Genomic DNA, 57,219 nt, shown 5'->3' with positions numbered 1-57,219 from the left:
CAGCATCAAGGCGTCGGTGGACCGCACCGTGCAGCAACTGCCTGCGCATCAGCTGTACGTGGAGCGTTACTGCGGCCGGCCCGATCACGCCGCCCGCTAACAGGTGGCTGTTCGCAGCGGCGCAACTCCGTTATAGTTAAGCCGTGGTTGCAGCTGCGACCCGTCCACCACGATCCGACACCGAGGAAGAGATATGAAAAAACTGTTCGTTGCCAGCCTGATCCTGTCCCTGAGCGGCGCCGTCTATGCGGCCGAGCCTACGGCCCAGCAAAACAAGATGAAAACCTGTAATGCCGACGCTGCCGGCAAAAAAGGCGACGAGCGCAAAGCCTTCATGAAAGAATGCCTGAGCGCAAAACCAGCCGCCGAAGCGCCGAAAATGACGCAGCAGGACAAAATGAAGAAATGCAACGCCGACGCCAGCGGCAAGAAAGGCGATGAGCGCAAAGGCTTCATGAAAGAGTGCCTGAGCAACAAATAAGCGGCCAGTTCTTGCCGCCGGGGCAGTCCGGACACCTGCGATTTTGTCTGCCTGATCAAAATCGCAGGGGGTCCGCACTGCCCTTTTGCGTTAACGCCCAAAGCGTGAACGAAAGCAGCAAACGTCGCTGCCGCGCAACACCTAAAAGCTTAACAACATTGTACAATTTGTAATTTTATCGGGAGGGCGTATGCGTCTATTCATCGCTGTTGCAGTCGCGCTGTTAAGTCTGGATGCCGGCGCCGCCGAGGAAAGCCGCAAGCTGCCGCCGTTCATCGCCATCAGCACCGAGGGCGGTTTCTCCATGACCGTTGAAGTAGGCAATAGCCAGTCGCTGCAGATCAGCGGCGACGATAAATTCGTCGCCGGCCTGCGCACCGAAGTGGTGGAAAAGGAGCTGCGCATCACCGCGCCCGATCGCGATTTCAAGGCCGGCAAAAACAGCCCGCTGGTAAAAATATCCTTGCCAGCACTGAGCCGCCTGAAAGTACTGGGCGCCGGCGAGACCATCCTCAACAACGTCAAAGGTGAGCGGCTCGATATCGGTTTCCAGGGCGCCGGCCATCTGGTCGCCAACGGCAAAATCGACTACCTGCGCATCAATGCCAAGGGCGTGGGCGAGCTCGACACCAAGGGCTTGCAGGCCAAACGGGTCGATGTGAATTTCGAAGGCATAGGCGCTGTCAATGTGTATGCCAGCGACACCCTCAACGTGATCGCCAAAGGCATGGGCGAACTCGGTTATTACGGCCGGCCCAAAACCGTCAACAAGTCGGTCAGCGGCATAGGAAGCGTTTCCGCCAAGGATTAATGCTCTACTGACAGCTCCGGACTTTGCGGGTACTATCTTCTCACAACCCGCAACAACATCCGGAGGCTGCATAGGTGGCTGTACCGAACGATATCGCGCACTGGCGCGCGCAGGTGTTTTCCAGATTGCTCCTGGTGGTACTGGTGCTGGGAGCGATTACCGCTATCCCCAGCGCACTGCTGGCGGTCAGCGAAGGCATGTGGTCTATCGTAGTCATCGATGTCGGCGCCATCGCCTGGCTGCTGCTGATCTGGCGCTGGCATAGTCTGGCCTACACTATCCGGGTCCTGAATTTCCTCGCCATTGCCTTCATCGTTGGCATCGCCCTGCTGCTGAAAGTCGGCCCCGTCAGCCAGATTTACCTGATGGCAATACCGGTGCTGGCCGCCCTCCTGCTGGGCCTGCGCCCTGCGCTGGGCACGCTGGCACTGGCCGGCGCGGTAGTCATGGTGCTGGGCTTCGATGCCAACTCCAAGCTGCAGATCGAAGGCATTCCCAACCACGCCTTGCTCAAGGCCGCCATCATCTCGATCAACTTCATGTTCATGACGGCGGTGCTGACGCTGTCCTGCGCCGTGCTGCTGCGCCATCTGGGCAAATCCTTCGAACAGCTGCAGGAGCGCCAGAACGAACTGTCGGTGCTGAACGCGGAACTGCGCCTGACGGCGGTTGCGGTATCGCGCCTGAACGACATGATCCTGATTGCCGAAGTCGACAAGCCGGGCGATGCTGCCGACGCTACCCAGCACATCATCTTCGTCAACGACGCGTTCGAGCGGCGCAACGGCTACCGCCGCCATGAAGTGATGGGACGCAGCCTGCGCCTGCTGCGCGGGCCGGATACGGAGGAAGCCGAGCTGGCCAAGATCAGTGTCGCCATGGCGCATAACGAACCGGTGCGGGCCGAGCTGCTGAACTACACCAAGTCCGGCGAGTCCTACTGGGTCGAAACGGATCTGGTGCCGTTCACCGACGAAGCGGGCGTGAACACCCACTGGGTAGCGGTGGAACGCGATATCACCGAGCGCAAAAAATCACAGGACGACATCCACCAGCTGGCCTACTACGATGTGCTCACCGGCCTGCCCAACCGCCGCATGCTGATGGACAATCTGGACAAGCTGCTGGCAGCCTCGCGCCGTGGCGGCACCTATAGCGCGGTGATGTTCATCGATCTGGACCGCTTCAAGACCATCAACGATGCGCGCGGCCACACCATAGGCGACACGGTGCTGTGCAATGCAGCCGAGCGCCTGAGCCAGCTGATGCGCAAGGCTGATACCGTGGCCCGCATAGGCGGCGACGAATTCGTCGTGCTGCTCGGCCATCTGGCGCACGACCTGCCGGTGGCCACCCACGCCGCCCTGACGGTGGCAGAAAAAGTCCGGCTGGCCCTGAGCGAAGAGCTGGAAATCGAAGGACAGGTATACAACTCCACCGCCAGCATCGGCGTCACCATGCTGCCCAGCACCGGCAAGACTGCGCACGACCTGCTGCGCGAAGCCGATACTGCCATGTACCGCGCCAAGGCGGCAGGCCGCAACGGCGTGGCCTTCTTCGAAGCGGCCATGCAGGCCGACGTCGAGCGTCGCCTCAACATCGAGCACGAACTGGGCGCCGCGCTCAATAGCGGCGCGCTGCAGATGTATGTGCAGGCACAGGTGGACCGCAACGGCCGCGCCATCGGCGGCGAACTGCTGATGCGCTGGCCGGTCGAAAACGGTGACATGATCCCGCCCCACATCTTCATTCCGGTCGCGGAGGAATCGGGCCTGATCGTCGCACTCGGCACCTGGGCGCTGCGTCAGGCCTGCTATGCCGTGCTGCGCCTGCAGGAAGCCGGACATACGCTGCCGCTGTCGGTGAATGTCAGCCCGAGCCAGTTCAGACAGGCCAATTTCGTCGATCTGGTGGCGCGCACGCTGGCCGAGACTGGCGCACCGGCCCACCTGCTGGTGCTGGAAGTGACGGAAGGCCTGCTGATCGACAAGATGGACGAGACCATCGCCCGCATGCACCAGCTGGCGGCCATGGGGCTGCGCTTCTCCATCGACGATTTCGGCACCGGCTATTCGAGTCTGGCCTATCTGAAGAAAATGCCGCTGTACGAACTCAAGATAGACCGCAGCTTCATCATCGATACGCCGGACGACAGCAGCAGCGCCGCGCTGGTGCAGTCCATACTGGCCATGGCCAGCCATCTTGGTCTGCGCGTGGTGGCGGAAGGGGTGGAGACGCTGGCACAGGCCGAATTCCTCATCTCCAATGCCTGCGCCTGCATGCAGGGCTATCTGTACGCCAGGCCCATGCCGCTGCCGGCGCTGATCCAGAAACTGCAGAACGGCGAACTGGCATAATGCTGCCACGCCGTATCCCCGGCCCGCGCCTGCGCGGCTATCTTCCAGAGGCTGATTGAATGAGTGTGCTGTCCCTTGCGGGCCTGCTGCCCGTGCTGATTCTGTTACTACTGCTCCTGCTGCTGGCAGCGGAACGGATTGCACCGCTGCCCGTGGCGCGCGCCGCCATGGCGCTGGAACGGACCCGCTGCGGCCTGCGCCGGCATGGCGCGCACGAAGCCATGCCGTTTCTGGCCGGCGGCTCGGGCGAGGTACTGGTGCTGGTGCACGGCTTTGGCGCCGACAAGGATAATTTCACCCGCATTGCTGCGCATCTGACGCCGCACTACCGCGTGCTGCTGCCCGACCTGCCCGGGTTTGGCGAAGCGGGACGCGACCCGCAGGGGCGCTACAGCATAGCCGATCAGGTGGAAAATCTGCGGGGTTTTCTGGAGCGCCATGCGCCGCAGAAAATTCATCTGGGCGGTAATTCCATGGGCGGTTTTATCGTTGCGCAGTTTGCCGCGCGCTATCCGGAGCGGGTGGCCAGCCTGTGGCTGCTCGATGCTGCCGGCACAGCGGCCGCGCAGGACTCGCAGGCGCTGCGCGGCTACCGCGACAACGGCACCCTGCCCCTGCTGGTGCGCACGCAAGCGGATTTTGCCCAGATGCTGGCGTATTCGCGCCACCGCCGCTTCTTCCTGCCCTATGCCGTGCATACGGCGCTGGCGCGCCGCGCTGCAGCCGACTTCACGCTGCACCAGCAGATCATGCTGCAGGTGGCCGCCTCGCCGCTGCTGGAACAGCAGTACCGGACGCTGGCCACTCCGGTGCTGATCGTCTGGGGCGAGCAGGATCGCATCCTGCATCCGGCCGGCGCTGCCGCGCTGGCGGCGCTCTACCCCGACCACCACCGCATCATGATGGCCGGCATAGGCCACCTGCCCATGCTGGAAGCACCGCGCCAGTGCGCCGCCGACTACCGCGCGTTCCGCCAGCAGCTGGCGCAGCGCGGCGCGGCACAGGGAGCGCTTACTGCATCAGCGTGACATTGCGGCCGCTGATATTGCGCTGGGACGGATTGCCGTACACCGTGACGTAGCCGGAGCCGTTGGACGAGGCCACCAGCGACTGGCTAACCGCCGCCGTAATGCTGCCCGAGCCATAGGTCACCAGTTCGGCGCTCTGGCTTTGCAGGCCAGCCAGACTGGCACTGCCGGAACCATATACCCGCACATTCATATTGCGCACCATGCCATTGGCGTGCACACCACCGGAACCGCGCACATCGAGTTCCAGACGTTCGCCATCGACACGGCCCAGATCGAGCTTGCCGGAGCCGTGCAGGCTGGCCGTGGTGCTACCGCTCTGCAGGGCAGTCGCCGTCACGCTGCCGGAGCCGTTCAGGCGCGCTTCCAGACGGCTTACCTGCCCGGCCAGCTGCACCTGACGCGAACCGTTCTGGCTCAGCGTCAGCGCGCCGCCGTTCAGCCCCGTGACCACCAGACGGCCGGAACCATTGCTCTGGATCTGGTGCAGCGCCGGCGTGGTGTAGGTCACGCGCAGTGCGTTGCTGCTATTGACCTTGCCGTCGACCCAGACGCGCAACAGACCCCCGCTGGCATCGGTACGCACCATAGGCAGCAGGTTGCTGTCGCCTTCGACCTGCAGGCCGGCGGCATTGCCTACCTTGACTTCCACCTGCAGCGGGCCATTGATGTCGATGCTGTCGGCATCGATGGCAGGACGCTGCTCGACCACGGACTGGCCATTGCCCTGCACACCGGAGCTGCCGAACACGCTGCTGACACGGGTGCCGCCGCCGTCATCCGGTATCACTACGATGGCGCAGCCGGCCAGAGAAGCACAGGCAGCCAGTACGGCCAGAGAAATCGCTTTACGCATGATAGGTGTTCCCCCTTATGAATAGTGTCGCCACTATAGAAAAGCAGGGACAGGAATGGCAGGCAAAAGCGACGAACGGTAGAAAACAGGGATTGAAAGGTGCAAAAACGTCATCGGCGGCACAGGCAGGCGAACGGCGGTGCTATCATCAGGCCTCGCCGTTCCCAGCCTGAAAACACCATGACCAGCTCCAGCCCGCCCGAGGACAGCCTGATCGCCCTGCGCGACCTGACCCGCCAGTTTGCCAGCGAACGCCAGTGGCAGACCTTCCACACCCCCAAGAATCTGGCCATGGCCCTCTCGGTCGAAGCGGCCGAACTGATGGAGCACTTCCAGTGGCTGGTGACGGGCGCCGAACACGAACTGGATGAACCGGCCCGCACCGGCATCCGCCACGAGCTGGCCGACGTGCTGCTGTATCTGGTGCAGCTGGCCGACAAAACCGGTGTCGATCTGCACGCCGCCGCGCTGGAAAAAATCGCCCTGAATGCGCAGAAGTATCCCGCTGCACAGGTACAGGGCGACGCCCGCAAATACGACCGCTACTGATCTGCTACAGCGGCGCCAGTCCCAGCGCACGGCGGATCTGCCCGCCCACGATCAGCCATGCCGGCGAACTGGCCGACACTTCATCATAGTGGCTGGCGCCCGGCAGCACGATCACTTCCGCCGCATCCCCTGCCGCCTGCGCGCGGCGCGCATAATCCTGTCCCGCGCGGGCAGGCGAAATCACATCGAGCTCGCCATGGATCAGCACCGTGCGCACACCGGCTGGCAGCATTTCCGCGGGCGAGGTATCGGCAAATACATCGGGGCGGCTGGCGCTGGGGCGGCCGGTCAGCTGCACCATATCGCGGTCGCAGCTGGTCTTGATCAGGCGTTCCTCATGGCGCAGGTCGGCCAGCCCGCCCAGGCTGATCACGCTGGACACCGCCAGCGGCTGCGCCACATACAGCGGGCTGCTGCGCGGCAGGCGCGCGCGCGAGGCGGCCCACTGGGCCAGATGGCCGCCGGCCGAATGCCCCACCAGCACGATGCGCTGCAGGTCCAGCGGATGTTGCGCGGCCAGCTGGCGCAGTTGGTCCATGGCGCTGGCCACGTCCTGATACATGCCGGGATAGCCGCCGCCCGCCTCGTCGTAGCGGCGGTATTCCACATTCCACACGGCGATGCCCTGCTGCGTCAGTGCTGCCGCCATGTTGCGCATCTGGGTGATGCCGCCAAACTCTTTGATCCAGCAGCCGCCGTGGATGATGACGGCCAGCGGGAATGGTCCGGCGCCGGCCGGCACGAACAGTTCGCCGTACTGCGAGGGTGCCGTGCCATAGGCCACATGGGCGCTGGGCGCAGGGCCATGCAGGGCCAGATAATCCTGCAAGCTCATAGGCACGGTAACCGTAGCCGCGCTGCTCATCGCAGCCGCCGCCCCCACATTGCCCGCCACGGCGGCAGCCAGCAAGGTTGTACGCATTTTTTTCAGCATCGCTAGTCTCCATCAGAAGGCGCCATGCTACACCCAAAGAAAAACGGCCACCAGCTTGCGCTGGCGGCCGTCCGGCTACAGGGTTCTGGCGTGCTTAGAACTTGTAGTTGGCGCGGGCGTAGTAGTAGCCGCCGTTGATGCCGAATGGCGAGAACGAAGGCAGCACTGTGACGGCAGCGTTGTCGAGGGCCGCACGTTCATCCGCCAGCAGCAAGGCGCTCTTGCCGTTCGGGTACTTGTTGAACAGGTTGTTGGCACCGACCGCGATCGACCATTCCTTGCTCAGCTTGTAGCCCACTTCCAGATCGGTAATCGCCTTGGTGCTGATTTCCGTCTTGTGGTAGACCGAACCATCTTCGCTGCCATATTCAGAGGATGGGCCATAGATCGCTTCACGCAGGTTGACCGTCCAGTTACCGATCTTCCACAGCGCGCCCAGATTCAGGCGTACTTTGGGAGAAGCGGTTTCCAGATCGGAGATGGCAGTCTGGTCCAGCAGCGTCTGCGGCAGCAACTGCTTAGGCGCCTGATTGATCTTCACCACTTCGACCTTGTTGTAGTTGGCCGCCAGCGACCAGTCTACTTTACCTGCCGTGCCGTAGCTCTCGGCCAGCGTCGCCACAAACTCCAGCCCGCGGCTGCGGGTGTTGACGGCGTTGGAGAAGATGTTGATACCGGTCTGGCTGACGGTGCTGTCAAGCACATTGCCGTTAGCCTTGATGGCTGCCACCACGGCTGGCGAATTGACTGAGCCACCCGAGCCATACAGCGCACCGGAACCGACGATACGGTCACGGATGGTGATCTGGTAGGCATCGAGCGTGATGGCCAGATTGCTGGTCGGGTTCAGCACCATGCCGAGGCTGAAGTTGGTCGAGTGCTCAGGCTTGAGGCCATCCACCCCCACCAGCTTGGCGCCTGCCGAATTCGGCGCCAGCTGCACGAAGGCGCTGGTCGGGCTGACGTTGGTGGCCGAGTAGTATTCCTCGGCCAGCGTTGGCGCGCGGAAGCCGTTGCTGAAGGTGCCGCGCAGGCCGAAGGCCGGCGTGAAATCGTAGCGGCTGGTGAACTTGCCCACTTTGGCGTTACCGAAATCGCTGAAGTGCTCGTAGCGCGCGGCCAGATCCAGCGTCAGATCGGCCACCGGATTACCGGCGAAGTCGATATAGGCGGCTTCGTTGGTACGACGGTGCGAACCGGCGTCGGTCAGCGAGAAGCCCGGATACGACTGCGAACCTTCCTTATAGCGCGAAGCGGCATCACCGGCTTCGATCTCGTACTTGTCGATGCGATGTTCCAGACCAGTTGCCACCGTCAGCGGCTTGGCCCAGCCGATGGCAAATTCGTTGCTGGCCTCCAGCGTGGTGGTCAGCTGGCTGGCGATAAAGGCACCGGCATGGAAGTTGGTCGGCGTGGAGCCGGTATCATTGAACAGCGAGACGTTGCCCGAATCGGCCACGCCGATCTTGCTGGTGTCCTTGCCGTAAGTGCTGCTCAGGTCCATATTCCAGCCCGCCAGCGTACCCTTGATACCGGCCGTCAGGGCAAAGTCGTCCTGCTTCAGCGTTTCCTTGGGCGAGAAGCCGGTCGGGTAGACTTTCGGCAGACGGTTAGGCAGACGGTAGTTCTCGTAGGCGCGGGCTTCCTTGTGGCCGTAGGTGGCAATCGCATATAGCTGGCTGCCCTCGGCAAAATCGTAGCCGAAGTTCGCCGCCAGCACGTTCAGGTGGTACTGCGCGTCGCCGGAAATATGGTTGACATACGGGTAGCCCGGCTGCTGGAACATGCCCGGATAGGCCGCCATGCGCGAAGGTTCGATCACGCGCGGATCGATGCCGCCACGGTCGCTGTAGCCATGGTATTTGGATTCGCCGGTGATGCTCAGGTAGGCGTCCTTGAACGGCTCCATGCCCACGTTGAAAGCGCCGTCGCCGGTGCGCCCGCCGCCATCGGCATAGCCGCCGCCCGTGACAGTCGCGGTGCCGCCGTGGTTGTTCGACTTGAGGATGATGTTGATCACGCCGGCAATCGCATCCGAGCCATACTGCGCGGCAGCGCCATCCTGCAGCACTTCGATGTGGTCAATGGCGGCAACGGGAATGTAGTTCAGATCAGCTGCAGCGCCACCCTGATACGGGCCACCGAGCACGGCCAGATTGGCGGTGCCGTGGCGGCGCTTACCATTGATCAGCACCAGCGTATCGTTCGGGCTCAGGCCGCGCAGACGGGCCGACAGCGTCAGGTTGGCGGTGTCGCCGCCAAAGGCCTGCGCCGTAAACGAGGGCAGATTCTGCGCCAGTGCCTGGATCAGGTCCGGCTGGCCGGTGCGCTGCAGCGCGCTGGCATCGAGCACCTGTATCGGCGAAGCGCTGTTTTCCACTTTCATGCCGGTAGCGCGGGTACCGGTCACGATCACGGCGCTGACTGCTTCGCCGGCGACATCGGCAGTAGCAGCTGCGGCACCGGCCACCGCATCAACTGCCGGGGCGGAAGCATAGGCAGAGCCCATGACCAGAGTGGACATCACGGCGGCGACGCCGGTCTTCAGTTGAACCTTGTGCATGGTGATTCCTCGTTGATTAGTAAAGTAGGGTAAAGCTGTGATGAATTATTTTTTCGCGGCCAGCACTTCGATCTCCACCAGCCAGCCGGGGTTGCTCAGCCCCGCTACCTGCACCACGGCGCGCGCGGGCAGGCTGGTCTGGCTACCGCCAAAGTGCTGGGTATAGGCTTCCATAAAGCCCTTGGTATCGGCCTTGCCGCCCTTGGCCGGATCGCCGACCAGATACACGGTCATCTTGATCACGTCCGGCATGTCGAGCTTCATCCCCTGCAGGATTTCCTTGATCTTTTTCAGCACCGTTTCCGACTGGGTTCGGGTATCGCCAAAGGCAGCGATCGAATCCGGCGCGGCGCTGGCATCGACCACGGCAGGCACCTGACCGCTGACGAAGTGCAGCGTGGCGGCGGGCGGCACCGTTACCGCCAGCGCGATGGGGAAGTCCGAGCCGGGTATCTTGTGGCGCACAATGTCGGCTTTCGGTGCGGCGCCAGCGCTCTGGCAGGCAAGTGCCAGCGCGGCCGGAACCATCAGGCCTGCCAGTACGCGTTTCAGTTGAGGGGCTTTGTTCATGGGCTGTGCTCTTTCAATGTTTGTTGGACATCTGGCCGTTGCTGAATGGTTCTACCTGCAGCGCATCGCGCAGGGACATCACTTCCGCCTCGCTCAGCGGCGCGGCCTGATTGCCCCAGCTGCTGCGGACGAAACTGAGAATGGTGGAAATATCCTGATCGCTCAGGCTGTCGCTAAAGTCCGGCATGCCGCCGCGCCCCTTGAGCAGCACGGTGGCCACCTCGGTGCTTTTGCCCTGCACGAATTTGTTCCCCGCCAGCGCAGGAAAAGCGCCCGGTATGCCTTTGCCGGTAGGCTGGTGGCAGGCCGCGCAGTTCTTCAGGAACAGCGCCTTGCCATCCATCCCGTCGGCCCGCGCCGGCGCCGTGGCTGCGGCGGCAATGGCCGCTACGACGAGCAGCGCGAATTTGAACAAGCCTTGTTTCATACACTGGCCCTCGCATGGATTTTGGCGATCTGCTGCCAGGCCGATTCGATAGCACCGGCCTGCCAGCCCGTCAGATAACTGAGATGCTCTCCTGCCAGCAGCACGCGGCCCTCGCCTTCCACCAGCGTGGGGTAGGCGGCGGCGCGGGTCTTCTCAGTCCACTCCGCCCAGCCGCCAAGGTTGTACTGCACCCGGTGCCATGCGACGGAGAAGGCAGTCTCGAAGTTTTCGCTGTATTGCGGGAAGATCTTCTGGCCGGCTGCCACCGCAAAAGCGGCACGCTCTTGCGGCGACAGGGCGCTGACTTCGATCGCGGCTGTCTGGTACTGGTAGTACCCCAGCAGCACGCCTTTTTTCCCCTGCCAGCCGGTCGACGGCAGCGAGATGGTATTGATGCCTTTCAGGTCGGTCAGGATATGACCGCCGTACAGGTGCTCGTCTTCCTCCCAGAAGCGGCGTTTCATCTGCAGGCCGATTTTGCCGACCGGCGCATAGGACACCGTAGCGATGGCCTTTTTGAATTTGTCCGAAAAATCGGTGTCGATCTGGCGCAGCACGGAGAGCGGTATCGCGCACAGGCAGTAGTCCGCGCTGATGCTGGCCAGTTTGCCGCTGCCCGTGTCCTTGTAGGTGACGGTCACGCCCTTGTCGTTCTGACGGATAGTCTGCACTTCCGAGCGATAGCGGATATTCTTGCCAACGCGTTTCTCGAACGCTTTGGCGATGGCGTCCATCCCGCCGACGGGCTGGAACATGGTGTTCTGCATGGGGAAATCCTGCACCGCGCTGTACACGTGGCCCAGCTTGGAGGCCAGCAGGTCCTTGAAGCCCAGCGGGTCGGACGGCGTGCCTGCGCCGGGCGACATGCCGGCGCCGGGATTGACGGCATAGCCACGGCCACTGCGGCCTTTGTACTGCAGGTCGGCGCCGGACAGCTGGCCTTCATGAGCCAGATAGTCGAGCAGCAGGCGCTGATCGTCCGGCGTCAGTTGCTGGTCGAGCTGCCGGTTCTTGACGGATTTGGCCAGCAGTTCGGAAACGTGGCCGCGCATATCGGCCTTGATTTCCGCTACCCGCATGCGCTTGCCGGCAAACGGACCGGCATTTTCCGAGTACACAAAGGCATGGTCGTTATCGTTGACCATCACTTCCAGCGGCACTTCGAACAGGCGGGTGTAGTGCAGCGTAGACTGGTGATGCAGCGGTATCCGCCATGGGCCGTGGTTGATGTAGTGGCCCTGATCGAATTCGCAGGTCTGCTTCTCGCCGCCCAGTTCCGTCAGGCTGAAGCCTTTGCGGGCGGTCTGGCAGCGGCCACCGGCAAAGCTGCGCGCTTCCAGTATCTGGCAGTGGTAGCCCAGTTTTCCCAGTTCGTAGGCTGCCGTCATGCCGGCCAGACCGGCACCCAGAATCAGTACCTTCTTGCCTTTGCCGCTGCCTGTCAGGGCCGGTGGTTCCGAAGTAGTGGAACCTATGCCCATGCCCCATGCATTCATGGTATTGAGCAGCAGCCCCGTTCCGCCAACTGCAGCGGCGCGATACAGGAAGTCTCTGCGAGTAAAAGAACTAAACGATTTAAACTGTTTTACTGTCTTGCTTTCCATCTGCTTCCTCACCGATTTGCTAAAAGTCTGATGCGCAAGTGATGCCGCGATGACTACCATCTAGCAATCGGTGTGCCACAAATGAATAAATAAATAAACTTGCTTCACATTGAAAGCGCGCCTTTATTCATATGGTTTACTTTCTCGGGGCGCGTAAGCGCTATGAAAGGCGGGAGAAAAATACTTTATTTTTTTAATGGAATTTCAGCTGCCGGATGCACGGCATAAAAATCACCGCGGACGCACCAGATCGATGCGGCCACAGTGAAAAAACAGGAATCGGGGATGAGAATCTGCGGGCCGAAAGCCCTTTGCACCAGGCTAGTTCACGTAGCTGGCGTAGGTATGCGTAGTAGCACGTAGTGCGGGGGTGGCAGAACGCAGTGCAGTGCGCGGCAGCAGTGCAAACTCGACCTGCGCCAGCTGCTGGGGCGCACTGCTATCGAGCAGATGGCAGGCGTGATACTGCATCGGCGCAGCGGCATCGAGCAGGTAGATGGTTTCCATGTCGGCCGGGTCATAGGCTATCCGGATCTTCCATGGTCCGCGCGTACGGGCGCGCTCGTACCAGCCTTCGTCGAAGGCGCGCATGCAGGTATAGAATTGACTGAATAGCTGTATCCCTTCGCTGCACACCAGCGCATCCGTCACCGGCAACAGGCTGCAGCGCAGCAGATGTTCGGGATAGGTACGCAGCGAACTGCCATGGCTTGCCATACCCTGCTGCCAGCGCTGTAGCGGCGTAGCACCATCCAGAACAGCACGGGTGTTGTAGTAGAGGATAGCGTCCAGTAGCAGACGGTGGAATTCATCGAGATCGAGCACGCCATCCAGCCGCCCCTCGGCGGCCTGCGTTGCCGCGGGCAGCAGCCGGAAGCGCCGCTGCAGCACCGGCAGCCACGCTTGCGGCGTATCGAGCGCTACGCACACGGGCAGATTGAAGTTGTTCAGCAAAGGCGTAAACACGCCACCCGTACCCAGCTCCGGCGCCAGTTTCAGGCTGGCGGGCAGGTGCTGCACGGGCCAGTCCGCCGCAGCGATTTCGCGTCCGCGTGCGGCGCAGTAGCGCACTTTATCGGCGCCGCAATGGGCCAGTGCCAGCAGGGCATGGGCACGATTCACGCCACCAAAGCCGATGTAGTAGCCGGTAATCATGCCGCTATAGGCATCCGTCACCAGATACAGCCATGGCCGGCCTATGGTCTGCAGCCGGTCTGCGCGCGACACCAGTTGCAGCTCAGCCTGCAGCACGGATAGATAGTAGGCAGCGCCGGGACGCCCCGTCGCCGCTAGCCTGACTTCATCCTGCGCCGGTCCTATCGCGCAGGATGCATTGCCAGCCGCTGGCTGCGCTGCGCCCGCCGCGCGACGCTGCACCTGTGACGGCCTGTCATCGTCGTAGTCCAGCCAGTAGTTGAACTGGCCAAAGCTGGGCAGACTGGCATGGGATGCTGCCTGCACCGCCACGATACGCCCCGTTTCACCATCTATGCGGCGGCTGCAGAAGAACTCCGCCAGCATCTGCCGGTAGGCACCCTGACGGGAGAAGCGCGCGTGGTCCGCCGCGTAGCGCGCTACCGCCACCCGTATCACGCGGCGGATATCGTCATCGATATTTACGCCCGCACTATCGGCTGCGCCGTCCTTGCGCGGCCGTCCCCGTTTGACGCCCTCCGACGCCTGCCGCACCTTGCCCCGCCCGCCGGAGTTGGCATAGTCGGGCAGCAGCGCGTTGGGCGTCTGCCCGCGCTGCCAGTAGCGCCGCAGATAACGATACACGGTGGGATGCGATACGCCATGCTGACGGGTCGCCTGCGCCACCAGCGCACCGCGCATATGGGCCTGATAAATGGCCGGTTCCTGCGCGACCAGCGGGGCGATGATCTGCCAGGCACGGTCACGCAGCGCCAGATGCTTGGGCGCGGGCTGCTCCTGCCCCAGCAGCATCAGATAGGGGTCAGTGAGTGCTCTGCTGGCGCGCCCCGCCTCCAGATCGGCACGGATGCGCGCCAGCGTCCAGCGTTCCACCTCGCTGCCCTGCCCGGCCACATCGAACAGATAGGCGTAGCGCTGGCGCGGGTCTATCCACAGTATGCGCAGGGTGCGCGCGGCCGGCTGCGTGTAATGCAGCAGCTCATTGCGTAGCAACATTTTCACCCCGCCCTTGTATTCCAGCCATCCACCGCCCTCCCGTATCCGGTTCCTAGCGCATGCTTGTCTTGGATATGCAATAAGCGCGCCAGACTGGCGCAAGGGCATGCAGCCATGCTTTACGGCCTGAGCATGCCCTGTTGAAGAATGATAAGCTTGTTATTGGTGCAATGCAACAGATCGCCGCACTGAGTCCGTGCACGGACAGCAAGCACAACAGGGCCTTGCGGCCCTGTCGGAGGTGAGCATAAGGGGATCAGTACTTCTTCTTGGCTTTCGCACCGGCGGCCGGTTTTTTCGGCGGCGTGGACTTGCCCGATTCCGGCGGCATGCGGTCGGCATGGCTGATTTTCAGCTGTGCGCCGCCTACCCAGACTTTACCCAGATGCTTGAACAGATCGGGCGGCATACCGTCCGGCAGCTCCAGCATGCTGTAGGTATCGAAGATTTCGATACGGCCGATATGCTTGGCTTCCAGCCCTGCTTCGTTGGCGATGGCGCCAACGATGTTGGCCGGCGTGGCCGCATGGTTGCTACCGACTTCGATGCGGAAAGCGCTCATGGGTATTGCGATCTTGCCCGGCTTTTCCTTTTTCTTCTTGGGCGCGGTTTCCGCCAGTTCGTCCGCTTCCACGCGTGCCGCCTTGGCCAGCGGCGAGCTGGCCGAGCTTAGCGGAGCAGCCGCCTTGGCTACCTTGCTGGCCGGCTTGGCGGCGGCAGGTGCCGGCGTCTCGCCATCACGGCTGATGCGCAGCTGCTGGCCAGCTACCTTGATGCCGGCCAGATGAGCCAGCACTTCGCTATCGAGGTTGTCCGGCATATCGAGCACGGTGTAATCGTCGTAGATTTCGATCCGGCCGATATGCTTGGAGTCTATCCCGCCTTCATTGGCAATTGCGCCGACAATATTGCCCGGCTTGACGCCGTGCTGGTAGCCCACTTCGATGCGGAAGGTCTGCATGCCCGGATCAGGCGCGCGCATCACCCGTTCTTTTTTCGGGAAGCGGTCGGCACGCTCGGCACGGTCGCCGCGCTCGAAGCCTACCTGACGGCCCGGACGCTCATCCCAGCTGGCAGCCGGAATCTGCTGCTTCTTGTCGAGCAGCAGCGGCACATCGCCGCGCGCCATCTTGGCCAGCGCTGCAGCGATTTCGATGGCAGGAATATTCTGCTCGCGCTCGAAGTCTTCGATCAGCGACTGGAACTGCTCCAGCTCGCCCTGCGCCAGCGTCTCGCTGATCTGCGATTTGAATTTGGCGATACGCACATCGTTTACCGCCTGTATGGTCGGCAGTTCCAGCATGCCGATAGGCTGGCGGGTAGCGCGTTCGATCGATTTCAGCAGACCCTTTTCACGCGGAGTGATGAACAGGATAGCCTCGCCGCTACGGCCGGCGCGGCCGGTACGGCCGATACGGTGGGTATAGCTTTCCGGATCGTGCGGCACATCGTAGTTGACCACGTGGCTGATGCGTTCCACGTCGAGGCCACGGGCTGCCACGTCGGTCGCTACCAGTATGTCGATCTTACCATCCTTGAGCTGCTGGATAGTACGCTCGCGCTGCGCCTGCTGGATGTCGCCATTGATGGCGGCTGCCGAGAAGCCGCGCGCCTGCAGCTTTTGCGCCAGTTCTTCCGTGCCCAGCTTGGTGCGCGAGAAGATGATCATGCCGTCGAAATCTTCCGCTTCCAGTATGCGGGTCAGCGCGTCCAGCTTGTGCATGCCGCTCACCAGCCAGTAGCGCTGGCGGATGTTTTCATTGGTGCCGGTCTTGGCAGCGACCGTGATTTCTTTCGGGCTGCGCAGATAGGTGTTGGCGATGCGGCGGATAGCCGACGGCATGGTGGCCGAGAACAGCGCCGTCTGGCGCGACTCCGGCGTCTCCTGCAGGATGCGCTCGACATCGTCGATAAAGCCCATGCGCAGCATTTCGTCGGCTTCGTCCAGCACCAGCGTTTTCAGCTTGGACAGATCGAGCGAACCTTTATCGAGGTGATCGATCACGCGGCCGGGCGTGCCAACCACCACGTGCACGCCGCGGCGCAGCGCCGACAGCTGCGGGCCATAGCTCTGGCCACCGTAAATAGGCAGTACGTGGAAGCCGGGAATATGCGCAGCATAGGTCTGGAAAGCTTCGGCGACCTGGATCGCCAGTTCGCGCGTAGGCGCCAGCACCAGCGCCTGCGGCGTGGTCTGGCGGATATCGATGCGCGACAGGATAGGCAGCGCAAACGCTGCCGTTTTACCGGTGCCGGTCTGGGCCTGGCCCAGCACGTCGAGGTTCTCGAGCAGCAGCGGGATGGTGGCCGCCTGAATCGGCGACGGGGATTCGTAACCGACGTCTTTCAGCGCCTTGATCAGGGGAGCGCTGAGGTCCAGATCGGAGAACAGGGTTACGGGGGAAACGGGGGATACAGACATGGCGTCACTCACAAGTATGTTCGAATCGCCTAATTGCGAAAGAAATTTGTGCGTAGTTTACTCTGTCTGGCCGCTTTCAGCCCGATTTTGCCCAAAATTCGCGAAAACATGGCCGAAATCACAGTATTTCCTGCTAAATCACCCGGCCATAAAAAAACACAGGCCACAGCCTGTGCTTTCCGGGTTCCTGCGCCGCCCAGGCCATACTGGTCCGGGGCGGCACGTCCTGCATGGTGACGCTGCTTGCTGCAAGCTGAAGGTCAGCTTAGTGCCGCCAGCTTGATCTGGCGGCCGGGGTACTACCTGAAGGATGTTGCTAACTAGCTGACGCTTATTTGCTGGCGGCTGGTGCCGATGCTGCTGGCATCGATGCCGAAGCCGAAGCCGCTGCAGCTTTCTCTTTCTTGTGATGAGTTGCTTTCTTCGCCGGTGCGGATGCTGCAGGAGCCGAAGCCGAGGCGCTCGCCGAAGCGGCAGGAGCAGGAGCTTGAGCGAAAGCGGCACCAGCGAACAGGGTGGCGATCAGGGTAGCGATAACTTTTTTCATGATAATTCCTCTTTACGGTCTATACGGTTTAGATGCTTAAGTCTGCTGCAGTGACTACCTGATTACTTGCTAGCTGCTGGTGCCGAAGCTGCAGGAGCCGAAGCCGATGCGCTAGCCGATGCTGCAACTGCCTTCTTGTGATGCTTGACCTTTTTCTCCACCGGTGCGGCAGGCGTCGATGCAGCCGGGGCCGAAGCTGCTGCTGCGGCAGCAGCAGGAGCCGATGCTTTGGCGCTAGCCGAAGCGGCAGGCGCAGGAGCTTGAGCGAAAGCGGCACCAGCGAACAGGGTGGCGATCAGGGTGGCGATAACTTTTTTCATGATAATTCCTCTTAACGGTATATACGGTTTATATGGTTAAATCTGAGTCAATTACTACCTGATTACTTGCTAACGACTGCTGGTTTTACTTCGTGTTTTGCAACAACAACTGGTGCTGCGACCTTGGATTCTTTAGCCTGGTGTTCGGCTTTGACTGGAGCGGTTTTCAATTCGGCCCTGGCGGCGACATGGGTGTCGGCGGCTTTGACTTCGGTGTCTTTTGCTTCGACAGTCTTGGCTTCTGCTTTAGCCTCGTGAGCTTTAGCTTTAACATCGGTTTTAACTTCGCCTTTCACCTCGGCCGGTTTGTGCGCCGCTTTAACTTCGGCCGCCTTGCTTGCGCCTTTCACTTCAGCCGTTTTGGTTTCTGCCTTGGCTTCCACTTTAGCTTCAGCCTTAGTTTCAGCTTTAGTTTCGGCTTTCACTGCGGCGGGTTTTACCACGGGTGCGGTGGTCGTGGTGGCAGCAGGCGTCTGTGCGAATGCTGCGGTAGCGAACAGACCGGCGATCAGGGAAGCGGTGATTTTGGTCATGATGTATTTCCTTTTCTGGGTTTCGGCATCGGGACAATCCCGTGTCGCATGAGCAAAAAACGGCCCGACTCCCCCGCCAGTTGACGGCAATTACAAGCGCTTACCGACTCTTACACTCGCTTACAAATAGCGCTTTTCAGCCCACTTACCGCTCCCACGGCGTTTAATGGGGCTGCGCCTCCTTTTTCACGGCGGCCAGCGCCATGCGCTCCACCAGTCCGGGCGCGATCAGCTTGAGCCAGCGTCCCAGCTTGCCCTTGGCCGACATCACCACCTCGCGCCGGCGTGCTTCCATGCCATCGATAATCAGCCGGGCGCACTGCTCCACCGGCATGGCCTTGTCCTCTTTCAGGCTGCTGCGCCCCAGTGCTCCTCCAGCGGCGTTGAAACCGCGATGGCGGATCTGCGTCGCCACCACGCCGGGATAGGCTATCGTCACGCTGACGCCTGCGCCGCGCAGTTCCGGCCGCAGCGCCTCGAAAAAGCCGCCCATGGCGAACTTGCTGGCGCCGTAGGCCGTGCGCCCCGGCACGCCCACCAGACCGGCCAGCGAGGACACTGCCACGATGCTGCCGCGCGTCTGCTTCAGATAGGGCAGTGCGGCATGGGTGCACCACACGCTGCCCCACAGATTGATACGCATCAGCTCCTCGTACCACGCCAGATTCTCCACCTCCTCGAACAGCGCGTGGGCCGAGCGGCCGGCGTTGTTGATCAGCGCATCGATGCGGCCAAAGCGCGCCACGCAGGCCTCGATCAGGGCGACGCACTGGGCCTGCAGCGAAACATCGGTGGGCACTACCAGCGTCTGCGCGCCGCTGGCGGCACAGCTGGCCGCCACCTGCTCCAGCTGTCCCGCGTTGCGCGCGGCCAGCACCAGCGCCACTGCGCTGCCGTGCCGCTGCGCCAACTGGCGCGCCATTTCTGCCCCGATGCCATCCGAGCTACCGGTAATGATGATGACTTTCATAGTTCTCCCCTGATCCGATCCGATTATTTTTACAACGGCACGGCGTGCAGTTGCTACCACAAGTAAAGTAAGATAAAGCCCTCTGCACCGAATTACACTTCATGGAGTAAACATGCGCATCCCGGCCCTCGCCATCGCTACCAGCCTCGCACTGGCTTCCTTCCACGCCCACGCCCAGAACGCTCCGACAGTAAGCGAGGGTCCGCTGCGCGCCCACCTGTCCTTCCTCGCCGACGACCTGCTCGAAGGGCGCGGCACCGGCCAGCGCGGCGGAGATCTGGCGGTGCGCTATCTGGAAACCCAGGCTGCCGTCATCGGCCTCAAGCCGCTGGCTGGCGGCGGCTACCGCATGCCGGTAAAGATCGAAGGCACCAAACTGCTGGCAAATAGCTTTGTACGCTTCCAGAACGCTGCCGGCAAGCAGATCACGCCGCTCAACGGCAGCGAGATCGTATTCGGCACGGCCGGCGGCAAAACCGACATCAGCATCGATGCGCCGCTGGTATTTGTCGGCTATGGCGCCATCGCCCCGGAAGAAAAATGGGACGACTACAAAGGCATAGACATGAAGGGCAAGATACTGGTCATGATGGTCAATGACCCGCAGCCGACTGCCGAAGAACCCAACCGCTTCGCCGGTAAAGCCTACACCTACTATGGCCGCTGGCTGTATAAATTCGAAGAAGCCGTGCGTCAGGGCGCAGCAGGCGCCCTGCTGATCCACACCACGCCGTCGGCTTCCTATCCATGGAGCGTGCCGGCCAATGGCTTCAGCCATGAACGCTTCCATCTGGCCGGTTCGGGCAACGCTATCGAAGGCTGGCTGCAGGAAGAAGTGGCGCGCAGCCTGTTCGCCGCTGGCGGCTTCGATCTCGATGCGCTGCGCGCCCAGGCCGAGCAGCGCGACTTCCGTCCGGTCGATCTGAAACTGAACGTGCACGCCGAGATCCACAGCGCCATCCGCCAGATCGAGCAGTTCAACGTGGCCGGTATAGTGCCGGGCAGCGATCCCAAGCTGAAACAGCAGGCCGTGGTGTACTCGGCCCACTGGGACCATCTGGGCATGGACGAAGGCGTAAGCAAGGAAGATGGCCACGACCACATCTGGAACGGCGCCATCGACAATGCTTCCGGCTCGGCCGCGCTGCTGGCCATGGCGGCAGAAGCCGTCAAGCATCCGGCCAAACGCACCCAGGTCTTCCTCTGGCCGGCCGCCGAAGAACAGGGCCTGCTGGGCAGCGCCGCCTATGTACGCAATCCGGCCTGGCCGCTGAACCAGACCACGGCCGACCTGAATCTGGACAGCATGAACTTTGTCGGCCGCACCATCGATATGGGCGTGGCAGGCGCCGAGCGCAGCAGCCTATACGAAGCCGCCGGCAAGGTGGCGCGCAAAATGGGCCTGAAGCTGGCACCGACCATTCCCGACCTGTCGGGCGCCTACTTCCGAGCTGACCACTTCAACTTCGCCAAGGCCGGCGTACCGGCCTTTAACGTGGGGTCGGCCGTGTTCTCCGGCGACGGCCACTTCGAATTCGAGCACGATCAGGAACATTCGAGCGCCAGGATGGTCTCGTTCAAGAAGGACTACCACCAGACCAGCGACGAATACCACCCTAGCTGGGATCTGTCGGGCATGGTGCAGCAGGCCCAGTTCACGCTCAACCTGGGCTACGCCGTCGGCAATGCGGCGGAAATGCAGAGCTGGAAGGCAGGCGATGCTTTCGGCAAGGTCAAACGTTAAAAGGAACAGGGCATGGAAACCAATAGCAAGTGGATCAATATAGAAAGCGCTAACGGCAGTTTCGGCGCCTATCTGTCGCTGCCACGCGGCGGCAGCGGCCCCGGCATCGTGCTGCTGCAGGAGATTTTCGGCGTCAACCAGCACATCCGCAACGTGGCCGACCAGTATGCGGCTGATGGCTATGTGGTGCTGGCACCCGACATCTTCTGGCGTCAGGGCGAGCGCATCGAACTCGGTTACGAAGGCGCGGACTGGCAGCGCGCCGTGGCGCTGATGAATGGCACCGACTTCGCGCTGGCACAGGCTGACGTTGCCGCCACCGCCAGCGTACTGCGCGCCCTGCCGGGCGTGGGCCCGCGCATCGCCTCGCTGGGCTACTGCTTCGGCGGCAAACTGTCCTATCACACGGCAGCCAACGGCGTGGTCGATGCCGCCGTGTGCTACTACGGCGGCGGCATCCAGCTGGGGCTAGATCGCGCCAGCGAGATCACCGGGCCGGTGCTGATGCACTTCGGCGCACGCGATAGCCACATCCCGCTCGCGGCAGTGCAAAGCATTGCGCACACCTTCGACGCTAACGAACAGGTGGAAATCCACGTGTATCCGCAGGCCGAACATGGCTTTAACTGCAACCATCGCAGTTCCTACCACCAGCCTAGCGCTGCACTGGCTAGAGGACATACACTACAGTTCCTGGCCGAACAGCTGTAAATCGGCGCGGGCCGTGCGCTAGAATGAAGCCTTCCTAAGTGAGGTAAGCATGGCCCGTCTGCAACTCGATTTCCCCGAAAACCAGTTCTGTTATTCCACCCAGCTCACGGTCCGCGTGACCGACATCAACGCCGGCAACCATCTCGGCAATGACTCCATGATATCCATGCTGTCGGAAGCGCGCGCGCGCTTCCTGTACGAAAACGGCGTGGAAGAAGTCGATGGCACGGGGCTGGGCATCATCGTCACCGACCTGTCCACCATGTACCGCGCCGAAGCCCATGCGCGCGATGTGCTGACCTTCGAGGTGGGAGTCATGGACTTCAATAGCTACGGCGGCGATATCATCTTCCGCGTCACCCGCCCGGCCGACCGCGCGCTGGTGGCCATGGCCAAGTACGGCTTTGTCTTCTTCAACTACAAAACCAGCAAAGTCACGCCCATGCCGGAAGAATTCCGCGCCAAATTCCCCAGAGTGAACCGGCTGGACTAAACCGCCAGCGGCTGTGCCAGATCAGCGTGCCGCCACTTTCGGCACGATGGTCTTGTCGAACCACTCATCCAGCATCTGCTTTTCGTAACGCAGCGTATCGGTTTCCCAGTAGCGGTTGATGCGCTGCATATAGCTCATATTCGAGAGCTGTTCGTCGCCGCTGCGCAGCGTCTGGCCGTTCTGTTCCAGCGTGTAGTGCAGCCGCATGCGCGGCCAGTCGGCGCCGTCATTGAGCACGCGGATATCTTCGCCACCATTGCGGCGCGGCCACATGCGTCCGGCCAGATCGATGTCGAGCACTTCGATTTTCAGGCTCTGCCCGGCCGGCAGTCTGGCATTCCAGCTGTCGAAATAGTTACTGAAATCTTTCAGCACCCGTTCGCGCTCGATGGCATTGCGCGGCACATCGGCATAATCTTCCGGCTTCACATAGCTGACGCTCACTTGCGCCGCAGCGGCGCCACTGGCCAGCAGCGCTGCCGCCAGCAGTATGCGTGTCTTTGCTCGCATGACTAACTCCTTCACAGTCGGTGCAGCGCTTGATGCTGCAAACAATATAGCTGCAATATAGCCGCTTTCCTGCGCCGCTGCGCTGCCTGAATAAGTTTGTTACCAAATCCGGCCGTTAGCGCCTGTCATGCTGGCGTCATAACATCCGGCTAAGATTGCGTCCGTTGCAGCACGCCTCCGCACCTGCCTGCCCGTACCGATTTCCCCCAGCTGTCCCCCGCCCGCAACGAGCTTAGCCTCCTTGCGGGCTTTTTTGCTGGCCAGTGCGCCTTGTTGTGTAAATGCGATGGCAATATTGCCTAAAACGAAGTATTGTTGCTGCTGCCCTGAGCACGCCACTGCGGCTTTGCAACACTCCCCAAAAACACGGATTGTTGCTTGTTGTCAATGGCGATAAGCCCGGTCTACAATCGGATAACCCCAACCTCGTGCCTTTTGCGGAACTCGCTCATATGTCTTTTCTGTCACCGTCGTCGCCTAAACTAGCGCCATGGAAAGTCCTGCTGGTCGACGATGAACCCGACATCCACGATATCACCAAGCTGACCCTGAGCCGTTTCCGGCTCGACGGCCGCGCCCTCACCTTCGTGCATGCCTACAGCGGCGCCGAAGCTAAAGAGGTGCTGGCGCGCGAAAGCGATATCGCACTGGTATTCCTCGATGTGGTGATGGAGAGCGAAGACAGCGGGCTGGAAGTGGCGCGCTGGATGCGGCAGGACCTGAATAACCAGTTCACCCGCATCGTGCTGCGTACGGGCCAGCCGGGACAGGCGCCGGAAGAACGGGTGATCGTCAATTTCGACATCAACGACTACAAGGAAAAGACCGAGCTCGATCGCACCAAGCTGTTTACCACCACCTTTGCCGCCCTGCGCGCCTACCGCGACATCATGAAGGTGGAAGAAGCGCGTCAGGCGCAGGTGCACTACCGCGAAGGGCTGGAACGGGTGATCGCCGCATCGGCGCATATTTTCCAGCAGCGTAATCTGCAGGATTTCGCCAACGGCCTGCTGCAGCAGGTGGTGGCGCTACTGCGGCTGGAGCAGAGCATGCTGCTGCGCCTGCGCGCTGCCACGGCCATCAGCGGCGAGAACAACTACGAAATTCTGGCCCGTATCGGCGACATCGACGGCCCGCTGCTCAGCCCCGAATTGCTGGCCCAGCTCGATCACTCCAAGGTCAACAAGATTACCCAGCTCGAAGGCGATACCTATATCGGCTACTTCCCCAACAACAGCGGCAAGCATTCGCTGCTGATCCTGAAAGGGGTGGAGGAAATCTCCGAGCTCGATATCAAGCTGCTGGAAGTGTTCTGCTCGGGCGTGGCCATCGCCTTCGATAACATACTACTGACCCAGGAAATCACCGACACCCAGGCCGAGCTGATACTGCGTCTGGGCGATGTGGTGGAATCGCGCTCCAACGAAGCGGGCAATCACGTGCGCCGCATGGCCGAAGTATGCCACCTGCTGGCCAGCGCCAGCGGCATGAGCGACGAGGAAACCGCCGTGCTGCAGCACGCCGCACCGATGCACGATATCGGCAAGATCGCCACGCCGGACGCCGTGCTGCTCAAGCCGGGCAAGCTCGATGCGGACGAATGGGAAATCATGAAGCAGCACCCCAGCGTGGGGCTGTCCATCCTCAACGGTTCGCAGCGCCCCATCCTCAAGGCGGCGGCCGTGATCGCCCACCAGCACCACGAGAAATACGATGGCAGCGGCTATCCGCAAGGCCTGAAGGGCGAGCAGATCCACCTGTACGCGCGCATCGTGGCGGTGGCCGATGTATTCGACGCGCTGATGCACAAGCGCTGCTACAAGGAAGCGTGGCCGCTGGAACAGGTGATAGCCCACCTGCGCTCGGTGGCCGGCCAGCATCTGGACCCGCACTATGTCGACCTGCTGGTGCAGAACATCGACCAGGCGCTGGAAATCAACCAGCGCTTCCCCGACTAGGCGCCGCGCTGCCGCGTCACAGCGCTCAGGCAGCGACCTTGCGCTGGATTTTGGGGAAGCGCAGCTTGTAGTGCAGCCCCAGTCCCGGCGAACTGAGTACCTTGACGGTGCCACCCAGCGCGCCCGTCACCAGGTTGTACAGGATGTGCGCCCCTAGCCCGCTGCCGCCGGTGCCGCGCTTGGTGGTGTAGAACGGGTCGAACAGCTGGGCCAGCGCCGCGCTGTCCATACCGATGCCGTCATCGCTGTAATTAAGCTCGATCAGATCGCCATCGACCGCAACGTTAATCCGGATCACGCCGGGCTCGCCCTGCTCGAAGCCATGCACCAGCGAGTTCACCACCATATTCGTTACCACCTGCGATAGGGCGCCGGGGAAGCTGGCCATATTGATCTGCTCGGGACACTCGATCTCCAGCGTAACCGGCTTGCCTTTCAGCTTGGGCTGCAGCGACAGCAGCACTTCATCGAGATAGCGGCGCAGGTTGAAGCTGCGGATATCGTCGGCCGACTGGTCCACCGCCACCTGCTTGAAGCTGCGCACCAGTGCTGCGGCGCGCTGGGTATTGGTGGTCATGATGCGCAACGACTGATCCACAATGCCGAAGAACTGCTGCAGGCCCTCTTCGTCCAGCGTGCCGCTGGCCAGATCTTCGCGCGTCAGGCGCAGCTCTTCCACCAGATGGCTGGTGGCCGTCACGCAGATGCCCAGCGGCGTATTGATTTCGTGCGCCACCCCGGCCACCAGCCGGCCCAGCGAAGCCAGCTTCTCCTGCCGCACCAGTTCCCCCTGCGCTTCCTTGAGCGATTCCAGCGCCGCTTCCAGTGCGGCATTCTGCTCTTCCAGCGCTTCCTTGGCGCGGCGGATTTCGCGGTCGGCGCGCATGCGCGCTATCGCTACCGCCACGTGGCTGGCCATGAAGGCCAGGATATCGAGATCGGCTTTGCTGTACATCACCTTGTCGTCATAGCTCTGCACGATGATCACGCCGTAGGCGGTGTCACCGAGCAGCATGGGCGCCCCCATCCAGCTGGCAATGTCTATGCTGCCCAGCGGCTGCTTGAGCTCACCGCTGGCGATCAGCGCTTCCAGCCCGGCCCGGTCCAGCATCTGTGCCTGCTTGCGCTGCAGGATATAGGACGACATGCCCAGCCCGAAATCGAAGCGCTTGACGGGCGCCTGCTCGTCCTTCTCATCGACAAAATACGGAATGCTGATTTCCTGCGTATCAGGATGGTAGAGCGCCATCAGGAAGTTCTGCGCCGGCACCAGCTCGCTGATAATCTGGTGCAAACGCATATTCAGCCGGCTGCCGCCGGTGGCCGTAGCCGACAGATTGGCCAGTTCGTACAGGGCGCGCTGGATATTCTCGGCGCGGCGCCGCTCGGCCACTTCATGCGCCAGCAGGGCCGTGCGTTCCTGCACGGCGCGCTCCAGCCGGTCCATGCTGCGCAAGCCCTGCAGGGCGCTCGAGACATGGTTGGCGATCTGGGCGAACAGGGCCTGGTCTTCGGCACTGTAAGTGTGTTCCTTGTCGTAGCTCTGCATCACCATGGCGCCCAGCACCTGATGGTTCAGGTCATGCAGCGGGCAGCCCATCCAGTGTTCGGCGATGGTGCCGATGCCGAAACCGGCGTTATGCTGGCGCCGCGCCTGATGTTCGGCGGCCGTCATCACCATGCTGCGGTCGTTGATGATCACCGCCGCCGTGGGCGACTCGCCTTCTACCAGTTCGAACAGGTCATCGCGCCCGGGCGGATCATCGACTTCATCGACGAAATACACGAAGCGCACCTGATTGACGGGGCCATCGGGATCGCTCAGGGCCACAAAGTAGTTGGCGGCATACATGATGCGCCCCAGCCCTGCGTGCACGGCTTGCAGAAATTCGCTGATATCCGTGCAGCTGCTGGCCTTCTGGCCTATTTCCAGCAGCATGGCCTGAACCGCTTCGAGGCGGGCGAGACGACTTTCCATCGGGTTTCCTGAATCGGACTAAGAACACGAAAATACTAGCAGGTCCCCGCGCGCACGACCATAGCGGCGGTGCGTTGCTGACGTCCGACGTGGCTGCGCAGCGTACAGCGTGGTTCAGGGACGACGGTAACCGCCGTCTATCCAGCGCTCGGCGCTGCTGGCACTCAGTTTGAAGTCGGGCGCCACGCGCACCTGCGCCAGCTGCTCGCCATCGGCATCGACAGCGCTCAGGGTGGCATACGGGTCGTCTTCGTCCGGCACGATATCGAGCAGCACCTTGATCTGCCCTGCTTGGGTATTCACCAGCACCTGCTTGTGCAGCTGCGCGTGCAGTTGCTGCTCGTGGCGGCGCAGCACTTCGTTGGCCGTTTTCACCAGCGTGTGAAAGGCCGGCAGATCGAGCGGCTTGGGATTTTTCTTGTCGCGTCCCATAGTCCACGGTCCCACCAGCGCAGGCTCCGGTTCGCCATCCTTGATCATGGCGACGGCCCAGCCATCGTCATCTTCGTTCTTGATCACGCGGGCCGTCCAGCCATTGCCCTGCCACAGTCTGGCCTCCTGTACGGGGCTATCGTCGTCGTGCAGTGCTTGCTCCATGGGGTGTCCTGTCTGTTCGGTGGGGGAGCAAGATGATACGCCCTGCGCGCCAGATCAACAATGCCGCCAGCGCGCTGAGCCAGATCATGAATTCATGATATTTACGACAATAATAAAACCGTAAACACAACAAAAGTTTCCGGAAAAGAATATAAAACGGAAATTTTTTTGACCGGCATCAAAATATAAAAACCACTAGGAATCAGCGACTTAAGTCTGTTTTAAGCATTCCGGCAGCGGTAGCGAGCGGTTTTACTGCTAAAAAAGCACTAGACATTGCCGTGCGAATATTATTATTATCAATCCAGAATCAGCAGTTTCCCGAAATTAATAAAAGTTTCGCTAGCCATCAAGCCGCTAGCCTATCGATAAGGAACCGATCATGTCTCTGTCCAAAACCCTGCTCGCTATCGCCCTGACTGGTGCTGCGCTGAGCGCACAGGCTGGCGTCACCTACTCGGCCACTAGCGGTACTACTTCGGGTGTTTCCGGCGTCACCACCATTACCTTCGATGATGGCCTGCTGCCTAGCGGCTTTGCCAGCTATGATACGACCCATGCCATCATCCCGGTGGGCGGCTACCCGGGCGAATCGGCCCCGCCACCCAATGACAGCACCCGCTACTTCTCGGTCGGTGTCAGCGGCGGTCAGGTCAGCTCGTCTAGCGTCAGCTTCGCCGGCAACGGTGCCAGCTATTTCGGCTACTACATGGGTTCGCCAGACAACTACAACGTTGTCACCCTGTACAGCGGCAATACCATGCTGCTGCAGATTAACGGCACGAATATGGCGCAAGCCGCCTCGGTGCTGGCTGACGGCAATCAGGGCCACGGCTTCTACATGAACTTCTTCACCAACGGCGGCACCACTATTTCGCGCGTGACTTTCTCGTCCAGCGCCAATGCCTTCGAGACGGATAACCACGCGTTCGCCGCTGCCGTACCGGAACCGGAAACCTATGCCATGCTGCTGACCGGTCTGGGTCTGGTGGGCTTTGCCAGCCGTCGCCGCCGTCCTAGCAGCGAAGAGTGCTTCTACTAATCAGCCAGCCATAACAGCACGGCGGCGTCGCACGACGCAGCCGCATACAGTGCAAGCGCTTGGGGGCCGGTAAAGTTTTCCAGTACGGAAAGCTTTACCGGCCCCGATTTTTTCTACCCTACAGGGCGATGCAGGGCCGCGCTGGCGGCTGGGGCGGGGGCCGCAGTGGCGTGCTACGGGGATCGATAGCCGGCTGCGGCATCTGGTAAGTGTAAGGGTTGATGATGATGGGCGGGATGGCTGGCGGTGCCGACGGAGGATTTTTCGGCCCGCCACCGGACAGGCGCCGCATGCGCCGCCACGCCGCCCGCACTCGCTCTACAGCAACCATGATACGACCCTCCTGACAGAACTCGAACTTTCAGTATAGGCCGGCACCGGCCTATTACAAGGCGTCACCATTCGGTGCGGCCTGCATGCATTCCATCCCGTCAAAACGCCACTTTATCGCACACCGCTAGCTGTGCAGGGGCGCCGCGCGTACAGTTCAACCATGCCAGACGGCACATAAGAACTTAACCTGAATCGGGGTCCATCATGAAAAGCACCGCAAAATATCTGTTCATCGCTACGCTGTTCACCTTCCTGGCCATTTCTGCATGGCAGGTAATATTTGGCGACGGCATCAACGTGAATATCGATGGCGATCAGATCGACGGTCCGCTGGGCGCCATACTCGGGGTGCTGTTTGCCAGTGGCGGCATGGCCATCGCTGCCGTGGTCTGCGTCGGCGTGGCGATCTTCCTCGGCGTGCTGTTCGCCGGTCTGGGCGTGCTGATGGTAAGCGGCATGGCACTGCTGGCCTTCATCTGCATCATGGCCGTCTCGCCCCTGCTGCTGCCCCTGCTGGTGGTGGTCGGCATCATCTACTACGTACGCAAACGCCAGCAACGCCGCCAGCATCTGGCACTGAATCAGGCAGTCTGATCAAACGGCTGCGCAGCGTGACTAGCCCACGCTGCCAGCCCCACCCGTTTCAACCGGAAGCGGCCGGGACTAGCACTCCCGGCCGATCCGCCTTCAGGCCAGCCGGCCGTCATCCTGCGCCAGCAGCACCCGGTTACGGCCGGCCCGTTTGGCGCCGTACAGCGCCTGATCGGCACGGCTGAGCGCATGGGCGCCCTGCGGCTCGTCCGCATCGAGCCGGGCCAGCCCGATACTCACGGTGACCGTGATCGATATCTCATCCGTCAGTTGCATGGGCGTATCGGCTACCTGCGCACGCAAGCGTTCCGCCACCAGCTGCGCGGCCTCCAGCGCGGTAGCCGGCAGCAGCATGGCAAACTCCTCGCCGCCGATGCGGCCCAGCATATCGATCTTGCGCCTTGCCGCGTTCATGCGTTCGGCCAGCTGCTGCAGCACGCGGTCGCCGGCCGCGTGGCCGTATTCGTCGTTGATGCGCTTGAAATGATCGACATCGAGCAGCAGTACGCTGGCCGGCTGCCCGGGTGCGCGCTGCAGCCGGCTATGCTCTTCTTCCAGCCGGCCCATGAATTCGCGCCGGTTCGGCAGCCCGGTCAGCGCGTCGGTCGTGGCCAGCAGGTGCAGCTCATCGTGCATGCGGCGGCGCTCGGTGGTATCGAGCGTCGAGACGATCAGAAAATCCAGACTATGATCGTGGCCGGGCATCACCAGCAGGGTCAGCTCGTTGCGGCGCGCCACCCCGTCGAGACGGCGGAAGCTGCCTTCGCAGCTGAAGATCTGCTGCCCCCGTACCAGCGCGGCCAGCGCCAGCGCAAAATTCGGCATGGCGGCAGCGTCGAAATTCTGCGCCAGCGTCAGCTGCGCCAGATCCTGCCGGTCGGCCCGTGCTCCCACCTGTGCCAGCGCGGCGGCATTGACGTCGACTATGCGCACCTGCGCCGCCAGATATTCGAGCTGGGCCGGATTGGCCTGCAGGTAGACGGCCAGATCGTCGATACCGGCCAGATCCATCTCGCTCAGCGCCAGCCGCACGCCCGACCAGTCCTGCTCCCACAGTGCCACCGGGGCATGATCGTACAGGCTGCGGAAGCGCGCCTCGCCAGCGCGCAAGGCCTGCGCTGCGCGAGCCTGTTCGATGGCGATGCCGGCCAGCTGCGCCGCCTGTTCGATCAGCGTGATATGCGCCATGCCCGGCAGCCGCGCATGGCGATGGTAGATGGCGAACACGCCCAGCACATTGCCATTGGCGCCAAAGATGGGGTCCGCCCAGCACGAGCCCAGCCCGGCCCGCATGGCCTGCTGGCGGTATTCGCCCAGTTCCGGCGTGCCGGCGATATCGGCCACGATGATACGCCGCCCCAGCTGCACCGCCTGACTGCAGGGGCCGGACATGGCGCTCAGCGCCTGCCCGTGTACGGCAGCGTTGAAGAATACCGGCAGGCTGGGCGCAGCCCCCACCAGCAGGTGTTCGCTGTCGCCCTCGCGCAGCAGCACGCTGCACAGCATATCTTCGTTGCCCGCTTCGACGCCGCGCACCACGCCTTCCAGTATGGTCTGCAGCGGCGCCCCCGTCGCCAGCAACTCCAGTACCTGACGGCGGGTCTGCTCGCGCTGCATGGCGCGGGTCCGTTCGGTAATATCGTGGAAGGAATGCAGGCGCGCAGCCATTGCGCCCAGCTGTAGCTGGCGCGTATGCTGTTCCAGCACCCGGCCATCCTGCAGATACAGCACACTGAGTTCGCCTTCCGCCGGCCAGCCTAGCGTATGGTCGGGCGGCGGCGTCAGCAAGCGCGCCTGTACGGGCGGGCGCAGCTGCTGTGCCATATGGCTGCGCAGGGCCGCGCCGTCGCTCTGCCAGTCCAGGTGCTCTGGCAGATACCACATCTCGCGCAGGCGCCGGTTCACGTTCAGCACTTCGCCTTGCGGGTCCTCCACCAGAATGCCGTCCATGGTCGCATCGAGAATGCTGCGGATGGTGGCCCGGCTGCGCTGTTCTTCGCTGGCCAGCGCCAGCAATGCCTGTTCGCGCTCGCGCAGATCGCTAGCCAGCGTCTCGGCATAGGCCTGCGCAGCGCGCGCCCGCTCGCCGCTACGCGCCAGCTGGAAGGTCAGCCCGGCCAGCAGTACGCTGAACAGCATACCCGCCAGCGCCAGCAGCGTGGCTTTGCGCTCGCCGGAGGCATTGCCGTGTGCTGCGCGGATCTGCAAGGTCCAGACCCGCCCGCCGAAACTGAACTGCTGCTGGCTGACCCGGTTGCGCAGCAGGTCGTCGGGCTGGCTGTCGTACATGCGGTTGGCTGCCGTAGCACTACTGCCATCGTAGATTTCCACATCCAGCCCGCTGGCGCGTGCGCCACCCAGACCAGCCATCAGATCATCCATCCGGAACTGCGCGTACACCCAGCCCGTCAAGGCGGCACGGCGCTGCGCCGACGTGGCGGTGGACTGACCATGGCGGTACAGCGGCAGCACCATCAGGAATCCGGCCTGCACCGGCGCCTCCTGTTCCAGCTCCTGCACCAGACGGATGCGTGCCGTCAAAGCCGGCAAACCGGTATCACGCGCCCGTTCCAGCGCCGCACGGCGTAGCGGTTCGGAGGCAGCATCGTAGCCGATGGCGCGGGCGTTCGCCAGCGTGCCCGGTTCCAGATAGGTGATCGGTGCATACCATTCGCGCTGACCAGCCGGATGCACGCGGTAGCCCGCCACGCCACTGCGGCGTACCTGCTCGGTATGGGCATCGATCTGTTGCGGCGCCAGCAGGGCGATATAGCCTACGCCCTGTATGCCGGCAAAGTTCTGCTGCAGGTGCTGGGCCTCGAAATAGGTATGGAATTCTTCGCGGCTGACCAGTTCCGAACTGGCGAACAGCCCCTGTACGCCATGCAGCACCTGTGCGTAGGTCTGCATGCGCTGATCGAGATTGCCGAGCAGTTCGCGCACCCGCATATCGAATTCGGCGCGGGCATCGCGTTCGGCATCGGCGTGCGCCCCCTGCCAGAGTATGGCGCTAGCGCCCAGGCAGATGGCCAGCACCAGCGACGACAGAATGTGCGGCGAAAGCACCTTCTGCCAGCGCTGGACCGGCCACGGCTTCATCTAGGCACCGCTGCCAGCAAACTGCTGGTAGCCGCGGGCGCGCAGCTCGCAGGCCGGACACTTGCCGCAACCATAGCCCCAGTCATGCAGCTCGCCGCGTTCGCCCAGATAGCAGGTGTGGGTGCCGCTGCGGATCAGATCCACCAGCGCACTGCCGCCGAGCTGCTGCGCCAGTTCCCAGGTCTGCGCCTTGTCGCGCCACATCAGCGGAGTCTCCAGCTTGAAACGGCTATCCATGCCCAGATTGAGCGCTACCTGCAGCGCTTTCATGGTGTCGTCACGGCAGTCCGGATAGCCGGAGAAATCCGTCTCGCACATGCCGCCCACCAGCACCGTCAGGCCGCGCCGGTAGGCCACCGTGGCCGCCACTGTCATGAACAGCAGATTACGGCCCGGTACAAAGGTATTCGGCAGGCCATTGGCCTGGGTTTCGATGGCGATATCGTGCGTCATGGCGGTCTGCGCGATATTTTTCAGCAGCGACAGATCGATCATGTGATCCTCCCCCAGCCGCGCCGCCCACTCGGGCGAAAAGGCACGCAGCTGCTCGCGCACAGCCGGCCGCACGGTCAGCTCGATGGCATGGCGCTGGCCATAGTCGAAGCCTATGGTCTCCACGCGGGCGTAGTGTTGCAGCGCCCAGGCCAGGCAGGTGGTGGAATCCTGGCCCCCGCTAAACAGGACCAGGGCGGAATCGGTAGGCAGCATTACAGTGTTCTTTCAGGTTCTTGCAAAGGTATGCAACGTTATTAGTACGCCATCAATTGGGGCAATCCGGTAACATGGCAACATGCTTTACCCCCAATGGAATCTCATGCTACCGGCATTGCCCGCAAAATTATCAGCAGGTTCACGAATTTTGGCACAAGTTGTGGCAAAAGTAGTGGCGAATGTTGTGCCTAGTGTAACGCCACCCCTGCCCTGCTGGCGTGCCGGCGCCGCGCTGCTGGCTCTCGCCGCTGCGCCGGCACAGGCGCAGCTCGACTACGCACTGCGCATCAGCGCACCGGCACCACTGGACACCCTGCTGGAACAGAACCTTGATTTGCGCCGCTTCCGCGACAGCCCGCGCATGGATCTGGAACAGCTACAGCGGCTGGTGCGGGTGGCGCCCGAGCAAATCCGCACGCTGGTGGCAACCGAAGGCTATTACTCGCCCGAAGTCAGCGCCACGCTGGAGCGCGAAGCAGAGCGCCCCGCTGTGCAGATCCGCGTCAGCCCGGGCGAACCGGTAAGGGTAGGCGAAGTGGAACTGGAATTACAGGGCTTCGACAACGCGCCGGATCTGGCGCCGGCGCTACGCTTCGATCCCGCTGCGCTCAAGGCCAGCTGGGCGCTCAAACAGGGCGCTATCTTCCGCCAGAACGACTGGGAACAGGCCAAGCGCGGCCTGCTGCGGCAGGTGGTGCAGAGCCGCTATCCGCGCGCGCAGATTGCCGAAAGCAGCGCCACGGTCGATCCGGAGCAGCATGTGGCCCTGCTGCGCGTGGTGCTCGACAGCGGGCCGGAACTGCGCTTCGGCGAGCTGCGGGTGGAAGGACTGAAGCGTTATCCGCTGTCCGTGGTGGCCAATCTGAACCAGATCCAGCCGGGCGACTACTACAACGAAGCAGCGCTGCAGGCCTACCAGACCCGCCTGCAGGACAGCGGCTACTTCAGCAGCGTGGAAGTGAGCGCCGACAGCAGCGCCATTCTCAGCGAGCAACTGGCCGCAGCCGAAGCACCGGCCAGCCGCGCTGCCGGCATGGCGCCACTGCCGCTGCTGGTGCGGGTGGTCGAGAACAAACAGCGCAACGTCAGCGCCGGCCTGGGTTTCAGTACCAATACGGGTAACCGCGCCTCGCTTACCTACGACGATCTGTCGGTGTTCGGCCTGCGCATGAAAAGCGCCATGACGCTGGAGACCAAAAAACAGTCGGCCCACAGCACGCTGTATTTCCCCACCACGCCGGAAGGTTATAACGACAGCCTAGGCGCCGCCTTCGAACGCAGCGACATTGCCGGCGAGGTGACCAGCGTGGCCAGCGTGGCGGCCAAGCGTAGCTGGGGCACGCCGCTACTGGAACGCAATCTGTCGCTCGAACTGCTGACGGAAACCAAAACGCTGGACGGCATCCCTTCCAGTACCAGCAAAAGTCTGCCGCTCACCTATGGCATCATCTGGCGCAAGCTCGATAACCTGCTATTCCCCAGCAAAGGCTATGCCCTCAGCGCCCAGCTGGGCGGAGCCCTGCTGCCCCTGCTGACGGATGAAGCCTTCGTGCGCGGCTATGCGCGCGGCGTGCTGTATGCCCCGCTGGGCAGCAGCGATAACCTCATCCTGCGCGCCGAAGCGGGCGCACTGGCATCGCGCAGCAAGAATGGCGTGCCGGCCGTGTATCTGTTCCGGGCCGGCGGCGACCAGTCGGTGCGCGGCTATGCGTTCCAGGAGCTGGGCGTGCGCGTGGGCGATGCCATTACCGGCGGGCGCTATCTGAGCACCGCCAGCGCCGAATACCAGCACTGGTTCCGCCCTCACTGGGGCGCCGCCGTGTTCTACGACGCCGGCAATGCCGCCGACACTTTCAGCACCCTGCACCCCAAATCCGGCTATGGTCTGGGCGCGCGCTGGAAGAGCCCCGTCGGCCCGATCAACGTCGACATGGCTTACGGCCACGCCGTGCACAAATACCGCCTGCATTTCTCGCTAGGCTTCAGCTTCTGATGAGCGATACCACTACTCCCCAAGGCAAACCGCCTGCCCAAGCTGCTGCACCGGCGCGGCGCTGGCCGCGCCGCCTGCTGCTCGCCAGCCTGCTGTCGCTCGCCATGCTGGCCGCAGCATTCTGGCTGCTAGGGCGCGAATCCACCCTGCAGCAACTGGTGCAGCGCATCGCCAGCGCCAGCGGCGGCCAGATCACCGTCAGCGATGTCAGCGGCTCGCTGTACCACCGCATGCACATCGGTCATCTGGTCTATCGCAGCGCAGACAGCGTCATCACGGCCGAACAGATCGACATCAACTGGTCGCCGCTGCAGTACTTCTCGGCGGGTCTCTCGGTCAGCGAGCTGCGCGTCGCTGCGCTGACCGTGCAGAGCCTGAGAGAATCGCCGCCCCCCACTCTCCCCACCAGCCTGGCGCTGCCGTTTGTGCTGCATCTGGCCGACGCCCGCATTGATCTGCTGACCCTGAGCAGCAGCAAATCTGCCAGCAGGGATGTGATCCGCAAACTGCGCCTGCGGCTCGACGCCGACCGTCTGCACTGGCGCCTGCATCAGGCCAGCGCCAGCACCGACTATGGCGATATCGGTGCCGAACTGGAGCTGAACGCCAGCGCCCCCTTTGCCCTGCAGGGCAAAGCCACACTGGCCCATGCCAGCGGTGCGCGCGTGCAGCTCGATGCCGGCGGTACGCTGGCGGCACTTGAGCTGAAAGCCCAAGCCAGCCTGCAAAGCGCTACAGCGAGCGCCAGCGCCAGCCTCGCCCCGTTCGATGCGCTGCCCGTGCGCAGCCTCGACCTGCAGGCGCGCAGCGTAGATCCGGCGGCCCTGCAGGCAGGCCTGCCTGGCGCCCTGCTCGATCTGGATTTGCGGGCCAGCCTGAGCGCACAGCAGCAGCTGACGGGACACCTGACGCTGCACAACCGCGGCAAAGTAGGCACTATCGACCAGCAGGCATTGCCCCTGCAAACGCTGGCGGCACGCCTGAGCGGCAGCATCAAGGATGGCCGCAGCACGGCCAGCCTCGACGATGTGCTCATCGACCTTGGTGGCGCTGGCCGCTTCACTGGCGGCGGCAAGCTGCGGCACAAAAACCCGGCCGGACTGGAAAGCGCCCAGTTTGTTCTGCATACCGACAAACTCGATCTGCGCCGCGTACACAGCAGCCTGCACGCCACCACGCTGGCCGGCGACATCCGCCTGCACGGTACAGCAAAACAGCAGACCCTCACGGCCAGATTGGCACAGAAGGAACTCCAGCTGGAGCTGCAGGCACTGCTCACCGCCAGCAGCCTCCAGTTGCAGCAGGCGCGCCTGCAAGCCCGTCAGGGCAGTCTTGCCATCAGCGGACAGGCCAGCCTGCAGGGCCGGCGCGAATTCGCCCTGGGCCTGCGCAGCCAGCATTTCGATCCGGCCGCCCTCGGCCCGCAGCTGCCTGTGGCCGATCTGAATGGCAGTGTGACAGTGGACGGCCGGCTGTCACCGGCATGGCAGGCTAGCGCTACGCTAGCTCTACAGGCTAGCAAGCTGGAAGGCCACCCGCTGACGGGCAGCGGCACACTGCGTGCCGATGCGCGTCACCTGAGCGGCGTCGACCTGCGCCTGCAGCTGGCCCAGAACAGCGCCAGCATCCAAGGCAGCTTCGGCGCAGCGGGCGAACAGCTACGCTGGCTGGTCGACGCCCCGCAACTGAACGCTATCAGCGCTCAGATTGGCGGCGCCGCCAGTGCCAGCGGCACTATCAGCGGCAATATGGCCGCCCCGCGCAGCAGTTTCGAGCTCGATGTGCGCGGCCTGATGCTCAGCGCCAGCAAACATCCCAATCCCGATGGCCGGATACGCGCCAGCGGCGAGCTCACGCTGGCCGGTGCCGCGCGGCGTCCCGAACTGAAGGTGCAGGGCACGCTACAGAAGCTGGACCCCGCCGCTTTCGGCAGCGCCCAGAGCGGCAGCATACAGGCCGATTTCCGCGCCGATGCCAGACTGGCGCAGGACTGGCGCGCCGCCCTCAATCTCACGCTACAGCCATCCACGCTAGGCACAGCGCCCCTCACTGGCAGGGCCATGCTGCAGGCCGATGGCCAGCGCATCAGCAACGCCGATATCGATCTGCATCTGGCCAGCATGGCGCTGAGCGCGAAAGGCAGCTTCGGTAAAGCCGGCGACAGGCTGGAATGGAAGCTGGCAGCACCGCAACTGGCGCCGCTCGGGCCGCAGTTTGGCGGCACGCTGCAGGCCGCCGGCGTACTGGCCGGCACGGGCGCCAAGCCCGCCCTCAGCTTCACACTCGATGGCAGCAATCTGCACCTGCCCGGCGCACGCCAGATCGCCAGCATCCGCGGCAGCGCCACGCTGGGCAGCACCGACAGCAGCAGCGACGTGCCGATGGTGGCCGATATCGACATCAGCCGTTTTAGCTCACCCGCGCTGAACCTCAACCGCCTGCGCCTGCAGACCAGCGGCAGCCGTAGCGCCCACACGCTGCAACTGAACGCCAGCAATGGCGATTTCGATGCCAGCATGCGGCTGGCTGGTAGCTGGGCCAGCGACAGCTGGAGCGGCACCCTGAACAGCTTGCAGAACCGTGGCCGCTTCGCTTTCACGCTGGCCGCTCCCGCCAGCTTCAAAGTCACGGCAGCACGCGACAGCGGTGTGGCCGGTCTGCTGCACCCGCAGCAGATCAGCATGGGCAGCGCCAGCCTGCAACTGCCGGAAGGCAGTATCCGCCTCGACCAGCTGGAAAAGAACGGCGCCAGCTGGCGCAGCAAAGGACAGGCGCAAGCCATCCCCGTCAATTATCTGGCCCAGCTGTCACCGGCATGGCATGACTTCGTGCGCAGCACCCTGAACATCGGCGCCGAATGGTCATTCAACCTGCAGGCCGCCAGCAATGGCGCCTCGCCAGCGCTCGATGGCATGCTGCGGGTGTACCGCGAAGCGGGCGATATCACCATCACCGGTGCCGATCTGCCGCAGGCGCTGGGCCTGCGCCTGCTCGATGCCCGCGCCGACCTCGCCGACGGCAATCTGCGCCTGCAGCTCAATCTCGACGGCAGCCGCGCCGGACAGGCCCGCTTCGATGCCAGCACGCGGCTGGTGGATGGCCATCTGAGCCAGCACAGCCCGTTCACGCTAAGTGGCAGCGCCAATATGGGCTCGATCGCATGGCTGGCGCCACTGGCAGGCCAGCCCGGCATGGAAGTCGATGGTGTGCTCAAGCTCAATGTGGCCGGCAGCGGCAGCTTCGCCGCGCCCCAGCTGAACGGCGACCTGACGGGCGAAAAGCTGCTGCTCACTTTGCCGGAACAGGGCATCAAGCTGCGCAATGGCCAGCTGCAGGCCCGCATCAGCGGCGACCAGCTCAGCTTGCAGAACCTCAGCTTCGACGGCACGGAAGGCCGTGCCAGTGCCGAAGGCTGGATGCGCTATGCCGATAATCAGGCCAGCATGAACCTCAAGCTGGTGGCCGACAAGCTGGAAGTACTGGCCCGCCCTGACCGCATCCTCGTCGTGAGCGGCAGCAGCAGCCTGACGCGCGACGCCAAGCAATTCCAGCTTAATGGCAAATACCGCGCCGAACGGGCCAGCATCGAACTGGCCGATGAAAACACGCCTACCCTGAGCGACGACGTCATCATCCTCGGCCGTGGCGCGGCAGCAGGCAAGGCGCCACCAGCCATGCCGCTCAATATCGATCTGGAAGCCGACCTGGGCGACGCCTTCAGCCTGAAAGGCAAGGGCCTGAACGCCCAGCTGGCCGGTACGCTGCGCATCCGCGTCAGCGAGCGGCGCGCGCCGCGCGTACAGGGCAGCATCCGCGTCGTCAACGGCACCTATGCTGCGTACGGCAAGCAGCTCAGCATCGAACGGGGCGTGATCAACTTCAGCGGCGCCTACGATAATCCCGGCCTGAACATTCTGGCGGTGCGGCATGGACCGGAAGGCGAGGCGGTCAGCGAAACCAATGTGGAAGCAGGGGTGGAAGTGCGCGGCACGGCACTGGCACCTGTCGCCAAACTGGTCTCTACGCCCAATGTATCGGATAGCGATAAGCTGGCGTGGCTGGTGCTCGGCCACGGCATCGACAGCACGGGCGGCAACGATATGGCCCTGCTCAGCACCGCCGCCGGCGCCCTGTTCGGCGGCGGCCAGGGGCGGCTGGCCAATGCGCTGGGGGTGGATGAACTGGGCGTCAAGCAGGCGGCCGGCACGGCAGCCGGCGCAGCCACCGGACTGCAGTCCACCGTGGTTACGGTCGGCAAGCGGCTGTCGGCGCGGGCTTACCTGAGCTTCGAGCAGGGCGCGGGCACGGCCACCAGTCTGGTCAAACTCAAATACAAGCTGAACCCGCGCATTACCCTGCAATTCCAGACCGGCACCAACAATGCGCTGGACGTGCTGTACAACTGGGCTTTCGACTAGCTTTAGGCGCTGGGCCGGTAAGGCGATCTAGCTCGGGTGGTGGTCCGGCACCGGATCATCCTGCGGCACAGGATGCGGCACGGCAGGCGGCGCCGGATCATCAGCCGGTACCGGATCGGGCGCACGGTGCAGGTACAGCGCGACGGGATGTGGATAGAGATGGGGCTTGGGCATTGCAGCAGGCGTCAGCATGAACACTCTCCTTGCATCAGGGTAGCCTTGATTGTACGCCTGCCGGCGCTCAGGGTTGCGCGTGCCTGACGTATTTATCCAGCCACAGGTTGGTTTCATACAGCATATGCAGAATCGATTCGCGTGCCCGGTAGGCGTGCGCCTCGTTGGGCAGCATCACCAGCCGCGCCGTGCCGCCCAGCCCCTTGATGGCCTGAAACATGCGCTCGCTCTGCACGGGAAACGTACCCGAGTTGGCATCTTCCGCACCGTGGATCAGCAGCAGCGCGTCCTTGATGCGGTCGGCATAGTTAAACGGCGACATGGCCTGATACACCTGCGGCGCCTTCCAGTAGGGCCGCTCCTCGGACTGGAAACCGAACGGCGTCAGCGTGCGGTTGTAGGCGCCACTGCGGGCTATGCCGGCGCGGAACAGCCGTGTGTGCGCCAGCAGGTTGGCCGTCATGAACGCGCCATACGAATGGCCGCCGATGGCTATCCGGTGGCGCTCGGCCACCCCGCGCCGCACTACTTCCGCCACCGCCGCTTCGGCATCGGCCACCAGTTGCGGCAGATAGCTGTCATTCGGCTCTTCTTCGCCCTGACCGATAATCGGGAACGACGGATTATCCAGCACCGCATAGCCCATGGCCAGAAACGCTGCCGGTCCCCAGTAGCTGACGGCGTTAAAGCGGTAAGGCGAACCGGTGGTCTGGCTGGCCGCGCCGGAGGATTTGAACTCCTGCGGATAAGCCCACATCAGCAGCGGCAGCGGACCGTCGCGCTGCACGTCGTAGCCGGGCGGCAGCATCAGCGTCGCCGTCAGCTCCACACCATCGGCCCGCTGGTAGCGGATCTGCTCCTTCTGCACTTCGCGCAACTGCGGCGTCGGATGCGGGTAACGGGTGATGGCCAGCAGCTGCTGTCCCTCTGGCTTGCATAGGTCGCGCAGATAGTAATTGGGCCGTTCGCTCGGCGTTTCGCGCGTGGTCAGCAGCAGCGTGCCCTCCTGATTCAGCACCGCCGCCACATTTTCGAAGTACGGCGCCGCACTCTGGAACAGCCGCTCCTTGCGCAGCGTATCGAGATACAGCCGGTCGAGGAAAGGCCGGTCGCCTTCCGGCGTCGCACCGGCGCCATCGAGCAGGATGCTGTTATCGGCGCCGATCAGCAGGCGCGCGAAGCCGTTGGCATCGGCGCGCAGCACGGGCGCGCCGGGGCTGTTGTAGCGGTCCTCGTATGAACCGGCATACACCAGCTGGGGCGCTGCAGCCGGATGATCAGGCTGCAAACGCCACTGGCGGAAGTCGCGCGTCTTGTGCCAGCGCTCGTTGACCAGCGCCAGATCACCGCGCCCCCACGCCGCGCCGGCATAGCGCATCGCCAGCCGCGCCAGCACCTGGGGCGGCGCGGTGAACGGCGCAACATGCTGGTACAGCACATCGCGCACGCCATCGGCCACGGCACGGGCGGGGTCGCCACCATCCTGCGCTTCCGCCCACACCAGTGTGGCCGCCGCATCGGCACGCCAGCCCACATTGCGCACACCGGCCGGAACGGCGTCGTTCCCCGGCGGCAGGCCCTCCTCCAGCGGCAGATCGGCCACCATGTGCTGCACTTCACCGGCCAGATTCAATACTTCGATGCGCTCGCCGAAATTCGAGGCCGGCACCAGATACGAGTACGGCCGCGTCACGCACTGGCTGAGGATGTGCTGGCCGTCCGGCGAAATCGCCGTACGGGCATAGGCAGCAGGCGCGCCGATAGCCTGCGCCTTGCCATGCAGGTCCAGCCGCACCAGTTGCACGGTAATGTAATGCTCGAACAGGCGCGCATCATGTTCATTCTTCAGCAAGTCCTGATAGGTGCGCAGCTGGCGCATACCGGCACCCGCATCGCTGTCCTGCATCACGGGACCACGCGGTATGCCATCCGACACGGGCGCCTTGCCGCTAGCGGCGGGCCGCCAGTGCACCAGCAGGCCGCTGCTATCGGGCAGCCAGCTGAAGCCGCGCGTCAGCACGGCCGACAGGGGCTGGGCCGACAGCCGCGCTGCCTTGCCTGCCGCAATATCGAGCAGCCACAGTTCCACCGCGCCCTTGTCGCCTTTGAAAGCCACATGGGAAAACGCCAGATAGCGCTGGTCGGGCGACCAGCTCATATCGGCCAGCCGCAGATTGCGCGGCAGGCCGCGCACGCGGCGCGGCTTCTGCGTCGCCACTTCCAGCAGCGACAGGTCGGTGCCGAACGAGAAGCGCGACTGGGCATAGATGCGGGGATTGATGCGCAGACCCGCCAGTTTCAGTTCCGGCTGCGCCACTTCGGCGATGCCGGGCAAAGCGGGGGTCTGCACTACTGCCAGCAGGTCACGCTGCGGGCTCAGGCTCATGGACGGCGCACGCGGCGCATCGACGATCTGCTGCAAGGCCAGCGGCGGCAGGGCGTAGCCATCGGCAGACACTTGCAGCTGCGGGGCCGGCGCCAGCAGGTCTGCCGTCAGCGGCAGCTTGGGTAATGCTTGATTCATGGGTTTCCTTGTCACTGCTAGCAGGCCGCAAGGCTGCGCCTGTAGAGCTACCTGAGCCCAGTTTGCTGACGCCGCTATCGCTTGTCAAGGCAGGGGCTGCGCAGACTGGCGTACAATCGCGCTTCTCGACTGACTTCAAGATGCTGTTGAAATGAATATTGAAATGACCACCCTCACCCTGCTGCTACTGGTGCCTCTGGCCGTGTGGCGCATCTATTCGCGTCTGAAGACGCTGCTCGGACGCACCCGCTCGGAACTGTGGCGCCATTACAGCACCGCCGTGATCAGCGCCGGCAGTCTGGGCGTGATCGCCGCCACCCTGCTCGGCAAGTGGGAAGCGCTGGGCGCGCTGCTGGCCGGTGCCGCCATCGGTGCGCTGCTGGGCCGCCACAATGTGCAGACCACGCGGCTGGAAAACACGGCAGAAGGCTTTTTCTATACACCTAACCGCCGTATCAGCCTGCTGATACTGATGCTGTTCATCAGCCGCCTGATCTACCGCCTGTTCGAAGCCTATCTGCATATGCACAACCAGCTGCCGCTGGACCCCGACTTCCTCGGCCAGCCGGTAACGGCCGTGCTGTTTGGCCTGCTGGGCGGCTTCTACCTGTATTTCTCGGTCCGCCTGATCCGCTGGCGCCGCAGCACCAAGCCGGTGCCGCGCCCTATCGACATCTTCGACATCAAATAAACCAGCCGAACAAAACACAACGCCCGGATGCATGGCTGCTCCGGGCGTTTGTTTTTGCGGCCTGCGCTGGCGATCAGGCGGCCTGTGTCGCTTCGCTTGTGCGGCGCTGTAGCACGAAGATAGGCTGGGCCCACTCGGTATCCTTCTTCTTTTTGCTGGTGATCAGCGTCAGTTCGGAAGGATCGTACACGTCGGTATTGTGGGTCAGCGGCGTGGTCATCAGATACTGGGCATCGGTGTTCTTGAGGAACTCGCCCACCAGCTGGATGTTGCGGATATCCAGGTGGGCAAACGGTTCGTCGATGAACACGAAGCCGCCCGAACCATCTTCCGATTTCAGCAGACCTATCAGCAGCACCAGCGATTTCATCACCTGCTGGCCGCCCGAAGCTTCGCCGTCGTTCATGCCGATGATGCCCTTGCCGTCGAACTTGAAGCGCACATGCAGACCGGCTTGCGCCAGCAGCATATCGTCGTTCTCCAGCCGCACCGGATCGGCATGCACTTCGATGCCGGCCAGCTCGCCCAGCTCCTTGATGTTCTTGGCATAGGTCTTGATGGTGTAGCGCAGCCGCTCCATGTAGGCGCCACGGGCATTGCCGGTGGCCTCGATGGCGCGGTTGTTCTGGTAGCGGCGCTCCTCCGTCTCGGCCTGACGGCCATGCAGCTGGTCGTTGAGGCGCTGGTACTGGTCGATCACGGTGGCATCGAGTTCCCAGTCGCTGCGCGCCAGACTGGTTTCCAGACTGTGGATACGCAGATGCACCTGATGGGTATTCTGATGCTCGTCGGCCAGCGCCAGTCGGCGGGCCGAACGCTTCCAGCCTTTCGGCAGGTGGCGCCAGCTCTTGCGCAGGGCCAGCAGCGCACGCGCGTGGTCGCTACGCTGCTCCAGTTGGCGGCGATTGTTCAGACGCAGACCAGCTTCTGCTTCCGACAGCGCAAAGCGGGCGTTCTGCCACGTAGTGTCGGCACGGGTGCGGGTGACCACAGCGTTCTTGATCAGCGTCTGCAGTTCGCCCAGGCGCGAACCGACTTCCGTGCGCTCTTCGCGCAGCGGCCCGGCGTTGCGCGCCGCCTCGTCGAATTCCTCCTGACGCGCGGCTAGTTCCTTGGCTGCATCGACACCGGCCAGACGGGTTTTGAGCGCACTGATTTCCGATGCCAGCTTGGATACCACCAGCGTCAGCGCATCTTCCTGCGCTTCCAGCGCCGGCAGGCCTTTCTGGATCGCTTCCATACGCTGGGTACGGCCAGCGGAACCGAAGCGGTAGCGCGAAGCTTCCACGAACAGCGAACGGCCACCGCGGCGCTCGCGGTGGTAGGCATCCGGCGTAATCCATTCTTCATGGCTGCCCAGTTTTGCGCCCGCATCGACCGAGTCGACGCGGGTGATGCGGGTCAGCTGTTCCACCAGCCATGCCGGCACCTTGGCCGAGAACTTCACCACCGACATCAGGCTGTCATCCTTGACGCTAGGCACGTGCACCAGATCCGGCACGATGAAGTGGCGATAGCGTTCCTTCTCCGCCAGCCGGTAGGCTGCCGCAGCATCGGAGGATTTATCGAGCAGTACCACGGAGGCATAGCCGCCCAGTACACCCTCGATGGCCCCCTGCCAGCGCGCATCCGTCACCTCGACGATATCGGACAGCATGGCGTGACCGATACCGGCGTCATTCAGGGCGCGGCGCATGGCGCGCTGCACTTCCGGCTCGGGCATGGCAGTTTTACCCTGCAGCGCCGCAATGGTGGCCTGCTCGCCGGCGATTTTGCTGGCGATGGCATCGCGCGCCATACGCTGGCGCGCCAGCTCGATTTCCTTTTCCTGCAGCTGCTGCGCCACCTCGGCCAGATCGGCGCCGGCTTCGGTCGCCAGCTTCTGCAGACGGGCTTTCTGTTCCAGCAGCGAATCGAGCGGCTTGAGTTTGCCGTTGATCAGATTCAGCCGGCTTTGCAGCGCAGTCGATTCCTGTTCCAGCACGGTTTCCGTCTGCTGCGCGTCGCTCAGTGCCTTGGCCTGTGCGGCCAGTGCATTGCGCTTGTCGGACAGCTGCTGGTCGGCCTGCATCAGCGGCTTGCGCGCATCGCGCAGCTGGCGGCTAACGGCGCCGTGCTTCTCGCGCGCTTCGTGGTATTCCAGCGTCGGCAGCACTTCTTCCTGCAGATTGCGGCGTTCCTTGTTGAGCGACTCCCACTGGTGGTAGTTGGCCACGCGCAGGCGCAAGCCTTCCAGATTGGTTCTGGAAGATTCCAGCTCGGCCTCGAAGCGTTTCAGCTCCGTTTCCGTATCGCGCTGGTGACGCTTGGCTTCGTCGTAAGCGTCCAGCACTTCCTTGTCACCGAACACCTGGAACACCAGATCAAGCAGCTGACGTGGTGCATATTCGCACAGCTTGTCCGTTTCGCCCTGCTCCAGCGCCAGCACTTTGGCCATGGCGGGCGACAGGCCGGCACTGGCCAGACGCTTGCGGTAGTTTTCCACACCCAGCCAGTCGTTGCCGGCTTCGCCGATGTCTTCGATCTGCACATTCCCCGGCCGCATCAGATACTGACGCTTCCAGTCGCCGCCGTTCTTCTGGATCTGGCAGAACAGCGTTACTTCATCGTCGCTGAAAAAGCCCGAGCTGCGGAACGGACGGTTGGACAGCTGCCTGCCGACGGCGCGGTTATCCACCACGGCGCGCAGCCATGCGGTCTGCTGGCCGCTGTGACGGGCATAGTGTTTATACGTGCGGCCCATCGAGCAATCGAGCCCGAACAGGGTGCGCAGCGCATCGAGCAGCGTGGTTTTGCCGGAACCGTTCTGGCCCGCGATAGTGATGATCTTCGCGTCCAGCGGAATATTCTTGATACGTTGCCAGTAATCCCAGTGGACCAGCTCTAACGATTTAATGTGAAACATGGCTTAGCTCTCGTCTGGAAGTTCGGTATCGGCCGCGCCATCTGCTGCAGGCTCGCCTGCGGCTTCGGCGGCGGACGCGCTGGCCACAGCGTGGTTCGCATCATGGACTGCATCCTGAGCTGATTCGGCTTCCGGCTCCGCCGCCGCAGTCTGGCGCGGCACCGGCACCATCTGCGCCGGCGAACGCTTGAACACATCGGCCAGCGCGCCATTGATGATGCGCTCTTTCAGCAGGTCGGTATCCATCATCAGATCCAGCAGCGGGCCTTCCACGATCACGTCGCCGCGCCGTTCGATGAAGCCCAGCTTGGCCAGTATGCCCAGATTCATATCGAGGCGGGTTTTCTTGCCCAGCTTGTCGCCGAAGTCGGCCAGCAGCGCCTTGTAGGCTATGCCGATCGAGGTATCTTCTGCCCGCGGCAGCGGCTTCTCCACGCCGAACATATCGTTCTGGTCGTCGTCGGCATGGGTATGGCTTTCCTGCCGCTCGCGCTTGGGCAGGATGATCTGCGCCCACAGCACCACCAGCAGCGCCACGCCGTCGCGCGACAGGCCGAAGTTATTGTTCTGCCAGATATCGCGCGCGCCGAAAATCTTCGGTTCGATGGCGCGGTGCAGCGCCAGCGTGACGTGGTCGGCATACACGTTATCGAGCAGTTTCAGGCCCGTGGCCAGCAGACGCGCATCGACTTCGGCGCGGAACTGTTCGTCCGACAGCACGCGTTTGACCAGCTTGTCATCGCGGCGCAGGCTCTGGTGCGTCAGCAGGCGGGCGATCAGAATTTGGGAATCGTCATTCATCGGACTTGTCGCCTTCCGGATTCAGAGTAAGTGAGAGGGAGGCCATGGACATTGCTGCCACATGCAAATCGGGTAGCTCGACCATTTCATCAGTCGGTGCAAACTTCACTGGCAAACGCGCCAGTTCGGCGGTAGCGCCCTGCAGGCGCGCTTCGTCGGCATCGCCCAGCAGAGGCAGCAGCGAAGCGCGGTAGGACGCCACGGCGAAAGTAGCGGGCAGCAGTGTTTCGTGCACTGGCACCGCTTCCGAGGCGTCTACGCCCGCCGGCAGGTTCTGCCTAGCCTGTTTGCCGAAGGCGGCGAAGTCGGACAGCCGCTCCAGCCAGTCATCCAGCTCGCGCTGCATCTGCGGCGCGTCGCTCACCGTGGTCGGCGCGTCGGTACCGGCTGGCAGGCCGCCACTGACGGCACTGACGGCACGGTCGGCCAGCAGCTCGGTTTCGGCCACGTCTATCATTTCGGCAGGCGTGATAAACAGCGGCACCACCGGCTGGTCGATGGCATCGATCGCCAGCGAAGCCAGATCTTCGTGCAGCAGCAGCCAGCGCTTGATGTCGGTGGTGGACAGGCCGGACTGGCCCAGATGCACGCGCTGGCGTTCGATCTGGTTGAGTGCACGCGAGAACATGCCCTGCATATTCAGCAGCGCCGACTGGGCACGGCCTATCGCCTGCGCCGCCCGGTGGGTGGCGGCATCGGCATTTTCATCGGAGGTAATGGCACGCAGGATTTCCGAGCCTTTTTCCACCCAGTCGCAGGCCATATGCCATTTGGCCTGCGAAGCGCGCAGGCGGAATTCCGAACCGGAGGCTATCGCGTCGGAGAACTCCTCCGTCAGATCGACCAGACGGCCCAGCAGGTGCTGCAGCTGTTCCACCGTCACGCCGCCCATCACCTGCGCACCGGCCACCTGCGACAGCAAAAAGCCCATATCGGCTTCATCTTCGTCGTTACCCAGCGCCAGCAGGCCGTCGATAGCCGACAGCACATTGCGCGCCATGGGCGTAACGCGGTACACGGCCTGCTGCGCATCCCACGCCAGCAACTGGTTGCTACGCAGGCGCATCAGCACCGTTTCCAGACTTTCCGGCAGCAGATAGGCCAGGCGGGTGTTGATATCGGCGCGCGAGAAGGTAGACGAGCTGGTATCCGAGGCCAGCTCGCGCAGCACCAGCAGACGCACCAGCACACCGTCAAAACCGCCGTGGAACAGGGCTGTGAACACCTGCAGCAGCGGCTGCGCGCGTTTCAGGTGGTAGACCTGTTCGATCTCGTCCACCGACACATTCGGTTTGAAATGGGCTTGCAGGCCATCCTGCTGCTGATCCAGCGCCCCGTCAGGCGTGGTCTCGCTTGTTATAGGTTCTATCATTGTTTATCAATTCGTACGCAACATACACAAAGACAGCGCCGCAGGCGAAAAACCCGGGGGCAGACCCGTCCCGATTGCGGGGGCGTCAGTATAGCAGGAGCTTACTTGCGCACGACCTTTTCCAGCGTCTGGTCGACGAAGTCGCCATCGTCGTCGTTAAAGCGTACCCGCACCGGATACCAGTCCATCGACGGCGCCAGCCACAGGTCGACCTGCTGGCCCTGCGCATCCGGCGGCGGCGCTTTCACCAGATGGACGGCGTTGACCTCGCCCGTACCGATCTGGACTGCCTCATTTTTCATCACCTTGAAGCGCCATACCTCGGCATCGCGCCGGCCGGCGACAAAAAAAGCCCACTCGCTGCCCGGCTTGAACTTGTCCGGCGTGGCTCTGGCCTGCGCCGCCAGTTGCCACTGGATGCTGGTGCGATCCTGTTCGCCGCCCTTGATCGGGTAGCTGTCGTCGCCTTCGCTGAATGTGATGGTTTTGACATCGCGCTTGAAGGTGGTGTGGCTGGGGTCCTTGCGGAAGCGCTTTTCGTAGAACAGCACCGGCGCCAGCCCATAGTCATCGATACTGCCCTCGCTGCGGTTTTCCAGGATCTTGCCCAGCAAGCTAACCCGGCTCTCGGTGGCGATGGAATAGGCCCCATCGGCTGCGCGCCACTGCACGGTGGCCGAACCATTCAGACTGATGCCGCGCTGCTTGGCCTTGATGCTGTAGCCTAGTTCGGCCGAAGGCGGCAGGTTGAATGGCCGCTTGACGCTGGGATGCTCGCCTTCGGCGGCACGGGCCAGTGGCGCAGCGGCCAGCAGCGCAGCCAGTGCAGCCGGCGCGCACAGCGTGAGCAGACGGCGGAGGGACGATGGGTGCATATTATTTTCCGGTTACGTTAGTCGTGATGCGGGAAACGGTCTGAGTGGTCAGAGCCCCGCTCGCCTCGGTATTGCGCAGCTGGACGGGCAGCCAGTTCAGGCCCGGCGCCAGCCAGATATCCAGTCTGGAAGTATAGCTGCCGGGACGGGGCGGACGGGTCAGATGCCAGGTTCTGAGCTTGCCCAGCCGCGTTTCCAGCTCCTCCTCCCCCACCAGCTGAAAGCGGAAAATATTGGCCGTGCGGTCCTCGCCCACCTGCATATCGATATCGCTGGCGAACTGGTTGGGATCTGCGCGGCCTATGCCGCCCAGCTGGAAGGGCACGGTGGTCATATCCTGCGCCCCCACCAGCAGCGGGTAGCTGCGTTCGGACGCAGAAAACGTAATGGTGGCCGCATCGCGGTTGAAATGGGTGGCGGTTTCGGCCCGCCGCGCGCGCTTCTGGGTGCTGGTAGCGGGAGCGATGCCATAATCGTCGATGCTGCCGGCGCTGCGCATCACCAGCAGATTCAGGCGCGTCACCAGCAGATTCAGGCCCGCTTCCACCGAAGCCTGATACTGGCTGCCATCCGTGTGCCAGCGCATGCTGGCAGCGCCGTTCCAGCGCGTGCCGTCAGCGTCCACCCTGGCCACATCCATATCAAAATCGGCCGAAGGCGGCAAATTGACTTTGTAGCGCCGCATCGACAGCTGCTCCGCTAGCTGTGCCGCCAGCGGCGTGGCGCCATCGGCCTGCAGCGGCACCGGCGTGCCGGTCTGCGCGGCGCTGGCACCGGCCTGCTCCGCCTGCACTGGCGTCGCCAGCGTGGCGGCATCGGCCAGCACGGCCTCCACTGCCGCAGGCGTTTCAGCGGCTGGCACAGGTATCAGCGGGGCGATGGCAGGGGCATGCGCCGCTGCCTTGACGGACCGCGGCGGCAGCGCGCGTGCCGGCAAAGCCTGCGGCTGCGCCGGTTGCGGCGTGTCGACATGTTTCGGCAGGCTCAGTTTCAGCTGCGCCGTCATCAGCGAGGCAGGCAGCGCTGACGAACGCGGCGCCACCCCGGCCAGGTGGCTGCCCGCCCAGTCGATTGCCACGCCATGCAGCACCAGCGTCGCCACGCAAAACAGCAGCAGGCGGCGACGGCGACGGAGAAAAGTGGCAAGGCTCATGGCGCTAGTTTAACTGGTTCGGCGCGCCAGCGCTCCTTGCGAAATGTTGTCAAAACCTTTTGAACGCCCAGCCGTAATCTGCTACGCTAAACGCTGAACCCACTGGAGAATTCGATGGCCCATCCACAAATGCCGAACATCCCCGGCGCCAATGTCATGAACGATACGCTCGATTTCGTCAAGAACCTGTGGGGCAGCATGAGCGTGCCCGGCCTCACGGCGCCTACGCTGTCCGTGGAAGAACTGGACAAGAAAATCAATGACCTGAAAGCCGTGGAAGCATGGCTCAGCGTGAACATGAATATGCTGCGCGGGAGCATACAGGCGCTGGAAGTCCAGCGCGGCACCATCGCCACGCTGAAATCGGTCGGTGCCAGTCTGGCTTCGGCGGCGCAGCAGCCTGCCAGTAGCGATAAATCCATCTTCGATGCCAACCCTTATGTGTCGGCCTTCTTCCACCATGCGCGCACTGCCGACAAGGACAAGCCTGCCCCGCAGGAAGCCGCCAAACCGGCGCCAGAACCAGCCAAGCCGGCGCCTGAGGCCAGTGCCGCCGCAGCCAGCAAGCCTGCTGCCGGCGCGGATGCCGCTGCCGCCCCCATGGCCAATCCGGCAGCGTGGTGGAATATGCTGCAGGAGCAGTTCAAGCAGGCCGTGGCCAGCACCGTGCCGCCAGCCGCCGCCAAACCGGTAGCCAAAGCGGCTGCAGCGGCCAAAGCCAGAGCCAAACCTGCTGCCAGCGCCGGCGCCAAAAAACCGGCTGCAAAACGTGCGCCAGCCAAGCCTAAAACGGCCAGCAGCAAAGCGTAATCTGTGGCTTCGGCAGCACAGTCTGGCCTGGAGCAGATTCAGGCCAGCCGCTGTATGCGGATCGCGTCGATCAGGCCATCGGCCTGACGCTGCACTTTTTCGATATCGATCAGGCCTTCCTGTTCCAGCGCCTGCGCGCCGGAGTGGGCGCTCTGGAACGTCTCCAGCGTATCACCCTTGGCAGTGACGGGGCGTATCCACGCCACGCTGCCGACTTTCATTTTCGAATAGACTTCCCTAGCGATATCGCGCATAGCTCATGCCCTTTATATGCTCTCAATATTGATAGCAAATCAAGCCGCCAACCCGGGTACAGCGCATTTCAGTGTAATCATTTGAACTGCGGCGGACAAGCGTGGCGGTGCCGCTGTTGCGCGCCACCGTCATTCCGGCACAGGGCCGTTTTCCGCCTCGAATTCGCTCGCTGCGGCGGCCGCCACCACGCCCTGCATGGGCGCCAGCTGGGTTAGCTGCTCCATCAGCTGGGCAAAGCGCTGCTGGCCCGGCGCCAGCGTATCCACATGCATCAGCACTGCCACCGCTTCATCTGCCAGTGCCGCGTCGTGTCCATTCTGCTGCATGAACGAGATCAGAATCTGCGCTGCATTGAACAGTATGCGCAAATTGTTCGGCAGCGCCTTGCGCGCCACCCGCATCCACTCCACCGCCTCTTCCAGCTTGCCGGTCTTCCACAGCAGCACGCCGGTATTCATCATATCGGTGGCTTCCTTGCGCGCCGTCTTGATATGTTCGGCGCCCTCTTCGCTCAGGCGCGCCTTGTCGAAGATGGCCTGCACCTGATCGAGCAAGGGCAGGTTGTCGTGGTTATTGCGGGCGACAAAACACAGCAGCGAAGTGCCAGCCTCCTTCACCCCCACGGCAAACAGCAGCGACGCCATTTCCATGCAGGTTTCCGTACCGGGGCGCTGCTTGTTTTCATCGGCCAGCATGGCCTCCAGCTCTTCGCCCGACTTGCGGGCACGCCGGTAGTCGCCGCTCTCGTGATACACCAGCCCTTCGGTAATCTTGGCGCGCAGGATCACCTGATCGCCGCCGAACTGGTGGATGGCAGCGTTGAGCAGGCGCTGGGCTTCCTTGATATCGTTCTTCTGCCCGCACACGCGGGCCAGCCCGAAAAAGGCCTCCGGCGTCTTGCGCACCGAGTACTCGCCGATGTAGATACATTTGCGGAAGGCCTTTTCGGCCACGGGAATATTGCCCAGTTTGAGCGCGCTATTGCCGTAGTTCACCTGCCGCAGCACCGAATTGGGCGACAGCTTGGTGGCTTTTTCCAGCACATTAAACGCTTCTTCCGTATTCCCCTGCAGCAGATAGGAAGCGGCCAGCTGGTCGTAGGCATCGATATAGAAACGGTTGGCCGTCATCACCGACTGGAACATGGCCTGCGAGGCCGCTACCTCGCCGTTATTCATCATGATCTTGGCCAGTCCGCAGCGCGCCCAGTTGTAGTCGCGCTCTTCCAGCACCTTTTCATAGACGCGGCGCGCCTTTTCCGGCTCGCCGCTTTTCAGCAGCAGCGTGGCCTTCATGCGCAGCAGTTCGATTTCATGCAGCGGGTTGCTGGCAATCTGCTCATCGCACAGTCTGGCCGCACGCAGGAAATCCTTGTCGGCATAGGCGTGGTCGATTTCCTTGAAAATCTGCTTCTTGTTCCAGACCCGGTTCAGACGGGTCAGCAGCACGCCTTCAGTAATCGGCTTGATGACGTAGGCATCGGGCTGGTGTTCGGCTGCGCCCATCACCGATTCCACACTTTTCTCGGCCGATACCATCAGCCACACGCTGCTCGGCATCAGCAGATTACGCAGACGCGCTTCCTCCAGCACCTGCTGGCCATTCTTGCCGTCGCCAAGGTTGTAATCGCACAGCACCACGTCATAGCGGTGCTTGCCCAGCAGGACCATGGCCTCGCCGCCGCTGGCCGCCTGATCGATCTGCTTGGCGCCGAGGTTGCGCAGGGATTCGCGCAGCAGCTGGCGGATACCGACGAAATCGTCCACCAGCAGATAGCGCTTGTCCGCCCAGTCCACATCATTGGTGGCTAGCAGTTGATGGGTCGTCATGGCAGTCGTAGTACGAAGCAGCCGCCGCCCAGTGTGCCGCCATTTTCCAGCGCTATGCTGCCGTGGCGCTGCCGGTGCACATGCATCTTCGCCACCTCACTGGAAAAATACAGGCCCAGGCCACTGCTGTTGTTGAGGAAGTTGACGGCACCGTGATGGTTCTTCATGGCGCTTGTCCCCGCTTCCAGCATCACGGCAGGGAAGCCGGTGCCGTTATCTTCCACACGGATTTCGAGATAGTCGCCGTCGATGCAGATGGCCAGCCGCAGCCGGTCGCGCGTGTAGCGGATGGCGTTATTGATAGCGTGTACCAGCACGCCGATGATCAGATCTTCATCCAGCGTCCACAGTGCATTTTCGGGGTAATCCAGTTCCAGCGTGATGCCGCGCGACTGCAGCAGGATACGGGCCTGGCTGGCCACCTGCTGCACCAGTTCTTCCATGCTGTTGGCCACCGGCTCGAACGGGTAGCCGGGTTTGCCCACATCCTTGTACAGCGCCAGCAGCTGCATCAGGTTGTCGTTAAGGCGCCGGGTCTGGTACAGCATCTGCCCCAGCTGGGTGTAATCAGGATGGCTTTCCTCGCCGGCGGTGCCAGCGCCGCTGGCCATGGCGCCGGCCAGCAGATTCTCCAGCGTGCCACTGAGGACGCTGATGGAGTTTTTCATGTCATGCGCAGTGGAAGCCAGAAACATATACAGTTCCGGCGAACCCTGATACTGCGACGCTTCGTGTTCATCCATCGTCAGTGCCTCCATGGACGGCGCGGTACAAGGAAAAAAATCATGGCCGTAGCCAGCTCTCTGATTATAGCTGCTCGGCTTTGCGGCCACCAGCACCGCGCAGGCAGCCGCGCAACGCCCGCTGCGCCTATGCCTGCGGCGCGCGGCGGCGCTGCTTGAGCATGAAGCGCCCCGGCACCAGCGCATCGACCAGTGTACTTTCCAGCGGCAGGGGACGCTGCTCCAGTTGCGACACCAGCAGCTCCGCCATCAGGGTGGACCAGATGATGCCGCGCGAAGCATAGCCGAGCAGACTATATAGGCCGGCATGCACCGGCATATCGCGCAGTCTTTCGATCCGCCCGCTGCTGCCGTAGTCCGGCAGCGGTCCCACCAGCGGCAGCCGGTCCGGCGCCGCGCAGCGGAAGCCCACCCGTCCCGCCAGCGGTGCGCTGGCAGCCAGCGCCGCTACCGCTTCGCCCGGAATAATTTCGGCCAGACGGGCCAGATTCTCCTGCTGGCAGCTGGCACGCAAGTCCTTCTCGTCATCGCTGCTATAGGTAGCGCCAGCGCAGATCACGCCCTGATTGGGTGGCGTCACATAGGCTTCGCGGCACACTGCCAGCGACAGACGCGGCCCCAGCTCCTGCGCCAGATGGGTTACCTGTCCGCGCAGCCGCGCCAGCGGCAGCTGCGCCGCCTGCGCGATATCGACTGCGCCGGCACCATTGGCCAGTATCACCGTAGGCGCCTCGGCCAGCAAAGCGCCGCCTGCATCAAACACCTGCCAGTGCTCGCCCTGACGCTGCAGGCGCAGCGCCTCCTGGTGGAAGCGCTGCTCTAGCCGCGTGCCGCAGGCCGCCAGCAGGGCTGCACACAGCGAGGCGGGACGGGCCCAGCCGCCCTGTCCGAACAGCCAGCCACCATGTGGCGTGGGCCCGCCCAGCAAGGCACCTGCCGCTTCAGCATCCAGCCAGCGCACGTATTGCTGCGGGTAGTTCCATGTTGCCACCACATCCTGCTGCACCTGCGCGTGATCGGCATCGCGCGCCAGCTGCAGCACGCCGCAGCTGGCGCCTTCAAAGACGCTGCCGACGCCGCCCAGACGCTGCCACTCGCGCAAGCCGAACAGAAACGCGGCGCGAGTCAGGCGGGTGGGAATATTGTCGTCCTTGGATAGCAGCGGCATGAAGATGCCTGCCACATTACCCGACGCCTCCTGCCCCGGTGCGCCATGGCGTTCGATCAGCGTCACCTGCCAGCCTGCCGCACACAGACGATGGCAGGCCGATGCGCCGGCAATGCCTGCACCGATGACGATGGCCTGGCGTAGCGCGGGCATAGGCGGTGCGGGCAGGCGCGGCTTGCGGCTCTGATACAGCGCCCGATAGGCGGCACTGCCCGCCTGCTCGACAAAGCCCTGCTTGCGCAGCGCCAGCTTCAGCGCTTGGTCGGGCGCATCGGCCAGCAGTTCGGCTTCGGGCCTGGCCAGCCGCGCCAGCGGGCGTGCCAGCGTGGGCGCCAGTGCGCCGCGCAGATAGATCCGGTCGACCCGCGCTTCGATTTCCGGCAGCACCTGCCCGATCGCACCGACCAGCAGATCGAGCGTAACCCGCCCGTCATCGAGCACGATACGGTGAAAGCCCGGCAAATCCAGCGGCCACAGGGCGCGCAGCTGTGCATCGGCAATGCTGCTGGCCGGTGCTACCCGCGCGGTGACGGCCAGATAGAACAGCGATTGCTGCGACGCCAGCGCGCGCCATGCGGCCATGAAGCGTGCACCGTCTTCGAAGTCGGTATCGAGGATGACCTGACGGTCTGCAGTCATAGTGACGGCACTCATGGCTGGTGGCGGCAGAAACAGGCCGGATCATGGTCGTTCACCATGCCTATGCCCTGCATGTAGGCGTACACGATGGTGGAGCCGACAAATTTGAACCCAAGCTTGCCCAGGTCTTTGGATATCCGGTCCGACAGCGCCGTCCTGGCGGGACGTGCTCCCGGCTCCGGCCCCAGCGGCTGGCCGCCCACATAGGCCCACAACCATGCATCGAGTGTGGTGCCGCTGGCGCGCAGGCGCAGATAGGCCTGCGCATTGGTGATGGCTGCCGCTACTTTCAGGCGGTTGCGCACGATGCCGGGATTGGCCAGCAGCTGCGCCACCTTGTCGGCATCATAGGCGGCGATTTTCTCCGCGTCCCAATCGTCGAACGCGACACGGTAGCTGGCGCGCTTATTGAGTATGGTTTCCCAGCTCAGGCCAGCCTGCGCGCCCTCCAGATTCAGCATTTCGAACAGGCGCCGCTCGTCGTGACAGGGCACGCCCCATTCCTCGTCGTGATAGGCCAGATACAGGGGATTGGCCGGATTGGCCCAGCGGCAGCGGGTAAGGGATGTAGTCATGATGAAGTAGGTAATTCGGGTTTTGCAGAGTGCGTGTAGCGGCAGTCCGCTCAGGTTTCCAGATCGCTCGACAGACCGGTGCGGCGGCGCTCGCCAACCAGATTCAGCGGGCCGGCCAGATTCGTCACCAGCCGCACTTCGCCCGCCGTGACAGCCTGCTCCAGCTGCTGCATCAGGCGCGGGAACACGCCTTCGCTGCGGGTGGCGGCCGTGCTGTACAGTGCCGCCCACGCATTGCGTCCCGAACGCTTGGCGATGTACAGGCCCTGATCGGCCAGTTCCACCACCTGCGACCACGACAGCAATCGCGGCTGCTCCGGCATGAAGGGGAAGCAGGCGAACCCGATCGAGCAGGTTTTCGCCAGCGTGGCGCCATCAGGCAGTATGAATTCGCGTTCGGCCACGGCACGGCGCATGCGCTCGGCCACCACGTGGGCTTCCTCGCGGTGGGTAGCGCGCGCCAGCACCAGAAACTCTTCGCCGCCCCAGCGAATCACATAATCGGATTCGCGGAACACTTCGCGCAGGCGCTCGCGCATCTGCACCAGTATCGAATCGCCCGCTGCGTGGCCGTAACGGTCGTTGACTTGCTTGAAGTGGTCGATGTCGACCATGAAGAACACCAGATCCTTGGCCGCCGTCAGATCGCAGATGGTCAGTTCGCGGTGCTGACCGGCGTCGTGCGCGCGCAGGCTGAGCGCCACATCGGCATCCACATTCTGCAGGAAGAAACGGCGGTTGCGCAGCCCCGTCAGCTGGTCGGTCAGGCTGACTTCTTCCAGCGCCTTGTAGGCCCGCTCCAGTTCCAGATTCTTTTCCAGCAGCTGCTCCTGCGTCGCACTCAGCGCCTTCAGCGTCGCCGCCACCTGCCGGTAGGCGCTGGCGTTATCGAGCGCAATGGCGCCATAGGCACACAGGGTGCGGAAGATCAGCCGTTCGCGTTCGCCGTAGGCACTGGCCTGCAGCGACTGCACCGTCATCACGCCCAGCATACGCTCGCCCACATGCAGCGGCGCAAACAGCAGGCTCTGGGTCGGCAGCGTGCCCGGAATCAGGTTCGGCGTCAGATCGGCGGCGCCCAGTTCCACCAGTATTTCGCGCCGTTCGCGCACGCAGCGCGCCGTATTGGCCTGCGGGTCGGACAGGGCCACGCGCACGGCGGGCACCTGATTGCCCGCTTCCGTACCGAAGGCGCAAGTCAGCCAGTCGCCGTCGGCATCGAGCAGGAAGATGGAAAAATGGGTAGCGTCGAGCAGGCCGTGAACGTGCCGGTCCAGCGCGCGGAACACGGCCGCCGCATCGAGGTGGGCGGTGATCTCCTGCCCGATCGCGCTCAGGTGGGTCAGCGTGGCACTGGTCTGCTGCAGCACTTCGGCGCGTTCTGCCTCGGCGGCGGCCAGCTGG

General features: G+C 63.1%; 47 protein-coding genes (2 of these 47 only partly in view). 16 read left to right on the top strand and 31 right to left on the bottom strand.

Features of this window, described 5'->3' with window-relative positions; all coding sequences use genetic code 11:
* From GTP27_RS16905 to GTP27_RS16885, 5 genes are all read left to right on the top strand, one after another.
* Positions 1-100, top strand: partial view of a tryptophan halogenase family protein gene (locus tag GTP27_RS16905; RefSeq protein ID WP_371865943.1) — the 3' portion only. The gene continues 1,442 nt to the left of window position 1, outside the view; 100 of the gene's 1,542 nt are visible here — the last part of the coding sequence; its start codon lies off the left edge, out of view; the stop codon is at positions 98-100.
* Between the two features lie 93 nt (positions 101-193).
* Positions 194-481 (top strand): PsiF family protein, encoded by a 288-nt coding sequence (locus tag GTP27_RS16900; protein ID WP_161040338.1) that lies wholly within the window; start codon positions 194-196, stop codon positions 479-481.
* A gap of 190 nt (positions 482-671) precedes the next feature.
* On the top strand, positions 672-1,292 hold the full coding sequence (locus GTP27_RS16895; RefSeq protein WP_161040337.1) for a GIN domain-containing protein: 621 nt from the start codon (positions 672-674) through the stop codon (positions 1,290-1,292).
* Between the two features lie 74 nt (positions 1,293-1,366).
* Positions 1,367-3,649 carry a putative bifunctional diguanylate cyclase/phosphodiesterase gene (locus GTP27_RS16890; protein WP_161040336.1) on the top strand — a complete coding sequence of 761 codons (2,283 nt, stop codon included), beginning with the start codon at positions 1,367-1,369 and terminating at the stop codon, positions 3,647-3,649.
* Between the two features lie 59 nt (positions 3,650-3,708).
* Positions 3,709-4,677: an alpha/beta fold hydrolase gene (locus GTP27_RS16885; protein ID WP_161040335.1), complete on the top strand. Its 969-nt coding sequence runs from the start codon at positions 3,709-3,711 to the stop codon at positions 4,675-4,677.
* Here GTP27_RS16885 and GTP27_RS16880 read toward each other — a convergent pair.
* Positions 4,661-5,533 carry a GIN domain-containing protein gene (locus GTP27_RS16880; RefSeq protein WP_161040334.1) on the bottom strand — a complete coding sequence of 291 codons (873 nt, stop codon included), beginning with the start codon at positions 5,531-5,533 and terminating at the stop codon, positions 4,661-4,663. The two genes, GTP27_RS16885 and GTP27_RS16880, sit on opposite strands and share 17 nt — an antisense overlap.
* Positions 5,534-5,713: 180 nt before the next feature.
* Between GTP27_RS16880 and GTP27_RS16875 the strand changes: the two genes are divergently transcribed.
* Positions 5,714-6,082 (top strand): nucleotide pyrophosphohydrolase, encoded by a 369-nt coding sequence (locus GTP27_RS16875; RefSeq protein ID WP_161040333.1) that lies wholly within the window; start codon positions 5,714-5,716, stop codon positions 6,080-6,082.
* A gap of 4 nt (positions 6,083-6,086) precedes the next feature.
* Here the strand turns inward: GTP27_RS16875 and GTP27_RS16870 are convergent, their stop codons facing one another.
* The 11 genes from GTP27_RS16870 to GTP27_RS16820 all read right to left on the bottom strand — a co-directional run bounded on the left by GTP27_RS16870 (position 6,087) and on the right by GTP27_RS16820 (position 19,123).
* A complete protein-coding gene (locus tag GTP27_RS16870; RefSeq protein WP_161040332.1) occupies positions 6,087-7,016 on the bottom strand; it encodes an alpha/beta hydrolase in 930 nt (309 codons plus the stop codon).
* A 94-nt stretch (positions 7,017-7,110) separates the two neighbouring features.
* Positions 7,111-9,579, bottom strand: a complete 2,469-nt coding sequence (locus tag GTP27_RS16865) for a TonB-dependent receptor plug domain-containing protein (protein ID WP_161040331.1) — start codon at positions 9,577-9,579, stop codon at positions 7,111-7,113.
* 45 nt (positions 9,580-9,624) lie between these two features.
* Positions 9,625-10,149, bottom strand: a complete 525-nt coding sequence (locus GTP27_RS16860) for a RidA family protein (protein ID WP_229634083.1) — start codon at positions 10,147-10,149, stop codon at positions 9,625-9,627.
* A 13-nt stretch (positions 10,150-10,162) separates the two neighbouring features.
* Positions 10,163-10,576 carry a c-type cytochrome gene (locus GTP27_RS16855; RefSeq protein WP_161040330.1) on the bottom strand — a complete coding sequence of 138 codons (414 nt, stop codon included), beginning with the start codon at positions 10,574-10,576 and terminating at the stop codon, positions 10,163-10,165.
* Positions 10,573-12,180, bottom strand: a complete 1,608-nt coding sequence (locus tag GTP27_RS16850; RefSeq protein WP_161040329.1) for a flavin monoamine oxidase family protein — start codon at positions 12,178-12,180, stop codon at positions 10,573-10,575. The genes GTP27_RS16855 and GTP27_RS16850 overlap by 4 nt, the downstream gene beginning before the upstream one ends.
* Before the next feature lie 321 nt (positions 12,181-12,501).
* Entirely contained in the window at positions 12,502-14,331 is a 1,830-nt protein-coding gene (locus GTP27_RS16845) for a TnsB C-terminal domain-containing protein (protein ID WP_161040328.1), read from the bottom strand.
* Positions 14,332-14,587: 256 nt separating this feature from the next.
* Positions 14,588-16,753: a DEAD/DEAH box helicase gene (locus GTP27_RS16840; RefSeq protein ID WP_161040327.1), complete on the bottom strand. Its 2,166-nt coding sequence runs from the start codon at positions 16,751-16,753 to the stop codon at positions 14,588-14,590.
* Positions 16,754-17,084: 331 nt separating this feature from the next.
* Positions 17,085-17,300 (bottom strand): hypothetical protein, encoded by a 216-nt coding sequence (locus GTP27_RS16835; RefSeq protein WP_161040326.1) that lies wholly within the window; start codon positions 17,298-17,300, stop codon positions 17,085-17,087.
* A 62-nt stretch (positions 17,301-17,362) separates the two neighbouring features.
* Positions 17,363-17,620, bottom strand: a complete 258-nt coding sequence (locus GTP27_RS16830) for a hypothetical protein (protein WP_161040325.1) — start codon at positions 17,618-17,620, stop codon at positions 17,363-17,365.
* 62 nt (positions 17,621-17,682) lie between these two features.
* Positions 17,683-18,153, bottom strand: coding sequence for a hypothetical protein (locus GTP27_RS23820; RefSeq protein ID WP_229634081.1), 471 nt, complete (start codon positions 18,151-18,153; stop codon positions 17,683-17,685).
* Between the two features lie 163 nt (positions 18,154-18,316).
* On the bottom strand, positions 18,317-19,123 hold the full coding sequence (locus GTP27_RS16820; protein WP_161040324.1) for an SDR family oxidoreductase: 807 nt from the start codon (positions 19,121-19,123) through the stop codon (positions 18,317-18,319).
* A gap of 112 nt (positions 19,124-19,235) precedes the next feature.
* On the opposite strand from GTP27_RS16820, the gene GTP27_RS16815 reads away from it, so the two are divergent.
* Genes GTP27_RS16815 through GTP27_RS16805 form a run of 3 tightly spaced genes read left to right on the top strand, consistent with a single transcriptional unit; the run spans position 19,236 to position 22,071 of the window.
* The gene (locus tag GTP27_RS16815) at positions 19,236-20,867 is read left to right on the top strand and encodes a M28 family peptidase (RefSeq protein ID WP_161040323.1); all 1,632 of its coding nucleotides are present in this window, start codon (positions 19,236-19,238) and stop codon (positions 20,865-20,867) included.
* A gap of 12 nt (positions 20,868-20,879) precedes the next feature.
* A complete protein-coding gene (locus tag GTP27_RS16810) occupies positions 20,880-21,578 on the top strand; it encodes a dienelactone hydrolase family protein (protein ID WP_161040322.1) in 699 nt (232 codons plus the stop codon).
* A 49-nt stretch (positions 21,579-21,627) separates the two neighbouring features.
* Positions 21,628-22,071, top strand: coding sequence for a thioesterase family protein (locus GTP27_RS16805; protein ID WP_161040321.1), 444 nt, complete (start codon positions 21,628-21,630; stop codon positions 22,069-22,071).
* Between the two features lie 21 nt (positions 22,072-22,092).
* Here the strand turns inward: GTP27_RS16805 and GTP27_RS16800 are convergent, their stop codons facing one another.
* Positions 22,093-22,581, bottom strand: a complete 489-nt coding sequence (locus GTP27_RS16800; RefSeq protein ID WP_161040320.1) for a DUF3016 domain-containing protein — start codon at positions 22,579-22,581, stop codon at positions 22,093-22,095.
* 452 nt (positions 22,582-23,033) lie between these two features.
* On the opposite strand from GTP27_RS16800, the gene GTP27_RS16795 reads away from it, so the two are divergent.
* Positions 23,034-24,539, top strand: coding sequence for an HD domain-containing phosphohydrolase (locus tag GTP27_RS16795; RefSeq protein WP_161040319.1), 1,506 nt, complete (start codon positions 23,034-23,036; stop codon positions 24,537-24,539).
* 25 nt (positions 24,540-24,564) lie between these two features.
* Here the strand turns inward: GTP27_RS16795 and GTP27_RS16790 are convergent, their stop codons facing one another.
* Together GTP27_RS16790 and GTP27_RS16785 are read right to left on the bottom strand one after the other, a co-directional pair.
* Positions 24,565-26,517, bottom strand: coding sequence for a GAF domain-containing sensor histidine kinase (locus GTP27_RS16790; RefSeq protein ID WP_161040318.1), 1,953 nt, complete (start codon positions 26,515-26,517; stop codon positions 24,565-24,567).
* Positions 26,518-26,631: 114 nt separating this feature from the next.
* The gene (locus GTP27_RS16785; RefSeq protein WP_161040317.1) at positions 26,632-27,114 is read right to left on the bottom strand and encodes a hypothetical protein; all 483 of its coding nucleotides are present in this window, start codon (positions 27,112-27,114) and stop codon (positions 26,632-26,634) included.
* 382 nt (positions 27,115-27,496) lie between these two features.
* Between GTP27_RS16785 and GTP27_RS16780 the strand changes: the two genes are divergently transcribed.
* The gene (locus GTP27_RS16780; protein ID WP_161040316.1) at positions 27,497-28,156 is read left to right on the top strand and encodes an Npun_F0296 family exosortase-dependent surface protein; all 660 of its coding nucleotides are present in this window, start codon (positions 27,497-27,499) and stop codon (positions 28,154-28,156) included.
* Positions 28,157-28,274: 118 nt separating this feature from the next.
* On the opposite strand, the gene GTP27_RS16775 is transcribed toward GTP27_RS16780, so the two are convergent.
* Positions 28,275-28,487, bottom strand: a complete 213-nt coding sequence (locus GTP27_RS16775; protein WP_161040315.1) for a hypothetical protein — start codon at positions 28,485-28,487, stop codon at positions 28,275-28,277.
* A 206-nt stretch (positions 28,488-28,693) separates the two neighbouring features.
* On the opposite strand from GTP27_RS16775, the gene GTP27_RS16770 reads away from it, so the two are divergent.
* The gene (locus GTP27_RS16770; protein WP_161040314.1) at positions 28,694-29,083 is read left to right on the top strand and encodes a hypothetical protein; all 390 of its coding nucleotides are present in this window, start codon (positions 28,694-28,696) and stop codon (positions 29,081-29,083) included.
* A 93-nt stretch (positions 29,084-29,176) separates the two neighbouring features.
* Here GTP27_RS16770 and GTP27_RS16765 read toward each other — a convergent pair whose 3' ends face one another.
* Positions 29,177-32,179: a CHASE domain-containing protein gene (locus tag GTP27_RS16765; RefSeq protein WP_229634071.1), complete on the bottom strand. Its 3,003-nt coding sequence runs from the start codon at positions 32,177-32,179 to the stop codon at positions 29,177-29,179.
* A complete protein-coding gene (gene queC, locus GTP27_RS16760) occupies positions 32,180-32,887 on the bottom strand; it encodes a 7-cyano-7-deazaguanine synthase QueC (protein ID WP_161040313.1) in 708 nt (235 codons plus the stop codon).
* Between the two features lie 106 nt (positions 32,888-32,993).
* Between queC and GTP27_RS16755 the strand changes: the two genes are divergently transcribed.
* Positions 32,994-34,883, top strand: coding sequence for an autotransporter assembly complex protein TamA (locus GTP27_RS16755; RefSeq protein ID WP_161040312.1), 1,890 nt, complete (start codon positions 32,994-32,996; stop codon positions 34,881-34,883).
* The gene (locus tag GTP27_RS16750; protein ID WP_202416868.1) at positions 34,883-39,301 is read left to right on the top strand and encodes a translocation/assembly module TamB domain-containing protein; all 4,419 of its coding nucleotides are present in this window, start codon (positions 34,883-34,885) and stop codon (positions 39,299-39,301) included. Before GTP27_RS16755 ends, GTP27_RS16750 begins: the two co-directional genes overlap by 1 nt.
* Positions 39,302-39,328: 27 nt before the next feature.
* Here GTP27_RS16750 and GTP27_RS23640 read toward each other — a convergent pair whose 3' ends face one another.
* Positions 39,329-39,493, bottom strand: coding sequence for a hypothetical protein (locus GTP27_RS23640; RefSeq protein ID WP_202416888.1), 165 nt, complete (start codon positions 39,491-39,493; stop codon positions 39,329-39,331).
* A 49-nt stretch (positions 39,494-39,542) separates the two neighbouring features.
* Complete coding sequence (locus GTP27_RS16745; RefSeq protein WP_161040311.1) at positions 39,543-41,999, bottom strand: S9 family peptidase; 2,457 nt, start codon at positions 41,997-41,999, stop codon at positions 39,543-39,545.
* 163 nt (positions 42,000-42,162) lie between these two features.
* Between GTP27_RS16745 and GTP27_RS16740 the strand changes: the two genes are divergently transcribed.
* Complete coding sequence (locus tag GTP27_RS16740; protein ID WP_229634067.1) at positions 42,163-42,690, top strand: CcdC protein domain-containing protein; 528 nt, start codon at positions 42,163-42,165, stop codon at positions 42,688-42,690.
* Between the two features lie 73 nt (positions 42,691-42,763).
* Here the strand turns inward: GTP27_RS16740 and GTP27_RS16735 are convergent, their stop codons facing one another.
* From GTP27_RS16735 to GTP27_RS16715, 5 genes are all read right to left on the bottom strand, one after another.
* Positions 42,764-45,595: an ATP-binding protein gene (locus tag GTP27_RS16735; RefSeq protein ID WP_161040310.1), complete on the bottom strand. Its 2,832-nt coding sequence runs from the start codon at positions 45,593-45,595 to the stop codon at positions 42,764-42,766.
* Positions 45,596-45,598: 3 nt separating this feature from the next.
* On the bottom strand, positions 45,599-46,396 hold the full coding sequence (locus GTP27_RS16730) for a hypothetical protein (protein ID WP_161040309.1): 798 nt from the start codon (positions 46,394-46,396) through the stop codon (positions 45,599-45,601).
* Complete coding sequence (locus GTP27_RS16725; RefSeq protein WP_161040308.1) at positions 46,389-47,768, bottom strand: hypothetical protein; 1,380 nt, start codon at positions 47,766-47,768, stop codon at positions 46,389-46,391. The genes GTP27_RS16730 and GTP27_RS16725 overlap by 8 nt, the downstream gene beginning before the upstream one ends.
* A 101-nt stretch (positions 47,769-47,869) precedes the next feature.
* The gene (locus GTP27_RS16720) at positions 47,870-48,643 is read right to left on the bottom strand and encodes a DUF3108 domain-containing protein (protein WP_161040307.1); all 774 of its coding nucleotides are present in this window, start codon (positions 48,641-48,643) and stop codon (positions 47,870-47,872) included.
* Position 48,644: 1 nt separating this feature from the next.
* Positions 48,645-49,796, bottom strand: a complete 1,152-nt coding sequence (locus GTP27_RS16715; protein ID WP_161040306.1) for a DUF3108 domain-containing protein — start codon at positions 49,794-49,796, stop codon at positions 48,645-48,647.
* Positions 49,797-49,910: 114 nt separating this feature from the next.
* On the opposite strand from GTP27_RS16715, the gene GTP27_RS16710 reads away from it, so the two are divergent.
* On the top strand, positions 49,911-50,606 hold the full coding sequence (locus GTP27_RS16710) for a PhaM family polyhydroxyalkanoate granule multifunctional regulatory protein (RefSeq protein WP_161040305.1): 696 nt from the start codon (positions 49,911-49,913) through the stop codon (positions 50,604-50,606).
* Positions 50,607-50,644: 38 nt separating this feature from the next.
* Here the strand turns inward: GTP27_RS16710 and GTP27_RS16705 are convergent, their stop codons facing one another.
* The 6 genes from GTP27_RS16705 to GTP27_RS16680 all read right to left on the bottom strand — a co-directional run.
* Complete coding sequence (locus GTP27_RS16705; protein ID WP_161040304.1) at positions 50,645-50,860, bottom strand: hypothetical protein; 216 nt, start codon at positions 50,858-50,860, stop codon at positions 50,645-50,647.
* Between the two features lie 129 nt (positions 50,861-50,989).
* Positions 50,990-52,690 carry a tetratricopeptide repeat-containing response regulator gene (locus GTP27_RS16700; RefSeq protein ID WP_161040303.1) on the bottom strand — a complete coding sequence of 567 codons (1,701 nt, stop codon included), beginning with the start codon at positions 52,688-52,690 and terminating at the stop codon, positions 50,990-50,992.
* A complete protein-coding gene (locus GTP27_RS16695) occupies positions 52,687-53,433 on the bottom strand; it encodes a sensor histidine kinase (protein WP_161040302.1) in 747 nt (248 codons plus the stop codon). Before GTP27_RS16695 ends, GTP27_RS16700 begins: the two co-directional genes overlap by 4 nt.
* A 127-nt stretch (positions 53,434-53,560) precedes the next feature.
* Positions 53,561-55,240, bottom strand: a complete 1,680-nt coding sequence (gene mnmC1 / locus GTP27_RS16690; RefSeq protein WP_161040301.1) for an FAD-dependent 5-carboxymethylaminomethyl-2-thiouridine(34) oxidoreductase MnmC1 — start codon at positions 55,238-55,240, stop codon at positions 53,561-53,563.
* An 11-nt stretch (positions 55,241-55,251) separates the two neighbouring features.
* Positions 55,252-55,815 carry a DNA-3-methyladenine glycosylase I gene (locus GTP27_RS16685; protein ID WP_161040300.1) on the bottom strand — a complete coding sequence of 188 codons (564 nt, stop codon included), beginning with the start codon at positions 55,813-55,815 and terminating at the stop codon, positions 55,252-55,254.
* A gap of 50 nt (positions 55,816-55,865) precedes the next feature.
* Positions 55,866-57,219, bottom strand: partial view of a diguanylate cyclase gene (locus tag GTP27_RS16680; RefSeq protein WP_371865942.1) — the end only. It continues 1,508 nt past the right edge of the window; the window shows 1,354 of its 2,862 coding nt (coding positions 1,509-2,862); its start codon lies off the right edge, out of view; its stop codon occupies positions 55,866-55,868.

It is taken from the genome of Duganella qianjiadongensis, assembly GCF_009857915.1.
GTDB classification, from domain to species: Bacteria; Pseudomonadota; Gammaproteobacteria; order Burkholderiales; family Burkholderiaceae_D; genus Rugamonas; species Rugamonas qianjiadongensis.
The sequence above is the reverse complement of the archived record's forward strand: the minus strand, read 5'-3'. Positions and strand labels throughout refer to the sequence as shown.

What these genes read in the sequence shown, in the direction of transcription:
- GTP27_RS16765 (WP_229634071.1), bottom strand. Translation starts at nt 32,179, where the DNA reads ATGAAGCCGTGGCCGGTCCAGCGCTGGCAGAAGGTGCTTTCGCCGCAC.
- GTP27_RS16805 (WP_161040321.1), top strand. Translation starts at nt 21,628, where the DNA reads ATGGCCCGTCTGCAACTCGATTTCCCCGAAAACCAGTTCTGTTATTCC.
- GTP27_RS16785 (WP_161040317.1), bottom strand. Translation starts at nt 27,114, where the DNA reads ATGGAGCAAGCACTGCACGACGACGATAGCCCCGTACAGGAGGCCAGA.
- GTP27_RS16820 (WP_161040324.1), bottom strand. Translation starts at nt 19,123, where the DNA reads ATGAAAGTCATCATCATTACCGGTAGCTCGGATGGCATCGGGGCAGAA.
- GTP27_RS16710 (WP_161040305.1), top strand. Translation starts at nt 49,911, where the DNA reads ATGGCCCATCCACAAATGCCGAACATCCCCGGCGCCAATGTCATGAAC.
- GTP27_RS16850 (WP_161040329.1), bottom strand. Translation starts at nt 12,180, where the DNA reads ATGGAAAGCAAGACAGTAAAACAGTTTAAATCGTTTAGTTCTTTTACT.
- GTP27_RS16720 (WP_161040307.1), bottom strand. Translation starts at nt 48,643, where the DNA reads ATGCACCCATCGTCCCTCCGCCGTCTGCTCACGCTGTGCGCGCCGGCT.
- GTP27_RS16860 (WP_229634083.1), bottom strand. Translation starts at nt 10,149, where the DNA reads ATGAACAAAGCCCCTCAACTGAAACGCGTACTGGCAGGCCTGATGGTT.
- GTP27_RS16695 (WP_161040302.1), bottom strand. Translation starts at nt 53,433, where the DNA reads ATGGATGAACACGAAGCGTCGCAGTATCAGGGTTCGCCGGAACTGTAT.
- GTP27_RS16725 (WP_161040308.1), bottom strand. Translation starts at nt 47,768, where the DNA reads ATGATAGAACCTATAACAAGCGAGACCACGCCTGACGGGGCGCTGGAT.
- GTP27_RS16815 (WP_161040323.1), top strand. Translation starts at nt 19,236, where the DNA reads ATGCGCATCCCGGCCCTCGCCATCGCTACCAGCCTCGCACTGGCTTCC.
- GTP27_RS16845 (WP_161040328.1), bottom strand. Translation starts at nt 14,331, where the DNA reads ATGTTGCTACGCAATGAGCTGCTGCATTACACGCAGCCGGCCGCGCGC.
- GTP27_RS16870 (WP_161040332.1), bottom strand. Translation starts at nt 7,016, where the DNA reads ATGCTGAAAAAAATGCGTACAACCTTGCTGGCTGCCGCCGTGGCGGGC.
- GTP27_RS16770 (WP_161040314.1), top strand. Translation starts at nt 28,694, where the DNA reads ATGAAAAGCACCGCAAAATATCTGTTCATCGCTACGCTGTTCACCTTC.
- GTP27_RS16865 (WP_161040331.1), bottom strand. Translation starts at nt 9,579, where the DNA reads ATGCACAAGGTTCAACTGAAGACCGGCGTCGCCGCCGTGATGTCCACT.
- GTP27_RS16740 (WP_229634067.1), top strand. Translation starts at nt 42,163, where the DNA reads ATGACCACCCTCACCCTGCTGCTACTGGTGCCTCTGGCCGTGTGGCGC.
- GTP27_RS23640 (WP_202416888.1), bottom strand. Translation starts at nt 39,493, where the DNA reads ATGCTGACGCCTGCTGCAATGCCCAAGCCCCATCTCTATCCACATCCC.
- queC (WP_161040313.1), bottom strand. Translation starts at nt 32,887, where the DNA reads ATGCTGCCTACCGATTCCGCCCTGGTCCTGTTTAGCGGGGGCCAGGAT.
- GTP27_RS16685 (WP_161040300.1), bottom strand. Translation starts at nt 55,815, where the DNA reads ATGACTACATCCCTTACCCGCTGCCGCTGGGCCAATCCGGCCAATCCC.
- GTP27_RS16800 (WP_161040320.1), bottom strand. Translation starts at nt 22,581, where the DNA reads ATGCGAGCAAAGACACGCATACTGCTGGCGGCAGCGCTGCTGGCCAGT.
- mnmC1 (WP_161040301.1), bottom strand. Translation starts at nt 55,240, where the DNA reads ATGACTGCAGACCGTCAGGTCATCCTCGATACCGACTTCGAAGACGGT.
- GTP27_RS16705 (WP_161040304.1), bottom strand. Translation starts at nt 50,860, where the DNA reads ATGCGCGATATCGCTAGGGAAGTCTATTCGAAAATGAAAGTCGGCAGC.
- GTP27_RS16730 (WP_161040309.1), bottom strand. Translation starts at nt 46,396, where the DNA reads ATGAATGACGATTCCCAAATTCTGATCGCCCGCCTGCTGACGCACCAG.
- GTP27_RS16755 (WP_161040312.1), top strand. Translation starts at nt 32,994, where the DNA reads ATGCTACCGGCATTGCCCGCAAAATTATCAGCAGGTTCACGAATTTTG.
- GTP27_RS16745 (WP_161040311.1), bottom strand. Translation starts at nt 41,999, where the DNA reads ATGAATCAAGCATTACCCAAGCTGCCGCTGACGGCAGACCTGCTGGCG.
- GTP27_RS16810 (WP_161040322.1), top strand. Translation starts at nt 20,880, where the DNA reads ATGGAAACCAATAGCAAGTGGATCAATATAGAAAGCGCTAACGGCAGT.
- GTP27_RS16875 (WP_161040333.1), top strand. Translation starts at nt 5,714, where the DNA reads ATGACCAGCTCCAGCCCGCCCGAGGACAGCCTGATCGCCCTGCGCGAC.
- GTP27_RS16700 (WP_161040303.1), bottom strand. Translation starts at nt 52,690, where the DNA reads ATGACGACCCATCAACTGCTAGCCACCAATGATGTGGACTGGGCGGAC.
- GTP27_RS16840 (WP_161040327.1), bottom strand. Translation starts at nt 16,753, where the DNA reads ATGTCTGTATCCCCCGTTTCCCCCGTAACCCTGTTCTCCGATCTGGAC.
- GTP27_RS16830 (WP_161040325.1), bottom strand. Translation starts at nt 17,620, where the DNA reads ATGAAAAAAGTTATCGCCACCCTGATCGCCACCCTGTTCGCTGGTGCC.
- GTP27_RS16735 (WP_161040310.1), bottom strand. Translation starts at nt 45,595, where the DNA reads ATGTTTCACATTAAATCGTTAGAGCTGGTCCACTGGGATTACTGGCAA.
- GTP27_RS16835 (WP_161040326.1), bottom strand. Translation starts at nt 17,300, where the DNA reads ATGAAAAAAGTTATCGCTACCCTGATCGCCACCCTGTTCGCTGGTGCC.
- GTP27_RS16780 (WP_161040316.1), top strand. Translation starts at nt 27,497, where the DNA reads ATGTCTCTGTCCAAAACCCTGCTCGCTATCGCCCTGACTGGTGCTGCG.
- GTP27_RS16750 (WP_202416868.1), top strand. Translation starts at nt 34,883, where the DNA reads ATGAGCGATACCACTACTCCCCAAGGCAAACCGCCTGCCCAAGCTGCT.
- GTP27_RS16855 (WP_161040330.1), bottom strand. Translation starts at nt 10,576, where the DNA reads ATGAAACAAGGCTTGTTCAAATTCGCGCTGCTCGTCGTAGCGGCCATT.
- GTP27_RS16900 (WP_161040338.1), top strand. Translation starts at nt 194, where the DNA reads ATGAAAAAACTGTTCGTTGCCAGCCTGATCCTGTCCCTGAGCGGCGCC.
- GTP27_RS16790 (WP_161040318.1), bottom strand. Translation starts at nt 26,517, where the DNA reads ATGGAAAGTCGTCTCGCCCGCCTCGAAGCGGTTCAGGCCATGCTGCTG.
- GTP27_RS23820 (WP_229634081.1), bottom strand. Translation starts at nt 18,153, where the DNA reads ATGACCAAAATCACCGCTTCCCTGATCGCCGGTCTGTTCGCTACCGCA.
- GTP27_RS16795 (WP_161040319.1), top strand. Translation starts at nt 23,034, where the DNA reads ATGTCTTTTCTGTCACCGTCGTCGCCTAAACTAGCGCCATGGAAAGTC.
- GTP27_RS16880 (WP_161040334.1), bottom strand. Translation starts at nt 5,533, where the DNA reads ATGCGTAAAGCGATTTCTCTGGCCGTACTGGCTGCCTGTGCTTCTCTG.
- GTP27_RS16885 (WP_161040335.1), top strand. Translation starts at nt 3,709, where the DNA reads ATGAGTGTGCTGTCCCTTGCGGGCCTGCTGCCCGTGCTGATTCTGTTA.
- GTP27_RS16715 (WP_161040306.1), bottom strand. Translation starts at nt 49,796, where the DNA reads ATGAGCCTTGCCACTTTTCTCCGTCGCCGTCGCCGCCTGCTGCTGTTT.
- GTP27_RS16775 (WP_161040315.1), bottom strand. Translation starts at nt 28,487, where the DNA reads ATGGTTGCTGTAGAGCGAGTGCGGGCGGCGTGGCGGCGCATGCGGCGC.
- GTP27_RS16895 (WP_161040337.1), top strand. Translation starts at nt 672, where the DNA reads ATGCGTCTATTCATCGCTGTTGCAGTCGCGCTGTTAAGTCTGGATGCC.